Here is a 57,671-nt window from a genome sequence, read left to right as displayed (position 1 = left end):
CTGGAGATCGTGGAGGCCGACGGTCTGGCCAACCGACGCTATGTCTGGGTGCCTGCGCTGAAGGCGATCTTCGGTGGCGTGCTGGTGTTCTCCGGCACGCATGTGTGGACCGCCGATACGCGCGGCGCCGAAGGCCGTGCCGCCTGGCGCAAGACGCTGGAGCGCATGGCGGCGCGTTCGCCATCGGTGGTCGTGGCCGGCCATCTGCTGCCGGGCGCGCCCACCGATGCCTCGGCCATCGCCTACACGCGCGATTATCTGCTGGCCTTCGAGCAAGAGCTGGCCAGGCACAGCAACAGTGCCGACCTGATCAAGGCCATGACCACGCGCTACCCCGATGCCGGCATGACGGTGGCATTGCAGATCGGCGCCAAGGTCGCCACCGGCGAGATGCAGTGGGGTTGATGCGATAACGACGCAGCCGGACATCATCCGCGCAGGCGCCGTGCATGCAGCGGACGCGTAACACCCAGGCGCGGCAGATCCCTGCACGCCGCTGCGCTTCTGGAATAATGCAGGCTTGGCGGCGACGCCGGTCTGCATCCCGGTCTGTTGCGGGATGCGGCGCAGCCACGCCTTCCCCGCTGCATTCGCATAGGCCTTCCAATGTCCCAGACGCTCCGCATCGCCATGGCGCAGTTCGACTTCCCGGTCGGCGCCGTGGCGCGCAATACCGATCGCATCATCGACTTCATCGCGGCAGCGCGCGACGAGTTCGATGCGGACATCGTGCTGTTTCCCGAGCTGGCGATCAGCGGCTACCCGCCGGAAGATCTGCTGCTGCGGCCCGGTTTTCTCGCCCATTGCCAGGAAGCGCTGGCCCGCATCGCCGCCAGTACGCGCGGCATCGTGGCGGTGGTGGGCTGGCCGCAGAGTGCCGGCAGTGTGGTCTACAACGCCGCCAGCGTGTTGCGCGAGGGGCGTATCGAGGCGACGTATCGCAAGCGCGAACTGCCCAATTACGCAGTATTCGACGAGCGCCGCTACTTCGACGTGGACCCGGATGGCGACAACTGCGTGGTCACGGTCAAGGGCGTGCAGGTGGGCGTGGTGATCTGCGAGGACCTGTGGTTTGCCGAGCCGCTGGCCAGGACCGTGCAGGCCGGCGCCGAGCTGGTGCTGGTGCCCAATGCCTCGCCCTACGAGCGCGGCAAGCATGCGCAGCGCGATGCCCTGCTGGCCGAGCGCACCCGTGAGAGCGGGGCGGCGATTGCCTACCTCAACGTGGTCGGCGGCCAGGACGCGCTGGTGTTCGACGGCGCATCGGTGGTGGCCGATGGCGACGGTACCGTGCATCCGGCCGCTGCCGCCTTCGTCGATCAGTGGCTGGTGGTGGACTACGCCGCCGGCGAGCGCAGTTTCACCCCGGTAGTGTGGGTGGACGATGGCGACGAGAGCATGGATGCGCTGGCTTGGCGCGCCGTGGTGCGCGGCCTGCAGGACTATTGCCGCAAGAACGGCTTCAGCAAGGTCTGGCTGGGCCTGTCCGGCGGCATCGATTCGGCGCTGGTGCTGGCGATGGCGGTCGATGCGCTGGGCGGCGACAACGTCACCGCGGTGCGGCTGCCCTCGCGCTACACCGCCAACCTGTCCAACGATCTGGCCGACGAGCAATGCAGCGCGCTGGGCGTCAAGCTGGAAACCATCGCGATCGAGCCGGCGTTCGAAGGCCTGCTCGCCGCGCTGGGGCCGATGTTCGAAGGCACCCAGCCGGACATCACCGAAGAGAACCTGCAGTCGCGCAGCCGCGGGGTGATCCTGATGGCGCTGTCCAACAAGTTTGGCGGGCTGCTGCTGACCACCGGCAACAAGAGCGAATACGCGGTGGGGTACGCCACCATCTACGGCGACATGTGCGGCGGCTACGCCCCGCTCAAGGACCTGTACAAGACCGAAGTGTTTGGCCTGGCCAAATGGCGCAATACCGTAGGCGGGGCGCCGGTGATTCCGCCGGCCGTGATTTCGCGCCCGCCCTCGGCCGAGTTGCGCGACAACCAGACCGACCAGGATTCGCTGCCGCCGTACGATGTGCTGGACGGCATCCTGTACCGCTACGTTGACCAGGAACAGTCGCGCGACGACATCGTTGCGGCCGGCTATGCCGCCGACACGGTCGAGCACGTGCTGCGGCTGGTGCGGCTCAACGAATGGAAGCGCCACCAAGCCGCGCCCGGGCCCAAGGTGTCGCGGCGCGCGTTCGGCCGCGAGCGGCGTTACCCGATCACCAATGGCTATTCCGGCCAGTAGCCCGAACGGCTATTGCGGTCGGTCGCCCGGCGCATCGGCTGCCGCTGCGGTGGCCGGTGCTTGGGCGAAGCGGGTGAGCAGGTCCAGGGTCGGCTTGGGCCGGGTCAGGTCGTACATCAGGCCGAAATGGCCTTCGGCGCCCTGGATGGTGGTCTGGTCCAGCAATTCGTAGACGTTCACCTCGGACACCACGTCGGCATAGTTGTCGCGCACGTTGCGCAGCAACTGCGCCAGGCTGTCGTAGCAGCCGCGGTCGCCTTCCGCACCGCCGGTGGTGTTGCCGGTGTAGATCTCCGCACAGTTGAGTTCGTTGAAAAATACCGGGGTCTTGTAGGTCTGCGCCGCCGTGCGTAGCTGGGCCAGGTACAACGCGCTCCAGTAGCCGGCATCCTGGTGGAAGGCGTAGTAGTGGAAGCTGATGTGGTCGAAATTGAAGCCGGCCGCCTTGGCCTTGGCCAGGAACCACAGCGAGCCATTGCGATCACCGGGGCAGCGTGCGTTGGCGCTGCGGTCGTCGCTGTTGCAGGCGGTGATGTTGATAGTGAAGCGCAGGCCGGCGCCCAGTTCGTTGGAGGCCTGGCGCATGCCCAGGTACATCGTGGTCATTGCCGCGATGCGGGCATCGGCCTCGGCGCGCACCAGATCCTGTTCGTTGCCGATCTCCCACACCTTGATGTCGGCCGCATAGCGGCGTGCCAGCTGGTAGCCGATCTCGCGCGACATCGGGTAGACCATCGGGCGCAGCGTGATGCCGTATTTGCGCGCCAGCGGGACCAGCGCATCCAGCGTTGCGTAATCGCGCGGGTCCACATCGAAGCGGTAGCTGCGCAGATTGCGTGCGGCCAGCAGCTGGAAGCGGGCCTCGGCCTGGGCCATGGAATAGCCGGGGCGATTGTCGTGGGCGTTGACGCCGTAGACGATCGGCGCCGCAGTGGCGGTGGTGGTCATCGCCGCCAGCAACAGGGCGAGCAGGAACGGGACGATGCAGCGGGACATGCGGCCTCCTGGGCGGGCGCCAGCGGGGAGTCGGGTCTTCTTCAGGGCCGAGTATAGGCAGCGCACAGGCGCGGTTCGGTGACCTGGTGCCGGGTCTGGCGAGGTGCCTGCAGCTGTCGCAGGCAGGCGCGCCCCGCGTTGCGGGAGAGGGTGGGACGCTGGCGCGGAGTGCGGGACGGCCGATCTCCCGGTCGATCAGGCGTCATTGTCGCCAGGCATCGCGAGTGCCTGCGGCAGCCGGCGCGCCGTCACCGCCGCAGGCGCGTTGCCGCAATAAAAAAGGGGCCTTGCGGCCCCTTTCTCATCACACCGGCGACTGATGTCTCAGTCGCGGCTCATCTGTGCGTTGCGCTGACCGGTGGCGGCGGACTTCTCGCCGGCGAACGGGTTGAGCTTGCGGAGGGCCCAGGGATACTTCGGCCAGTCGCCGGTCAGCCACGGATGCTGCGGGCTGTTGAGCTCCAGCACGCGGCGTGCGTCGGCGGCCAGGGTCTTGTTTCCCAGGTGGGTGTAGGCCTCGGCCAGCACCGCGACCGCGTCGTATTGGTAGGCACTCTGCGGATAGGTTTCCAGCAGGTAATTGGCACGACCGGCCGCCGAGACCCAGGCATTGCGCCGCAGGTAGTACAGCGCATTGTCCAGTTCATGCTGGGCGAACACGTCGCGCAGCTCGATCATGCGCTTGCGCGCATCCGGCGCGTAGCGGCTGTTCGGGTAGCGGTCGGTGACGGTGTTGAAGTCGTTGTAGGCCTGCTGCGGCGAGGACAGATCGCGGCGGCTCGGATCCAGCGACCACACGCGGCGCAGGAACACCGTGTCGCGGTTGCTGTTGGCCAGCCCGCGCAGGTAGTACAGATACGAGATGTTGCGATGGGTGGGATAGGTCCGGATGAAGCGGTCGACGCTGGAGACGGTGTCGTCGTGCTTGCCGGCCTTGTACTGGGCATAGGCGGTTTCGATCATCGCCTGCTCGGTGTACGGGCCGTACGGGTACTGGGCGATCAGGCGCTTGTAGCTGGCTTCGGCGCCGGCCCAGTTGCCTTTCTCCATCAGGCCGTGGCCCTTGCCGTAGAGCTGCTCGACCGGCATGCCCTCATCGGGATTCTTGTCTTTGGCGCCGCGGTGGCAGCCGGTGACGACGAACGCCATGACCAGCATGAGGGCAATCAGGCGCGCAGGCGCGGAAAACGTGGACCGTCGGATCATGGGTCTGGGCAGGACGCATCAGGAAAACGAGAGCGCGATGATAGCCTAGTGGCCTGTCCGGCGACTGACTCCCGCCGCCCGGACCGCCAAATTCCCGCTTTTGCCTGAGTGCCCGTGTCCATGTCCGACCCATCTGCCGACCCCCTCGACCCGTCCATCCGCCAGGCCATCGTGCCCGACAACGCCGCTGGACGCCGTTTCGACGCGGTGCTGGCCGAGCTGTTCCCCGAATTCTCGCGCTCGCGCTTGTCGGAATGGATCAAGTCCGGCGATGCGCTGCTGAACGGGGAAATGGCGCGCCCGCGCGACACCTTGCGCGGCGGCGAGAGCGTGCAGGTGCAGGTGGTGCTGGAAACCCAGACCCACGCCGCGCCGCAGGACATCCCGCTGAGCGTGCTGTACGAAGACGACCAGGTACTGGTGATCGACAAGCCGGCCGGGCTGGTGGTGCACCCGGGCGCGGGCAATCCGGACGGCACCCTGGTCAACGCCTTGCTGTTCCGCGACCCGGCGCTGGCGGCGGTGCCGCGCGCCGGCGTGGTGCACCGGCTGGACAAGGACACCAGCGGTGTGATGGTGGTGGCGCGTACCGTGCAGGCGCAGACCGCGCTGGTGGAACAGCTGTCCGCACGCGATGTGCATCGCCAGTACCTGGCGGTGGTGGTGGGCGCGCTGGTCTCCGGCGGCACCGCCAACGCGCCGATCGACCGCCATCCGCGCGATCGGCTGAAGATGGCGGTGCGTGACGACGGCCGCGATGCGGTCACCCATTACCGCCTGCGCGAGCGCTTCCGCGCACACACCGCGCTGGAATGCCGGCTGGAAACCGGGCGCACCCACCAGATCCGCGTGCACATGGCGCATCTGAAGTCGCCGATCGTCGGCGACCCGCTATACGGCGGCGCGCTCAAGCTGCCCAAGGGCGCCACCGACGACCTGGTGCACGAGCTGCGTACCTTCAAGCGCCAGGCGCTGCATGCCGAAACCCTGGAATTCCTGCACCCGGTCAGCGGCGAGTCGGTGCGCGCCAGCGCGCCGGTGCCGGCCGACCTGCAGCGGCTGATGACGGCCCTGCGCGAAGACAGCGCACGCGCCGCCGAGCTGGCACGCCGCTGACGTGGCCGCTGCCGCGCCCTTCGTGCTGCCGGCCGACTGGCCGGCGCCACCACGCATCCATGCGCTGACCACGCTGCGCTACGGCTTGGGCGGCTCGCTGGCGCCGTTCGACACGCTCAACCTCGGCAACCGCCACAGTGCCGATGGCGACACGCCGGCGCAGGTGGAACGCAACCGGGCGCTGCTGGTCGAGGCGCTGGCACTGCCCGGCACTCCGCAGTGGCTGCGTCAGGTGCACGGGGTGGAGGTGTTGCGTGTCGACGCGCCCGTGCTCGCGCCCGGCGAACAGCCGCCTGCAGCGGGCATTGTCGCGCCAGGCGCGCAGGAACCGGTCGCCGATGCAGCGGTATCCGCCGTGCCCGGCGTGGTGCTGGCGATCCTCACCGCCGATTGTCTGCCGGTCGTGCTCGCCGCTGCCGATGGCAGCGAAGTGGCCGCCGCGCATGCAGGCTGGCGCGGCCTGGCCGACGGTATGCTGGAGCGCAGCGTGGCGGCGATGCGCACGCCGCCACAGCAGGTGATGGCATGGTTGGGGCCGGCCGCAGGGCCGCAGGCCTATGAAATCGGTGAAGACGTGTTCAACGCCTTCGTCGCGCACGATGCGCAGGCGCAACGCGCGTTTGTTGCGACCCGTCCGGGGCATTGGCGGGTGGACCTGTATGCGTTGGCGCGTCAACGCCTGCGGCATGCCGGTGTGCCGGCCAGCGCCATCCATGGCGGCGGGCTGTGCACCATCTCCGAGCCGCAACGTTTCTTCTCGCATCGTCGCGACCGCCGCAGCGGACGCATGGCCACGCTGGCCTGGATCGCGCCCTGAGCGTGCCGTTGTTTGCGCAGGTGTTGGGGCAGGACGCGTTCGCGCAGCTGCCTGCGCCGGTGCGCGCGCTGCATTCGGTGCAGCAGCGGCAGACCTTCGTCGGCCGGGCAAGGATTCAACGCGGCACGCATGCGCTGGTCCCGTTACTGGCGCTGTTGAGCCGCTTGCCGCGCAGTGGCGAGGTGGAGGTCGAAGTGGAGTTTCTCACCGACGCGACGGGCGAGCGCTGGCATCGGCGGTTTGCTGGTCTGCCGATGCATTCGCGCCTGTGGCGCGAGGGCACGCGCCTGCGCGAACATCTGGGCGCAGTGCGGTTTGAATTCGCGCTGCGCGCCGACGCGCAATCGCTGTACTGGCAGGCCACGCGGGTGTGGGCATTGGGCTGGATCCGGTTGCCTGCGCGCTGGTTCGAGCAGGTGCGTTGCTGCGAGCATGCCGACGCCGGGCGTTACGGATTTCTGGTCGACGTGCACTTGCCGCTGGTCGGCCCGTTCATTCGCTACGAGGGCTGGCTTGAATCGCGTTGATCCACCGCTTGTTGACGTGTCTCAGCTGGAGTCGTCTCGGTTGGAGCCTGCTCACTCGAAGCCGTCGCGCGTGGAGCCGCCCGGCCGTCAGCCAGCTGCTGTGCCCGCGACCATCGTGTTCGATGGCGTGTGCCTGCTGTGCAATGGCTGGGTCAGGTTCCTGCTGCGTCACGATCGACGCGGGCGTTATCGCTTTGCCGCAATGCAGGGCCAGGCCGGACGTGCGCTGTTGCAGCGGCATGGCCTGGATCCGGACGACCCGTTGTCGTTTCTGCTGGTGGATGACTGCGGTGCATGGACCGACAGCGACGCAATCATGCGGGTGCTGGCCGGGTTGGTCGGATTCTGGCGGCTGTCCACGGTGTTGCGCGTGGTACCGCGTCGCATGCGCGACATCGGCTATCGCCTGATCGCACGCCATCGCTACCGCTGGTTCGGTCGCACCGAGCATTGCATGCTGCCGAGCCCAGAGCAGCACGAGCGGTTTCTCGACTAGCGCCCACCGCCCACGTAGGAGCGCACCTGGGCGCGATGCGGCGTTATCGATAAAGCTCCGTCGCGCCCGGGTGCGCTCCTACGACTGCGCGCTGATTTCTATGATGGCTTGTTGATACGGGGTGTTGGTCGGCCGCGTGCGTTGGATCTGTGGTGGCGGACAGGCATGCCTGCTCGGTGTAGGAGCGCACCTGGGCGCGATGGGGGCATTACCGGGAAAGCTTCATCGCGCACAAGTGCGCTCCTACGGTGATTCTGCGCTTCAGTGACGGCGGCTTACGCGGCTGCGTTTTTGAAGCTTGCGGGCGCTGCTTTCGGGTTGCCGCCGTGCGCGGGCTGCAGGCGGAAGATCGACACCGCATCGGCCAGTTCCACGGCCTGTTCTTCCAGGCTGCGTGCGGCGGCGGTGGCTTCTTCCACCAGCGCGGCGTTGCGTTGGGTGACTTCGTCCAGTTGCGCGACGGTGCGGTTGACCTGTTCGATGCCGCTGGATTGCTCGGCGCTGGCGGCGGTGATCTCGCTCATGATGTCGGTGACGTGTTTGACCGAGCCGACGATCTCGCGCATGGTCGCGCCGGCGCGGTGCACCAGGCCCGAGCCCAGTTCGACCTTGTCGGTGGAATCGGCGATCAGCGTCTTGATCTCCTTGGCCGCATCGGCCGAGCGCCGCGCCAGCGCGCGCACTTCCGAGGCGACCACCGCAAAGCCGCGGCCCTGTTCGCCGGCGCGTGCGGCTTCCACCGCGGCGTTGAGCGCCAGGATATTGGTCTGGAAGGCGATGCCGTCGATGACGCCGATGATCTCGCCGATCTTGCGCGAGGCAGTGCTGATCTGGCCCATGGTGGACACCACATCGTCCATCACCTGGCCGCCGTTCTGCGCGACTTCGCCGGTGCCCACCACCAGCCGATTGGCCTGCAGCGCGCTGTCGGCGTTCTGCTTCACGGTGGAGGTGAGCTCTTCCATGGAGCTGGCGGTTTCTTCCAGATTGGCGGCCTGTTGCTCGGTGCGCTCGGACAGGTCGGTGTTGCCGGCGGCGATTTCCACCGCCGCGCGGCGGATCGTGTCCGATGCGATCTGGATGCCGCCGATGATCTCGGTCAGCCGGGTCACGGTCTGGTTGGTGTCGTCGCGCAGGCGCGCAAAGATGCCATGCGCATCGCCATCCACGCGCTGGGTGAGGTCGCCTTCGGCCAATGCGCCGATCACGCGCGCCAACGCGGCCAGGTGGGTTTCCACCGAGTCGTAGATGCGGTTGATGCCCTGCGCCAGCGACAGCAGCACGCCGTCCATGCCATCGATCTGCATGCGGCGGCTGAAATCGCCGGCCGCGGCGGCATCGATGATCTGGATCAGCGCCTGCTCGGCGTTGACCTGCGCGGTGACGTCCATCCACTGCGCGATGGTGCCCAGCTTGGTGCCGTCGGCGGCGATGATCGGGCTGTAGACGAAGTCGATCTGGCGGCCGAAGAACGGCGCGCGCACCGCCTTGGAGGCGGTCAGCGCACGCATGCGGTCGATCGCGGCCTGGCTGTCGGGATAGATGTCGCCGATGCTGCCGCCGACGAAGCCTTCGGCATGGAAGCTGGGACGGAAGCTCTGCACATCCGGCTCGATCAGCTTGAGCATCGCCAGCAGTTTGCGGTTGGCGAACAGTACCTGGCCGTCGTCGTCGGCGATGCGGATCATGGTGTCCAGATCGTCCAGCGCCTTGATCACGAACTGGCCGTGGCGCAGGCCCTGTTCCATCACATCGATGCGGATGGCCAGCTTGTCCTGGGTCGCCTGCAGGGCGTGCAGCAACGGCGCGAGTTCGCCGGAGGCGTTGCGCAGATCCAGACGCTGGAAGCGCCCGTCACCGATGGCCGTCACCGTGCCGATCGCCTGTTGCAGTTGCGCCAGACCGCGACGGCGCGCCCACCACCACAGCCCGGCACTTGCCGCGCCCAGCACCAGCAGCGCCGGTAGCAAGCGGCCCAGCCCAGCCCAGATGCTGCCGGGCAGCAGCGTGGCGGCGTAGAGCGTCAGCGAGGCCAGCAGACCGATCTGTGCAGCGGCAGGCAGCCATGCGGCCGTGCTGGCACGCGCAAGGTTCCGGCCGGAAGGCGGGCGGGAGACGGCGGTGGCATCGGATGAGGGCGACATAGGCTGAGTCCAACTGAGTGATTCGGAGTGGGGAGCGGCGTCCTGCGCTGCATGGGCTGCTATGGGGTATCGGCGGCCGAGCCCGAATCATGACGGCGTGAAATCACCGTTCGTCGGAATCTGCCGACCAGACCCCCGAAAACACCGATGTAGTTGATTTGGAAGCGGTTTCAGTGCGGCCCGATGCACTATGGAACCGCGATTTGCAGCCGAACACCGGCCTTGCAATTGTAAATTCCGCGTGAAATATCAGCGGGTGCCGTAAACACTCCGTAGGCCTCGACGCCACCCAATCCGATCGCATGCACGCAATCAAGACTGACCAGTGGCGTCATCAGTGCGACGCCACGAACACGCATCGAAGAGCCGGGAATCGGGAATCGAGCGAGGCATCAACCCAGCCGAGCCCTGAAAGACGACAGAAAAGCGCCTTTCCCATTCCCGAATCCCGATTCCCGATTCACCAAAAAAAAACCGGCCATCTCACGATGACCGGTCTATCGATGCTAACTAGCTGACGCTACACCGGCTTACTTCGCCGGCTTGGCGCCCGCGTCGTCGGGCAGCGCCCAGGCGATCACGCTGTCGCCCGACTTGGTTTCCATGCGGTCGTGTCCACCCACGGCGGCCACGATGTACTGCTTGCCGTCGATGGTGTAGCTCAGCGGAGCGGCCTGCGGGCCGGCCGGCACGCGGGTCTCCCAGACCTGCTTGCCGGTGCGGGTGTCGAAGCCGCGCATGAAGTCGTCCAGGGTCGCGCCGATGAAGGTCACGCCGCCGGCGGTGGCCAGCGAGCCGCTGTTGTTGGGCGTGCCGATCTCGAACTTGGTCTTGGACGGGATGCCCATCGGGCCCTGGTCGTAACCGGTGCCCAGCGGACGCCGCCAGATCACCTGCTGGGTGCGCAGGTCCACGCCGGAGATGTAGCCCCACGGCGGTGCCACGCACGGCGTGTTGAGCGGCGACATCCACGGCTCCTTGCGGGCGCCGTAGGCCAGGCCCTTCTGCGCCATGTAGCCCGGCGTCTTGCTCTTGCCGTCGAACACCGAGACCACGCCCAGTTCATTCATCTTTTCGCGGGTGTAGACCTGCAGGGTGTAGGGCAGGCGATTGCTGTTCATCACCATGATGCCGCGCTGCAGATCGACCGAGACGCCGCCCCAGTTGATGCCGCCGTGATTGCCGGTAAAGGCCAGCGAGCCCTGCAGGGTCGGCGGGGTGAACATGCCTTCGTAGCGCAGCTGCTTGAACTGGATGCGGCAGGCCAGCTGGTCGAACGGGGTCATGCCCCAGGCGTCGGATTCGACGATGGTTTCGTACTCGCGGCTCGGTGCGCCCACGGTATTGGGCATGCCCGGCGAGATCGGCTGCGTGGCCGCGGTCCAGTCGCCGTGATCGGTGCCCTGCGGCACGGCGATCTGCTTGACCGGCATGAGCGGGGCACCGGTGGCGCGGTCCAGCACGAACACCTGGCCGGACTTGGTGGCCTGGATCACCGCAGGACGGGTAGCGCCGCCGGCGACCGGCCAGTCGACCAGATTCGGCTGCGGGCCGATGTCGTAATCCCACAAGTCGTGGTTGACGGTGCGGAAGTGCCAACGCTCCTTGCCGGTGGCCGCATCCACGGCAACCAGCGAGGCGGTGTATTCCTCATCCTGCGGGGTACGGCCCTTGCCGAAGAAATCGCCCGAGGCATTACCGGTCGGCAGATAGACCAGGCCCAGCTCGTCATCGGCGGCCATCAGCGACCACACGTTCGGGGTGGAACGGGTATAGGTCTGCCCGGCCGGCGGCTCGGCGGTGATCGCCGGGTTGCCCAGGTCCCAGGCCCAACGCAGCTGGCCGGTGAGCGCATCGAAGCCGCGCACCACGCCCGACGGCGCATCGCCTTCCTGGCCGTCACGCACCTGGCCGGTGGGCTGGATCACCACGCCGCGCATCACCACCGGCGGCGAGGTCGGGCCGACGAAGCCCGGCTTGGTGTTGCCGGTGCCGGCGTTGAGATCGACAAAGCCGTTGTTGCCGAAGCTGGTGCACAGCTTGCCGGTCTGCGCGTCCAGCGCGCCGAGGCGGCCATCGACCATCGGCCAGAAGATCCGCGTCGGGCACTCGGCGGTGCCTTGCGGGGCCTGATAGTACGACACGCCGCGGCAGGTGGTGGCGGCAACGCCGGCCATCGCCTTGGGGTTGGTCTGCGGGTCGAAGCGCCAGCGCTCCTTGCCGTTGGCCGCTTCCACCGCGATCACCTTCTGGGTCGGGGTGCAGATGTAGAGCAGGTCACCGACCTTGAGCGGGGTGTTCTGGAAGGCGTAGCCCAGCTTGGAGCCGGCCGGCTTCAGATCGCCGGTATGGAACTCCCAGGCCACCTTCAGGTTCTTGGCGTTCTCCGGGGTGATCTGCGCACCGGGGGTGTAGTGGTTGGACAGGTTGGAGCCGGCGTACGAGGTCCAGTTGCTGGCATCGTGATTGGCCGCGACGTTACTGTCCGGGCTGGGCACGTTGGCGCGGCTGAACGGCGTCGCGTTCTCGGCCGGCAGCTTGGAGGCATCGGCCAGTTCGACATTGCGCGGCACCAGCAGCGGCCACAGGATCAGCGTCGCGCCCAGGATCGGCAGCACGCCGGTCACCAGCACATAGCCCAGTCCCGACAGCGGCTGCATGCGGCGACGGGCCACGCCCCAGAACGGCAGCAGCACCAGACCCAGCACCGACATCCAGGCCAGACGCGGGACCAGGCCCCAGCCATCCAGGCCCACTTCCCACAGCGCCCAGGCGATGGTGGCCGCCAGCGTGGCGCCGAGCAGCCACAGGCCGGCACGCTTGCCCAGCGCCAGCAACACGCCGGCCAGGAACAGGCCGATGCCCGCCAGCAGGTAATACCAGGAACCACCGACGGCGACCAGGCGGCCGCCCTCGTAGGCAAGCACCGCACCGAGCACGGCGATCACCACGGCATAGATCACCAGCAACCAGGTGCCTAGTCCACGTTTTGAGGATTGATCAGTCATTTTGAGATGTCAGGAAGGACCCAGGCACCGGCAGGCGGTGGCGAGTCGTGGAGGGAGCAAGATCACAGGCTGGCAAAGGGCGGCCTTGGATCTAACAAAAACGTCCTAAACCAGAACGCCGGGATATGAACGCGCAGCCCCTCCCAGGGTCCTCAGCGCTACTCATATGAATATTTTAGACCGCAATGACGGTTGTGTCCGTGACGGAATAAGAACCAGCGTTCCAGGCTGTGCATCCGGGGCGCTGGAATTGCTTAAATCCGATGCGGCTGGAGATTGCGGTGGGTGTCAGGCGGTGTTGGGTGCATTCGCGCGGTGGCAAATGCAGGATCCTGCAGTAGTTCTATTGAGTTATTGACTCAAGCGGTGAGGCGGGGATTTGGCATTCGGGAGTGGAGATTTGTAGAAGCTGGAGTTTGCGCTTCGGACATTTCCACTTGTACGTGCACGTCCACTTGTACGTGCACGCGTACCCTCATCCGCCCTTCGGGCACCTTCTTCCGAGGGGAGAAGGGGCGTGCTGCAGATGCGCAGCGCTTCTGTTTGCCAACAGCATGGTGCTGACAGCTTGCGGAAACCTGATTCAGATATCTGCAAGTGCCTGCAGGTAGCGCTGGCGCCAGTGGTTAATGTTGTTCTTGCGCAGGTGATCCATCATCGCGCTCCAGCGTTCGATGCGTGTTGCCAGTGGCATGCTTGCTGCCGTTGCGATCGCGTCGGCCACGCCGTCCAGATCATGCGGATTGACCAGCAGTGCCTCCTTCATTTCATCGGCTGCACCGGCCAGCAGCGACAGCACCAGGACGCCTGGATTCTGCGGATCCTGCGCCGCCACGAATTCCTTGGCGACCAGGTTCATGCCATCGCGCAATGGCGTGACCAGGCCAACCGAGGCCGCGCGATAGAAACCGGTCAACGTCGCATGGCTGAAGTTCTGATTGACGTAACGCAGCGGCGTCCAATCCGGCTCGGCATGTCCGCCGTTGATATGGCCGGCGATCTGTTCCAGTTGCCCGCGCAACTGGCGATACTCGTTGACGTCGCCGCGCGATACCGGCGCGATCTGCAGATAGGTCAGGCTGCCGGATTGGTCCGGATAACGCTCCAGGTAGCGCTCGAAGCCCTGGAAGCGTTCCGGCAGGCCCTTGGAATAATCCAGCCGGTCCACGCCGATCGCCAGTTGCCGGCCGCGCAGGCTTTCGCGCAGGTCGCGCACCGCCTGCTTGCCGACCGAGGCCTTGGCCTGGTTGGCGATCAGGTCGGTATCGATCCCGATCGGGAACGCCGCGGCACTGAAGCGACGCCCGCCGGGGCCTTCGACGATGTCGCCTTCGAGAATGCGGCCACCGCCGAACAGGCGCACATAGGCCTTGAAGCGTTCTGCATCGCGCTGGGTCTGGAAGCCGACCAGGTCGTACGCGTAGAACGTACTGAACAAGCGCGCGTGATCCGGCATCGCCTGCATCAGGTCGGCCGAGGGCATCGGCACGTGTAGGAAGAAGCCCATCTTGCAGCCCACACCCAGCTCGCGCAGCATCGCGCCCAGCGGAATCATGTGGTAATCGTGGATCCACAGCGTGTCGCTGTCCTTCAACAACGGCGCCAGCTTTTCTGCGAACAGCCGGTTGACGCGCATATAGCCTTCGCGGGTGGCGCGGTCGTAATCGACCAGGTCCAGGCGGAAGTGCAGCAGCGGCCACAGCGTGCGATTGGCGAACCCGTTGTAGTACGAATCGATGTCGCGCTTGTTGAGGTCCATGGTGACGAACTTGATGTCGCCCTCGGTCTGCTCGTGCATGCCGCCGCTGTCGCCGCGCACGGTCTTGCCGCTCCAGCCGAACCACACACCGCCGCGCTCCTTGAGCGCAGCCAACAGACCAACCGCCAGCCCGCCGGCGCGGTTTTCGCCGGGCACTGCAACGCGATTGGATACCACCACCAAACGACTCATGACGCCTCCTGCCAGCTCCGCGACAAGCGCATCGCTGCGATGATCAAGCCCACATGCGAATAGGTCTGGGGGAAATTCCCCCAGGCTTCGCCGTCTTCAAACGATAAATCCTCCGACAGCAAGCCGAGGTGATTGCGGCGCGAGAGGATGCGTTCGAACAATTCACGCGCCTCCTCCTTGCGACCGATCGCGGCCAGCGCGTCGATGTACCAGAACGTGCAGATGGTGAAGCTGGTTTCCGGCTCACCGAAGTCATCCGGTGCGATGTAGCGATACAGCGCATCGCCATGCTTGAGCACGCGGCCAACCGCTTCGACCGTGCGCACGAAGCGGCTGTCGTCGTTGGCGACGATGCCGATATCGGCCAGCAGCAACAGCGATGCGTCCAGGCGATGACCGCCCAGCGTATCGGTGAAATGCCCGTGTTCTTCGCTCCAGGCCTCGCCCAGCACGCGTTCGCGAATCGTGTCGGCGCGCTCGCGCCAGTACACGCTGCGCTCGGGCAGCACCAGCCGGTCGGCGATCTTGGACAGCCGGTCGCAGGCAGCCCAGCACATCGCGGCGGTGTAGGTATGCACTTCGGCGCGGCCGCGGAATTCCCACAGGCCGGCATCGGGCACGTTGTGCAGCGCGAAGGCGCGCTCGCCCAGCGGCTCCAGGCGGCGGAAGGTGTCCGCATCGCCCTGATCCTTCAGGCGCAGATCGAAGAACAGCTGGGTGGAGGCCAGCACCACGCTGCCGTAGACATCGTGCTGCTGCTGGATCCAGGCCAGGTTGCCGCGGCGTACCGGGCCCATGCCGCGGTAGCCGTCCATCGTTTCGACTTCGTGCTCTTCCAGCTGCGATTCGAACCCGATGCCGTACAGTGGCTGCATGGTGCCGTCTGCGGTGGCGATGTTGAAGATGTAGCCGATGAACTGCTCCATCGTGCGGGTGGCGCCCAGGCGATTCAGCGCACGCACCACGAATGCGGCGTCGCGCAGCCAGCAATAGCGGTAGTCCCAGTTGCGCGGGGTGTTGGGCGCTTCCGGGATCGAGGTGGTCATCGCCGCGATGATGGCGCCGCTGTCTTCGTATTGGCACAACTTGAGCGTGATCGCGCTGCGGATCACCGCTTCCTGCCAGTCGAGCGGAATCGACAGGTAGCGCACCCATTCGCGCCAGTATTCTTCAGTGCGTTCCTGCGCTTCCTGCACGTAGCCGGTGAGCGAGCGGGTCAGCGATTCGTCCACGCCCAGCACCAGGTTGACCGGGTGGCTGAGGACGAACGGCAGGCCGTCGCGCACGAAGCGTACCGGCACGTCGGTGGTCAGGCGCAGGGTGAATTCGGGCAGCACCCAGCGGATGTGATTGCTGCCCCAGGTGGTTTCCGGGCTGCGCCCGCCCCAGTCGGCCAGCGGGCGGGCGCGCACGATGATGCGCGGGTTGCCTGCGAGCGGGCGGATCTGCCGGATGATGCTGACGGGCCGATAGAAACGCCCGTTGTTGCGCCAGCGCGGTGCGAAGTCGATGACTTCCACTTCGCCGCCGTGGTGGTCGCGCAACACGGTGCGCAGCACTGCGGTGTTGGGCAGGTAGTGTTGCTCGCTGCTGGCGAAGTCCTCCAGCTCCACCGCAAAGTCGCCGCCTTCGCGCTTGGGCGAGAGCAGTGAACAGAACGCCGGGTCGCCGTCGAATGCCGGCAGGCAACTCCACACCACGCGTGCCTGCCGATCGACCAATGCCCCAAAGCTGCAGTTGCCGATGACGCCCAGATCCAGGTTTGGCTCGGTCATGGAGTGCGAACGATCCTTTTGAAGAAAAGAGGGGAAGGCGCGCCGCGCTCAGGCCTGGCGCGCGTTGCGTTGCAGCCACGCATGCACGTCGGCGGTACCGTCGACGCGGAAGCGCGCGCTGGTTTCGGCGCGATCGCCGACCAGCACGCTCCAGCCGCCGAGGCGATTGGCTGCTTCGAAACCGAATTCGTCGGTGAGGTCGTCGCCGACAAACACCGGCGTGCGGCCAGCGAATGCGCCCTGCTGCATCAGCTGTTCGACCGCCAGGCCCTTGTTGCTGCCTTCGGGGACGAATTCGACCACGTGATCGCCCGGTTGCAGGCGGTACCCGGAAAGCTGGGCGATTTCCTGCTGCGCAAAGGCGAGCACGTCGGGGCCGGCCAGCGGCTGTGCGCGCCAATGCAGCGCGACGCTGACGCCTTTGTCTTCGACCAGCACGCCGGGGTGCCGGTGCGTGAGTGCGGCGGCACGCTGATGCAGGCCATGCAGCCACTCGGAGGTGTCCTGCGGCATCGCCGCACGTGCGGCGGTGTCGCTACGCAGTTCGTGTCCGTGCAGGCCGGCGGCCGGAAGCAACAATGGCGCGAACAAGGCGTCCAGTTGCGACAGCGGTCGGCCGCTGACCAGTGCCACGGCGCCATGCAGGCGGTCACTTAGCTGGCCGATGGCCGCGCGGACCTCGGGCAGGAGCCGCACAGCCTCGGGGCTGTCGGCGAAGTCGATGAGGGTACCGTCCACGTCCAGAAACAATGCGCAGGCATCGTCCAGCAATGGCGGCGACGGAAGGGGGGAGTGCACGTCTGCCATCGCGCTAGTGTGCGCAAGGCGATGTGATATTCAGGTTATGCAACGGCGGGGAGTGGGGATTCGGGAGTGGGGATTGGCGATGCGCCGCCCTTGCCAATCCCGAATCCCCGATCCACCCATCCCGGCGTCAGAACGAGTAGCGCACCCGCCCATACCAATACGCGCCGTTGCTGCCGATCGGCGAGAGCACGTCGTACGGCAGGTTGCCGAAGTAGGCGATGTCGTCGATGGAGCGGTCCGAGTAGTTGTCGAGAATGTTCTGGCCGCCGACCGCCAGCGTCCACTGCGTGCCCAGGTGGTACTCGGCTTCCAGATCCAGCTGCCATTCCGCGCCGTAGGTCTGGCGTGGCACAAAACCGCCGCCGAAGTCGAACACGCGCGTGGCGCTGCCGTAGCGATTGACGCGGGTCTGCAGGTTCCAGTGTTCGTTGTTCCAGTTGGCGGCCAGCGCGGCGCGCGTGCGTGGTGCGGCATCGGTGAGCGTGTTGCTCTCCTCGACACCGAACAGCACGTAGTCCGGGTCCAGCGCGAGCAGCTGCGCGGGGGTGCCGATGACGTTCTTCAACTCGGTCTTGGCGTAGCTGTAGGTGCCGGTCAGCAGCAGGTCGCCGCCGAAGGCGTACTGGCGCCAGTTGCCGACCAGCTCGGCGCCGCGGGTGCGGGTGTCGGCGGCGTTGAGGAAATAGCTGGCGCTCTGCACGCCGGCAACGGCGAAGTTCTGCTGCACGAAGTCGGTCAGCGTGGTGCCGGTGATGTCTTCGGACAGCGCGATGCGGTCGTCGATATCGATCTGGAACAAGTCCAGCGACAGGTCGAAGTGATCGCCCAGCTGGCTGGTGAAGCCCAGGCTGTAATTGAGCGATTTTTCCGGCTTCAGGTCGGTGGCACCGAGCGCGCGTGCGATCGGGTTGTTGACCGACAGCAGGCGGCCCTGGGTCAGGCGGCCGGCGGCGTCATAGCCGGTGGAGGTGGCTTCGTAGCCGATCTGGCTGAGCGAGGGCGCACGCACGTTGTTGGAGACCGCACCGCGCAGCGCGAACGCCGGGGCGAAGGCATAGCGCGCCGCCAGCTTGCCGGTCCACTGGCTGCCGAAATCCTGGTAATGCTCGTAACGGCCGGCCAGGTCGGTGGAGAACTTGTCGCCGAACTGGCTGGACACGTTGGCATAGGCGCTGGCCACGTTGCGCGACAGGTCGGCCTCGTCCTGCGGGGTCAGGCCGCCGCCGGCCTGCGAGCCGGTGGGGCGATCGGTGAACGGGCCGGCCGCATAGCTGGCAGGGTCGCCGGCATGGGTGCGGTATTGCTCGCGGCGGAATTCGGCACCGGTGCCGAAGGTGTGGGTGGCGCCGGCCGCATCGAACACGCGGGTCAGATCCAGGTTGCCCACGGTCTGCGCAAAGGCGAAATCGCCGGTTTTGAAGCGGGTGGTGCTGCCCGGGCCGAGCGAGGCGTTGAGCGAGTTGCGCAGCCGGTAGGTGAAGTCGTTGCGGCCGTAGTTGACGCTGGCGTCGTAGTCCCAGCTGCCGAGCTGCCCACGCGCGCCGGCGACGATCTGCAGATCGCGGTTCTCGCCATCGGAAATCGGGCGGTAGCCGTTGGGATAGATCTCACGCCAGTTGGCGCTGCCGTCCGGGTAACGGAAGTAATTGGCGCCTTCGGTGTCGCGCTGGTTGTAGGTACCGAAGGCGTAAAACTCGCCGGTGGCGCTGAAGGGCACCTTGGTGTTGAGCCAGGCGTTCAGGCCCTTGGTGGCGCCATCGCCGAGCACGTAATTGCGCTTGCCGGCCAGCGCCAGGTTGGCCGGGGTCTGCTCCTCGAACGACGGAATCTGGTCGAAGCCGGCGCGGTTGGTCGCCTCGCGATTCTTCAGCTCCAGGCCGACCTTGAAGAAGCCGCCGTCATCGCCGAGCAGGCTGCCGACCTTGGCGCTGGCGTAGCTGGTCTGGCCATCGGTGACGCGGCGATTGATCGGCTCCACGTCGGTGTTGTAGGCGCCGAAGCTGGCTTCCAGCTCGCCACGCTCGGGGTTGTCGTCCAGGATCACGTTGATGACGCCGGCGATCGCGTCCGAGCCGTACTGCGCGCCGGCACCGTCGCGCAGCACTTCGATGCGCTTGATCGCATTGATTGGGATGGAATTGAAATCCACCGGCGTGGTGCCCTTGCCGATCTTGCTGTCGGTATTGACCAGCGCCGAGGTGTGGCGGCGCTTGCCGTTGACCAGCACCAGCACCTGGTCGGGCGAGAGCCCACGCAGCTGCGCGGCACGGATATGGTCTGCACCACCGGAGTTGGACTGGCGCGGGAAATTGAACGAGGGCAGCAGCGCCTGCAGCGCGCTGCCCAGCTCGCCGTTGACCACGCCAGCCTTGCGGATGTCCTCGGCGGTGAGCACGTCCACCGGCACGGTCGATTCCAGCACGGTGCGGTCGCTGGCGCGGGTGCCGGTGACGATCACGGTGTCCAGCGTGGTGGCGCCGGGGGCGGCCTGCTGGGCCTGGGCGTTGGCGCTCAACACGGCGGCCACGGCCAGGCCGATAGCCGAAAGGGTGGGGCGGGTCATCTTTCTCTCCTGCGACAGCAACTGCGAACGCGCCGCGCGGACGGCATCCGGCCGGGCAGGGGCGCAAAGGGGTTCGGATCGTCCACATTCATCCGGATGGAGAGATATTATCGCGTTGTTCAGGCGCGTGCGAGATGGCACAGTGCGCGCACGCCGGCATCAGCTGATGCCGGCCCTGCATGAGCCCGCCCCCCCCGATCCGTCGTAAACGTACCCGTTGTGGAGAAGTCGATGAAGTTGCTGCCGTCCTGCCTGCTTGCCGCCATGCTGGCGCTGTCCGCCTGCGCCACCACCCCCGGCGGCGCGCCGGGTTCGACCACTGCCAGCCTGCAGGGCGATGCGGCGCGGCCGGCGGCGGCGCGCGGCTGGGTGCGCAGCGAGCTGTACTTCGGGGTGGGCGAGGAGACCGGCCCGGCCGATCGCCCGCAGACCCGTACCATCGACGAAACCCAATGGCGCGCGTTTCTGGACAAGGAGGTGACCCCGCGCTTTCCCGACGGCCTGACCGTGTTCGACGCCTATGGCCAGTGGCTGTTCCGCGTCGCCAAGGAGCCGAACCGGCTGGGCACCAAGGTGCTGGTGATCCTGCATGAAGACACCCCGCAGCGGCGCAACGACATCGAGGCGATCCGCCTGGCCTGGAAGCAGGCCACCGGCCACCAGTCGGTGCTGTGGTCGCGGCAGGCGGTGGAGGTGTCGTTCTGAGTCTGGCGACCATGCGGCTTGAACATCTGCACCGACTGCGCGTGAGCGCTGCACGCAAGCTGCTGTTCGCCGCACTGGGCGGGCTGTCGTTTGCGTGCTTTGCGCGCGACATCAGCGTGCAGGTGTCGCTGGACACAAATACGCAGGCGACCGCCACACTGGTCGGCGCACGCCTGCATGTGGTGTTGGGCCCGGGCGGCAAGGAGCAATGGTTCGACGCGAACCTGGACGAGGGCGAAGGCGGCGCCGGTGTGGACAGCGACGACTACAACTTCGACGGACATCCGGATCTTGCGGTGTCGGCGATGCTCGGCCAGGTCAACGAAGCGGTGCTGGTCTTTGTGTTCGATCCGGCGCAACGGCGCTTTCGTGCGCTGACCGCGCCCACGCGCCCGGCAGTGCAGTGCGAAGGCTTCTTCAATCTGACGCCCGACAGGCAGCAGCGCAGCTTGACCAGCTCCTGCCGCAGCGGGCCGATGTGGTACGCCGATGTGTATCGCTACGCGGCCGATGGGCGGTTGTATGTGGCCAGGACGCAGCAGCCGATTGCCTCGCCCGACATCCAGACCTTGCTGGATCCAGGCACCGGCGATGGCATGCCGCTCTCGGTGTGGCCCAGTTACGACGCGCGCGGGGCGAAGGTTTCAAGCGAGATCGGCACCACCCTGGACGCGCCGATGCCGGTGCAACTGCGCGTGCAGGTGGCGCGTCTGCCGCTCTACGCCACCCCTACCGCGACCGGCACCAAGCGCTATCTGGTGCAAGGCGATCGGGCCGACGCGCTGGATGTCAGCGCCGATGCCACGCGCGTGCAGGTACGCTATCGCAGTGCCGGCCGTGGCGACATCGTCGGCTGGATCGAGGTTGCTGCGGCGATGAAGTAGGGCCGTTGCTGCCACGCAGCCGCCTGGCATGGAACAGACCTGCGCAATCGCGGCGACACGCTCTGATCCACCGCGCCGCTGTCGCACGTGCGGAGCAGCGGCTACCATCGGGCGATCCCCACGCTTCCTGGCTCCCATGTCGGCCCCTTCCTCGCGTACTGCGGCATCGCCGCGCTGGTTCGTCGCCGGCGACCTCAATGGCTTCTTCGGCCTGGTCGTCGACAATCTCTCCATCCTCGGCTTCATCGCGATGGCATTGGTCGGAATGTTCCAGTTCCCGGCCGAAGTGGTGTTCGGGCGCATGTTTCCCGGCACCGCGTTCGGCGTGCTGGTGGGCAACCTGCTCTACACCTTGATGGCGCGGCGGCTGGCTGCACGCACCGGGCGCGACGACGTCACCGCGATGCCGCTGGGCCTGGATGCGCCGACCAGCATCGGCATGGCGTTGTTGGTGCTGGGCCCGGCATTCGTCGGCTTCAAGGCACAGGGACTGGAGCCGCAGGCAGCTGCCATCGCCACCTGGAAACTCGGCATGGCCGCGCTGGTGGTGATGGGCCTGCTCAAGCTGGTGCTGTCGTTCGTCGGCGAGGCGGTCACGCGCGCGCTGCCGCGCGCGGCCTTGCTGGGTTCGATCGCCGGCATCGCGCTGGTGTTGATGGGCCTGCTGCCGCTGCTGGAAACCCTGCGTTCGCCAGTGGCCGGCTTCGTCACCCTGGGCCTGCTGCTGTACGTGCTGCTGGCCAAGGGCCGGTTGCCGACCAAGTTGCCCGGCGTGCTGGTGGCTTTCGTGATCGGCACTGCGTTGTATTACGGCCTGGGACTGGCTGGCCTGGGCGCACCGGGCTTCGCGGTGCCGGAATGGACGCCGCCGCAGATCGTGTTGCCGCTGCCGAACCTGGGCTTCATCGACGGCCTGCCCGCCACGCTGGCGTACCTGCCGCTGCTGCTGCCGTTCGGCCTGTTGATGGTGGTGGGCGGCATCAACGTCAGCGAGAGCGCACGCGCCGCGGGCGATGACTACCGCACCCGCGACATCCTGCTGGTGGAAGCCCTGGCGACGCTGGTCGCAGGCGTCTGCGGCGGGGTGGCGCAGACCACGCCCTACATCGGCCAGCCGGCCTACAAGCACATGGGCGCGCGCTCCGGTTACACGCTGCTGACCGGACTGTTCGTCGGCATCGGCGGCATGCTGGGTGTGATCTCCGGGTTGGTGCAATGGCTGCCGCTGGCGGTGCTGGCGCCGATCATCGTGTACGTGTCGATCGACATCACCACGCAGGCGTTCCAGGCCACGCCCAGGCAGCACGCCGGTGCGATGGTGCTGGGCTTTCTGCCATCGGTGGCCTACCTGCTGACCATCAAGGCACCGGGCTGGATTCCGCCGGATCAACTGGTCGCACTCACCACCAAACTCGATGGACACGGCCTGCCGGAGCTGGCGGTGATCTTCGCGTTGGGCAACGGTTTCATCATCACCGCGATGCTGTGGATCGCCGCCGTGGCGGCGATGATCGATGGCCGGCTGCGCCGTGGCGCGGTGTTCCTGCTTGTGGCCGCGGGGCTGACGCTGTTCGGCCTGATCCATTCGGTGGACCCGCGCGGCGGCATCTATCTGCCATGGTCGCTGCACGGCCTGGCGCGCGTGATCAGCTGGCAGTTCGTGGGTGCCTATGTCGCGCTGGCGGTGACCCTGCTGCTGCTCTCGCTGCTGCCCGCACGCAAGGAGGCAGTGCAATGACATCCTGCTCCAGCATGTTGCGGGTAGTCATCGGTGGCGCATTGTTGCTTGGCGCCGGCGGTGCCTGGGCGGCGTCGTTCGATTGCAAGCAGGCCGGCACGGCGGTCGAAAAACGGCTGTGCGCGGTGCCGGCGCTGGGCAATCTGGACGATCAGCTGGACGAGTCCTATCGGGCGCGGCTGGAAAGCACGCCGCGTACCGCGGTCGCAGGCGTGCGTGATCAGCAACGCGCCTGGCTGCGGCAGCGCAATGCCTGCGCGCAGGACGCCAAACTGGACGACTGCCTGCAACGCACATTGAAGGCCAGGGCCGATGTGCTGGCCAAGGCGCTCGTTGCGCAGCAACAGGCGCTGGATCGCATCATCGCCTTGATTCCCACTGCGCCTGCCGACGCCGCGCGCCAGTTGCAGGGCTACGACACGCCGCTGGCTTCGGCGTGGCTGGCGTATCTGCATCAGTTTGTCCCCGCCGCGGGCGTGGATGCGAAGCTGGCGAGTGCGCGGTTTGAAAGTGCGCGCAAGGCGCTGCGCAAGGTCGACGACTTCGCCGCATCCTTGCTCGACGATGTAGATGGCATGCCCGCCATGCAGGCGCAGGAACGCGTGCTGACATTGCTGCGGATGTGGATCGAACGCGACAACAGCGATCATCGTCCTTACGTGCATTGCTTCATCTTTGCTGCAGTGGGCGAGCCGGCGTATGAGGCGTTCGGGTCGCTGTATGGCTCGACACGCGACGGGTTCGCGCCGATCTGCGAGCCGCCGGGCGGTCTGTTTGCATTGGCCAGCTGGAAGCAGCTGGATGCCGGCTTCGACGGGTTGATCGAGGCCCTGAGCAAGGACGCCGGCACCATTCGCTACGCCAGTTACGCCGAGTGGAAAATCATCGCGTTACGCGCGTCGGTATCGCCATTGCTGTACCTGACCCCGGCATTGCGCAAGCGCTACGGCGAGGATCCGGACAAGGCGATTGCCGCCTGGACCGGGGAAGACAGCGACTGGCCGGCGGCACAGCGCAAGGCCGTGCGCGCGTTGCTGCCGAAGGTGCGCGCCGACACGGCCGCATGGCTGGTGCGCGAGAAGCGCCTGCCTGCGAAGCAGGCCGAGCAGGCGGCCGCCGCCATCGTGGCGGCCTGGGTGAACGCGCGGCTGGATTTCGCAAGCTGAGAGCGGCGGACATTGCCACTCGCGGCCATCGGGCGGGCGGCGTTGTTGCGTGATGCGGCGATGCTGGTCGTTCTGGTTCGAGCGTTGGCGATGTGGGTGAGCGAGAGCCAAAGCCAAGCCAGAGCTGGAGCTTGCGATCTGCGGCCTGGCTGCAGGGCCCTTGCCCGCCCACCATCGCAGGACACGCCGCAAGTACGTCCGTGTACGCTCTTACGCGGCATCCATGCCGCGTAAGGTCCCGCGACGGTGGGCGGGCAAGGACCAGTGGAGATGGTCTGTGTGCACGGTAAGAGCAGTGCGTAATGCGCGTTGTTCGATACTCGACGTCCGACACACGCGCGACAAGCAGCTTTTCACGAGATTGCTTTTGGTGTTGTGCTCCAAAGGACTGGACGACGCCGATGTATCAGCTGCAGAGCGGTTGATCTGCCGCTTGGCTGCGGGGCCCTTGCCCGCCCACCATCGCAGGACACGCCGCAAGTACGTCCTTGTAGGCTCTTACGCGGCATCCATGCCGCGTAAGGTCCCGCGACGGTGAGCGGGCAAGGACCCGTCGAGATGGTCGGTGTGTATGGTTGCAAGCAGTGCATGACGTGCGCTGGTCGGATCACCGTGTGTTCGATCAACCTTTCAGCATTTTTCCATCGCAACCCGAGCAGCAGACGGGCTTTCAACACGCAACCTACAAACGTCTCATCTGCTGCCGCAAGCCAAGCGACAAGCTTTCAAGCGGCCGACTAACTCTCTGGCGCGGTGTCCTTGCCGGTTGCGGGACCCTTGGCGGCATGGATGCCGCCAAGGAGCCTCCACGGACGGATTCACGGCGTGTCCCGCAAGCGGTGAGGGCACCGCGCACCCGACCAACTCGGCTTTGGAACGTCCAGGTGCTGCTGAAGCTAAAGCGCTCGGTCGCCTTGGAAGGTATTGAGCGGTGCGAATGTGTCGACTGTAGAGCAGACGATGTGCGGCTTGGCTGCAGGACCCTTGCCCGCCAACCATCGCAGGACACGCCGCAAGTACGTCCATGTAGGCTCTTACGCGGCATCCATGCCGCGTAAGGTCCCGCGACGGTGGGCGGGCAACGGCCAGTCGAGAGGGTCGGTGTGCATGGTTGCAAGCAGAGCATGAGGTGCGCTGGACCAACTCGGCTGTCAGTTCTAGCGCTGCAGCCAGCGTTTCCTGCCAGAGGCAGGCATCCTGGCGGCCAATCGCTCTTGTGCGACGCACATGGTCTGCTTGATCGCGTCATCGCCGCACATTGATGGAACCACCGCGATATCTCGTGGTCACACCCTGGATGTTGTCGATGTAAGGAGTTCCACGATGCAATCCAAGTCTTCGCGTTGGCCCTGGCTGCTGGCGGTGCCGGTGGTGGCTGGCGCCGCCTGGTGGCTATTCAGCGGGTCACCCACGGCGCCGGGCGCATTGCCTGCGCCGATCAGCCAGACCGCCAGCGCCGTGGCAGCGGCGGTGACCCCCGCGCCGCCGGCACCGGCAGGGCCACGCCATCCGGTGCAGCAGCCCTCGGCCGATGCCGCTGACGCCGCGATTCCTGCGCTGGCACAGAGCGATGCCGCTGCGTGGCAGGCCTTGCTGGAACTGGTGCAGGACGATGGCGCCTTGTCGATCGTGCTGCGCAAGCACCTGATCGAACGCGTGGTGGTGATGATCGACAATCTCACCCAGCCCAGCATCAGCCGTCGCGCCTCGGTGCTGCAGCCGGTGGCGGGCGAATTCGCAGTGTCCGATGCCAGCGGGAGTGTGGTGATCGATCAGGCCAATGCGGCGCGGTATGCGCCTTACGTGGCGGCATTCACCCAGGTGGATGCGCAGGCGCTGGTGCGCAGTTATGTGCGTTTCTATCCGCTGTTCCAGCAGGCCTATGCCGATCTTGGTGCGCCGGACCGCTACTTCAACGACCGCGTGATCGACGTGGTCGATCATCTACTGCGCACGCCTGACCCGGTACAGCCGATCAAGGTGCAGCGCGACGAGCGTGGCCGTTATCGTTTTGTCGATCCCGCGTTGGAGTCGCTGTCGGTCGGTCAAAAGGCACTGCTGCGGCTGGGGCCTGCGCAAGCGACTGCGGTGAAGGTGCAGTTGCAGCGGATCCGGACGGCATTGCTGCAGGGACGTTGACGCGGCGTGGGATGATGTGAGGAGAAGGCCGCCCGAATGCGGCCTTGTATGCATGGATGCAGCGTCGTGCGTCAGCCCAGCATGGAAACAACGCAACTTCGGCGGCACGCGGTGCATCACGCGCCGCCTTCGCTTACGCCGCATCCAGCTCCGGATAGTGGCGGAAGATGCCATTGGTATTGAACGCCACGCGTCGTTCGGAGGCCAGATAGGCCGCGATGCGTGGGCGGGCGGCCACGCGCTCCTGCAAGGCCTTCAGGCCGGGAAGATCGGCTGACAGTGTCTTCATGCGCTTGGGGAACATGTATTCCAGCCCGCTGATCAGCTGGAACAACGACAGATCCACATAGGAATGCGTGCCAAGCACATGCGTGCCGCCGGCCTGTTGCAGCACCTGCTCGAAGTGGCCCAGGAACTTGGGCAGGCGGTTGTCGCGCAGATCCTTGGCGCGCTTGGCTGCCTCGGCTTTCTGGTCTTCGTAATACAGGCCGGTGGCGATCGGATGATGGCTGTCGTGCACCTCGGCCACCAGATCGGCGATGGTCAGCTGCAACTGCAATGCCTGGATGCGCTGTGCGTCAGACTCCGGCACCAGCTGCAGTTGCGGTCCGATGACATGCAGGATCGCCGCCACCTGCGCAACCACCATGTCGCCGGCCTTGAGGAAGGGCGGCGCGAACGGCTGCGCGCCGGCCTGGTGGCCTTCCAGAAAGGCATTCATCACTTCATCGCCTTCGACACGCGCCACGTCGGTGTAGTCGGCGCCGGCGTCTTCCAGTGCGAGTCGGACGAAGTCGCCACGACCCTGCAGGCCGGTCCAGTAATAGAGCTGATAGTGCATGCGCTGCTCCGCGATCGATGGCGCTACAGCGTAGAAACCGCGCGGCTAGGTGGGCGTGAGCGAAGCGTCAGCGGGCTGTGACCCGGCGTCGTCGTGCGGCTGCGCCAGCAGCCAGGCCAGCTTGCGCGCGCGCGGTTGCTGCTTTAGCTGCCACTCTGCGCGCGAGGCGGCGGCGCGGTCCGCATACGGATGGCTGGCAAGCAGCTCCAGCGGCGGGTTTGCACGGGTATAGCGCGCGCCGGTGCCGCGCTGATGCGCCTGGAAGCGCCGTTCCAGATCGTTGGTGATGCCGGCGTAATAGCTGCCGTTGCGACACAGCAGCAGATAGAGGTGCCAGGGCTTGGGTGCATCCATGGGGCCATTATCGCCATTGGCCTGGTGTCGTGCAGCGAGGATCTTGGCGAGCGCTGGGCAGGGACGGTCGCACGCGGCGGCGCGTGAGTGAATAACCACCTAAACATTGGTTATTTGACGCTCGCGGCCGCTGCAAACAGCATGCGCTACTGCATTGCAGCGCCGTGTCGGCCTGCGCTGCGGACGGGTCGCCGTGCATGCATGGCGCTCGCCAATTCGCAAGAAATCTCCCCACGCTGCTGCACGACAGCCGACGCCACGAAAGGACGTACATGCCTGCGCGACACCGGACCTCTGCAAGGATCCTCGCTGCTTCGAGATGGTTGGCCAGGCCGCAGGTGCTGGCGTGGAGTCTGGTGTGGGCATGTGCGCCGGTGCTGGCCGATGAAGTGGGCGAGGCTGCTGCGACGCCGGAGCACGCTGCGCAGACCCTGGGCGCGGTCACGGTGACCGCCACGCGTCGCGAAACCACCTTGCAGCAGGTGCCGGTGGCGGTATCGGTGGTGCAGGGCGAGACGCTGGAGCGCGAAAACCGCAACAGCGTGGCCGACCTGCCGGCGCTGGTGCCCAGCCTGAGCTTTCGCAACGGTGCCTCCAACAAGGACACCTCGTTGTTCCTGCGTGGCGTGGGCACCATCTCCACCTCGCCAGGTGTCGAGCCCAGCGTGGCGACGGTGATCGACGGCGTGGTGCTGGGGCGTCCGGGCCAGGCCACGCTGGACCTGCTCGATGTCGAACGCATCGAAGTCCTGCGCGGGCCGCAGGGCACCTTGTTCGGCAAGAATGCCTCCGCCGGCGTGCTCAATATCGTCAGCAAGCCGGCGCCGGAGCTGTTCGGCGGCTATGTGGATTACTCGCACTTCGGTGGCGGCGACGAAGATCGTGTGCGTGCCAGTGTCGGCGGCACGCTGGTGCCGGAGCTGCTCAAGGCCAGCGTGTCGGCGTTGTGGGCCGAGTACGGCGGCAACGTGCGCAATGTGGCTGACGGCCAGACCGTCAACGGCTACCGGCGCGCCGGCGCAAGATTGCGGCTGGACCTGAGCCCGAACCCTGGCTTGAACGCGACGCTGCTCGCCGACTACCTGCAATCGCACAGCGACGCGCCCAGCGGTGTGGTGGTGGACAGCACGCGTGCCGACTTCGCCGCGGCGCTGGCACCGGTCGTCGCCAGGGACGACAACCGCCAGATCAACAGCGATTACCGCACGTACCTGGACGACATCAACAAGGGCGCCTCGCTGCAGCTGGACCAGCAACTCGGCGATGCGCTGCTGACCTCGATCAGCGCGTGGCGGCAATGGGACAACACCCAGTTCCAGGATGGCGATCGCACCGCGCAACGCAGCGCGGCGTTTCCGTCTTCGCACGACCGTGGTGACCTGGGCTACACGCAGTATTCGCAGGAAGTGCGCATCCAGACCCCGCGCGATCGTGCGGTGGAGGCGGTCGCCGGGCTGTATTACCTGCATGCGCGCAACGACGAAACCTACCGCCGCACGGTGACGACGCCGACCGCCAGCAGCGTGGGCGTGGCCGATTACGCCACCCGCGCGGAAACCTATGCCGCCTTCGGCGAGGCCACCTGGCATTGGCGCCCGGATCTGCGTGCGCTGCTGGGCGCGCGCTTCACCCGCGACACGCTCGATTACCGGCATCAGCGCCTGTCCAGCTCGGCAACCGCAGTCACCGGCATCCAGCCGTCCACCGCAAGCAGCGGCAGCACCGCAGAAAACGGCGTGTCCGGCCGCACCGGCCTGCAATACGACTTTGATGCGCGGACCACCGGTTACATCACCTATTCGCGCGGCTACAAGGGCCCGGCCTACAACGTGTTCTTCAACATGCAGCCGCGCGATACGCCGGCGCTGAAACCGGAGACCTCCAATGCCTGGGAGCTGGGCCTGAAGGCGCGCGCCCTGGACGATCGCCTCAGTGCGAACGTGGCGCTGTTCCATACCGAATACGCCAACTACCAGGCCAACTTCTTCGACACCGTGGCCGGGCAGGTGGTGACGCGCCTGATCAATGCCGGGCAGGTGCGCACGCAGGGCCTGGAACTGGATCTGGACTACCGGCCCACCGAGCGGCTCAGCCTGGCCGCCTCGCTGGCCTACACGCAGGCGCGCATCCAGCGGTTTGCCTGCCCCACCGCAGCGGCGGCCAACTGCAATGTCGATGGCCGGCCGTTGCCGTTTTCGCCGGACTGGAAGGGCAATCTGCGCGCCGGCTACCGGGTGCCGTTGCGCGGCAGTCTGGCGCTGGAATTCAACGGCGACGTGAGCTGGCAGGACAGCGTGCAGTACGACCTCAGCCAGACCCCGCAGACCATCCAGGGCCCGTATGCGATCTGGAACGCCAGCATCGCGCTTGCCGACGATGTGCATGGCTGGCGGCTGGCGGTGCTCGGCCGCAATCTCGGCGACCGCTCATACGCCCCGTTGCTGGCCAATGCCACCGGCAACGTGTTCCGGCTGGTGCCGCGCGACGACCAGCGCTATGTCGGGCTGCAACTGCACAAGGATTTTTGACGATGTCCGTGATGTTCGTTGATGCTGATTCGAGCAATGCAGGCGCACCGCACGGTGGGCTACGATGAGCGCTGCACGTCAGCTCTCGCTCGGTGCGTTCCTGATGGCCACCGGCCACCACGTGGCCGCGTGGCGGCACCCGCAGGCCAGTGCCGACCCGCTGGTGTTCGACCATTATCGCGAGATGGTGCGCATCGCCGAAGCCGCCAAGTTCGATGCGGTGTTCGTCGCCGACAGCCTGGCTGCGGCCGGTGGGCCGGTGGCGTCGCGGATGGCACGCTCCAGCCTGTTCGAGCCGCTCACGCTGCTGAGTGCGTTGGCAGTGGTGAGCGAGCGCATCGGCCTGATCGCCACCATGACCACCAGCTACAACGAGCCGTATCACGTGGCGCGCAAGTTCGCCTCGCTGGATCATCTGTCCGGTGGGCGTGCCGGCTGGAATCTGGTCACATCCGATGCCGCCGACGAAGCATTGAACTTCAACCGCGACGCGCATTACGTGCATGCCGAGCGCTATGCGCGGGCGCGCGAATTCCAGCAGGTGGTCGCGGGGCTGTGGGACAGCTGGGACGACGATGCCTTCATCGCCGACACCGCGGCGGGCGTGCACTACGATCCGGCGCGGCTGCATGTGCTGGATCATCGCGGCGCGCACTTCCAGGTCCGCGGCCCGCTCAACATTGCGCGTGCGCCGCAGGGGCATCCGGTGCTGGTGCAGGCCGGCTCGTCCGAGCCCGGGCGCGCGCTGGCTGCGGAAACCGCCGAGGTGGTGTTCACCGCGCAGTCGTCGCTGGCCAAGGCGCAGGCGTTCTATGCCGACATCAAGGGGCGGCTGGAGCAGTTCGGGCGCGCGCGCGATGCATTGAAGGTGATGCCGGGTGTGTTCATCGTGGTCGGGCAGAGCCAGGCCGAGGCGCGGGAGAAGTTCGCGCAGTTCCAGGAGCTGGTGGAGCCGGAGGTCGGCATTGCGCTGCTGTCGCGCATGCTGGGCAACTTCGATCTGTCCGGCTATCCGCCCGATGGCCCGTTGCCGGAGCTGCCACTCACCGAAACCGGCCAGCGCAGCCGCCAGCAGTTGTTCACCGAGCTGGCTGGACAGGAGCAACTGAGCATTGCCCAGCTCGGTCGGCGCATCGCAGGCGGACGCGGGCATTACAGCCTGATCGGCACGCCGGCACAGATTGCCGACGAGCTGCAGGCCTGGTTCGAAGGCGAGGCCGCGGACGGTTTCAACGTGCTGGTGCCGCATCTGCCCGGCGGCCTGGCCGATGTGGCCACGCACGTGGTGCCCGAGCTGCAGCGGCGTGGACTGTTCCGGCGTGAATATGCAGGGCGCACCCTGCGCGATCATCTGGGGCTGGCACGCCCCGTCAATCGCTTCAGCGCACGCTGACTCACCGGATACCCTGATGACCTATCTCGCACATCCCGATCGTTACGACCGCATCGCCTACCGCCGTGTCGGCCGCAGCGGCCTTGTCCTGCCTGCGCTGTCGCTGGGCCTGTGGCACAACTTCGGCGACAGCACGCCGATCGACACGCAGCGCGCATTGCTGCGGACCGCCTTCGACCTGGGCATCACCCATTTCGATCTGGCCAACAATTACGGCCCGCCGTATGGCAGCGCGGAAATCAACTTTGGCCGCCTGCTGCGTGAAGACTTCAAGCCGTATCGCGATGAATTGATCCTCTCTACCAAGGCCGGCTGGGACATGTGGCCGGGTCCGTACGGGCAGGGCGGCAGTTCGCGCAAATACCTGCTGTCCAGCCTGGATCAGAGCCTGCAGCGGCTGGGCGTGGACTATGTGGACATCTTCTACTCGCACCGCTTCGATGCGGACACGCCGCTGGAAGAGACCGCCGGCGCATTGGCCAGTGCGGTGCAGCAGGGCAAGGCGCTGTACGTGGGCGTGTCGTCGTATTCGGCAGCGCGCACGCGCGAGATCGCCGCGTTGCTGCGCGAGTGGAAGGTGCCGCTGCTGATCCACCAGCCGGCCTACAACCTGTTCAATCGCTGGGCCGAGCATGAGCTGTTCGATGCGACCGACGAGGTCGGCGCCGGGGTGATCGCATTTACGCCGCTGGCGCAGGGCCTGTTGACCGGCAAGTACCTCAATGGCGTACCCGGCGATGCGCGCGTGAATCGTCCCGGTGGCGACTCGCTGCGGCCGGAACATCTGTCCGAGGCCAACCTGCAGCGCGCACGCGGGCTGGATGCGATCGCGCAGCGGCGTGGGCAGAGTTTGGCGCAGTTGGCATTGGCCTGGGTGCTGCGCGACCCGCGGGTGAGCTCGGCATTGCTGGGCGCCAGCCGCCCGGAGCAGTTGATCGAAAACGTCGCGGCCTTGCAGACGCCCGAGTTCAGTGCGGACGAGTTGGCCGAGATCGACCGCTTTGCGGTCGAGGGTGGCGTCAACCTCTGGGAAAAACCGTCCACCGATTGGCAATGAGGAACGCTCCGATGCGCTACCGCTTTTTGATTGCTGCATTGCTGTTGTCCGGCATCGCGTGGCTGCAACCCGCAGCGGCGGCCGAGCCGGCGCAGTTGCGTATCGGCTATCAGAAAGCGGTGTCCAGCCTGGTGTTGGCCAAGCAGCATCGGTTGCTGGAGCAGCGCTTCCCGCGCACCAGAATCAGCTGGGTCGAGTTTCCGGCCGGCCCGCAGCTGCTGGAAGCCCTGAACGTGGGCAGCATCGACCTGGGCGGTGCGGGCGATATTCCGCCATTGTTCGCGCAGGCCGCCGGAGCCGATCTGCTGTACGTGGGCTGGGTGCCGCCCACGCCCAAGGCCGAGACCATCCTGGTGCCGGCCAGCAGCACGTTGCGGCGCGTGGCCGACCTCAAGGGCAATCGGGTGGCATTTCAAAAGGGCTCCAGCGCGCACAACCTGCTGCTGCGCTTGTTGGCCAGGTCCGGCCTGAGCATGCGCGACATCACGCCGCTGTATCTGTCGCCGGCCAACGCACGTGCGGCGTTCGCGGCCGGGCAGGTGGATGCCTGGGCGATCTGGGACCCGTGGTATTCGGCATTGACGCTGGATGGCAGCGCACGCCTGCTCGCCAACGGCGAAGGGCTGGGATTGACCGGCGGGTTCTTTCTGTCCTCGCGGCGTTACGCCACCGCGTGGGGGCCGTTCGTGCAGCAGGTGATGCTGCAGCTCAACCAGGCCGATGGCTTGCTGGAGCGCGACCGCGCCGGCAGCATCAAGGTGCTGGCGCAGGTCAGCGGGCTGTCGCCTGCGGTGGTCGAGCGCACGCTGGCGCATCGCCCGCCGGCCAGCGTGCAACCGCTCAGCGCCGAGGTCATCAAGGCGCAGCAGGCCACCGCCGATCTGTTCTACGCGCAACGTCTGTTGCCCAAACGCGTGCTGGTGGCCCCGGCGGTATGGCGTGCGCCCGCGGTTGCCGCGGTGCCAGCGGCAGGCAAGCAGGCGGCGGGCAAGTGATGCGTGGAAGCAGGGATACAGTCGCAAGCAGGAGCGCATGCGCAGGCCAGAACGCGTGCTCAGCATCCGTGAGCGGGCAGGCGCATACCGCTGTCTCGCTGCATCGCCCCAACAGCAAGGCCGCGCGATGAGTCGCCGCTCGCAGCGATTAGGCAACGTGCTGGTGCCCTGGCTAGTGCCGCTGGCCTTGCTGGTGGCCTGGCAGGTCGCGGCCTCCGGCGGCTGGTTGCCGCAGCGCATCCTGCCCGCACCGGATGCGGTGTTGCGTGCCGCAGTGACGTTGGTGCAAACCGGCGAGTTGTGGCAACACCTGGCGATCAGCAGCTGGCGCGCGGCCGTGGGCCTGGCCATCGGCGGCAGCATCGGGTTTGCGCTGGGCCTGCTCACCGGCGTGTCGCGTGTGGCCGAACGCCTGCTCGACAGCACCTTGCAGATGCTGCGCAACGTGCCGCATCTGGCGCTGATCCCGCTGGTGATCCTGTGGTTCGGGATCGACGAGGGCGCCAAGCTGTTTCTGGTGGCGCTGGGCACGTTCTTCCCGATCTATCTCAATACCTATCACGGCATCCGCAGCGTGGACCCGGCCCTGATCGAGATGGCGCGCAATTACGGCCTACGCGGCCCGCAGCTGTTTGTGGATGTGTTGTTGCCCGGTGCGTTGCCGTCGATTCTGGTCGGCTTGCGCTTTGCGTTGGGCCTGATGTGGCTGACCCTGATCGTGGCCGAAACCATTTCCGCCAGTTCCGGCATCGGCTATCTGGCCACCAACGCGCGCGAGTTTCTGCAGACCGATATCGTGGTGGTGGCCATCGTGCTGTACGCGCTGCTCGGCAAGCTGGCCGATCTGGCCGCACGCGGGCTGGAAGCCTGGTGGCTGGGCTGGCATCCGGCGCAGCAACAGCGTGCGGAGCTGCGCCGGTGAGCGCGGCCGACACCGGCCTGCCGCTGAGCCTGCGCGGCATCGGCAAGCGTTATGGCGACAGCGAGGTCTTGCGTGGCGTCGACCTTGAGGTCGCGCCTGGCGCCTGCGTGGCGGTGGTCGGGCGCAGCGGCTGCGGCAAGAGCACCTTGCTGCGCGTGATCGCCGGGCTGGAAGCAGCCGATACCGGTACCGTCGACAGCGGTCATGCAGCGCTGGCAGCGCAGCGCGATGCGGTGCGGCTGATGTTCCAGGACGCGCGGCTGCTGCCGTGGAAGCGCGTGATCGACAACGTGGCGCTGGGCCTGGGGCGTACCGGGCGGGTGCAGGCACAGGCGGCGCTGGACGCGGTGGGGCTGGGTGCACGCGGTGGCGACTGGCCGGCGGCGCTGTCCGGCGGTCAGCGCCAGCGCGTGGCCCTGGCGCGCGCACTGGTACACCGGCCGCGGCTGCTGTTGCTGGACGAACCGCTGGGCGCACTGGATGCGTTGACGCGCATCGAGATGCAGCAGCTGATCGTGCAGTTGTGGCGGCAGTACGGCTTCACCCTGGTGCTGGTGACCCACGATGTGGCCGAGGCGAGCGCGCTGGCCGATCGCATCGTGCTGATCGAACACGGCCAGGTCGGCCTGGACCTGCCGGTGCCGGTGCCGCATCCGCGTGCCCCCGGCGCGCCGGCCCTGGCGGCAATCCAGGCGCAGGTGCTGTCGCGTCTGCTGGGGGCGTCGCACGTGCCGGCGCCAGCGGCTGCGGAGAGTCCTGCTGCGGCGCCTGCGTCGCTGCCGCTGCGGCGGATCGTGTAACGACGTGTCCGTCGGCCTGGGGTGGTCCAGGCCAGTGGGCGAACCCACACCGCCCAGCCCAGGCGCCAACGCGTGTGAGCCGGTCCGGCTGTCCCGCATCGGCACCTGCGCAGCCGCCAAACCTTGAAACCCCGCACGGCAGCCGCATCTGCACGGTATCGTCGGCGTCGCCGGCCACCAGTTCAGAGGATTATCCCCATGCGGATGGACAAGCTCACCTCGCGGTTCCAGCAGGCGCTGGCCGACGCGCAGTCGCTGGCCGTGGGCCGCGACCACAACATCATCGAGCCGGTGCACGTGCTCGCCGCATTGCTCGACCAGAGTGGCGGCAGCACGCGCCCGCTGCTGTCACAGGCCGGCGTCAACGTGCCGCTGCTGCGCGAGCGGCTGGGCGAGGCGCTGGACACGCTGCCCAAGGTCTCCGGGCAGGAGGGCAACCTGTCGATCGGCAACGATCTCAACCGCCTGCTCAACCAGACCGACAAGCTGGCCCAGCAACATGGCGACGCCTTCATCGCCAGCGAGTGGTTCGTGCTGGCCGCCGCTGACGATGCCAGCCCGCTGGGCGTGGCCCTGCGCGCGGCCGGCGGCGACAAGAAGAAGATCGAAGCCGCCATCGACAAGTTGCGCGGCGGCGAGACCGTGCAATCGGAAAACGCCGAGGAACAACGCCAGGCGCTGGAAAAATACACCATCGACCTGACCGCACGTGCGGAGAGCGGCAAACTCGATCCGGTGATCGGCCGCGACGAAGAAATCCGCCGCACCATCCAGGTGTTGCAGCGGCGCACCAAGAACAACCCGGTGCTGATCGGCGAACCCGGCGTGGGCAAGACCGCCATTGTCGAGGGCCTGGCGCAACGCATCATCAATGGCGAAGTGCCCGAAGGCCTGCGCGGCAAGCGCGTGCTGTCGCTGGACATGGGCGCGCTGATCGCCGGCGCCAAATTCCGCGGCGAGTTCGAAGAACGGCTGAAGGCGGTGCTCAGCGACCTGTCCAAGAACGAAGGCCAGATCATCCTGTTCATCGACGAGCTGCACACCATGGTCGGCGCCGGCAAGGCCGATGGCGCGATGGACGCCGGCAACATGCTCAAGCCGGCGCTGGCGCGCGGCGAGCTGCATTGCATCGGCGCCACCACGCTGGACGAATACCGCAAGTACATCGAAAAGGACGCGGCGCTGGAGCGGCGCTTCCAGAAGGTGTTCGTGGGCGAACCGACGGTGGAAGACACCATCGCGATCCTGCGTGGGCTGAAGGAACGCTACGCGGTGCATCACGGCGTGGAGATCACCGACCCGGCGATCGTTGCCGCCGCCACCTTGTCCAACCGCTACATCACCGACCGCCAGCTGCCGGACAAGGCGATCGACCTGATGGACGAGGCGGCATCGCGCATCCGCATGGAGATCGACTCCAAGCCGGAAGAACTCGATCGCCTGGAGCGCCGCCTGATCCAGCTCAAGATCCAGCGCGAGATGCTGAAGAAGGAAAAGGACGACGCCTCGCGTCAGCGCCTGGCCGATCTGGAAACCGACATCGACAAGCTCGAGCGCGAGTTCTACGACCTCAACGAGTTGTGGAAGTCGGAAAAGGCCGCGCTGCAGGGCACCACCAAGGTCAAGGAGCAGATCGAGCACGCCAAGCTGGAACTGGAGGCGGCGCAACGGCGCCAGGACTACGCCAAGATGAGCGAGATCCAGTACGGCGTGCTGCCGCAGCTGGAAAAGCAGATGGCGCTGGCCAACGAGGTCGAACATCACGACTTCAAGCTGGTGCAGGACCGCGTGACCGCCGAGGAAATTGCCGAGGTGGTGTCGCGCTGGACCGGTATCCCGGTCAACAAGATGCTCGAGGGCGAACGCGACAAGCTGCTGCGCATGGAAGACGAGCTGCACCAGCGCGTGGTCGGCCAGAACGAGGCGATCAAGGTCGTCTCCGACGCGGTGCGGCGTTCGCGCGCCGGCCTGTCCGATCCCAATCGTCCGAGCGGCTCGTTCCTGTTCCTGGGCCCGACCGGCGTGGGCAAGACCGAGTTGTGCAAGGCGCTGGCGGACTTCCTGTTCGACAGCACCGAGGCGATGATCCGCATCGACATGAGCGAGTTCATGGAGAAGCACTCGGTCTCGCGGTTGATCGGTGCGCCTCCGGGCTATGTGGGCTATGAGGAGGGCGGCTATCTGACCGAGGCGGTGCGGCGGCGTCCGTATTCGCTGATCCTGCTGGACGAGGTGGAAAAGGCGCATGCCGATGTCTTCAACATCCTGCTGCAGGTGCTCGACGACGGCCGCCTGACCGATGGCCAGGGCCGCACGGTGGACTTCCGCAACACCGTCATCGTGATGACGTCCAACCTGGGCTCGCACCAGATCCAGGAGCTGTCCGGCGACGGCAGTGCCGAGGCCTATACGCAGATGAAGGCAGCGGTGATGGGCGTGGTGCAAGCGCATTTCCGCCCGGAGTTCATCAACCGGCTCGACGACATCGTGGTGTTCCATCCGCTGGACAAGGCGCAGATCAAGTCGATCGCGCGCATCCAGTTGCATGGGCTGGAAAAACGCCTGTCCGAGCGCGGCCTCAAGCTGGACCTGGACGATGCCGCGCTGGAACTGCTCGGCAATGTCGGTTTCGATCCGGTGTATGGCGCGCGCCCGCTCAAGCGTGCGATCCAGTCGCAGGTGGAAAACCCGCTGGCCCAGCAGATCCTGTCCGGCCAGTACCTCGGCGGCGACACCGTGCGCGTGCGTGCCGAGGGTGGGCGGCTGGTGTTTGGCAAGGGCTGAGTGAGTAAGGATCGTCCCGCAGAATGCGGGACGATCCGCTGACGTCGGGCAACGTGTTCGGATGGTGTTCCGGGGCAAGCAGTATCCGGGTACTATCGGGCCAGAGACCGACGGAAGAAACACAGATGCGCATGGCTGATCTGATCATCGGTATCGTCATGTGGACAGGCTCGGCAGTTGCAGGCCACGCCGCCCAACCACCGGATTTCGTGGCTGCCGTCGATGCCTATGAAGCAAAGGACTATTCGCGCTGCGCGGAAATTTTAGGCTCGCTGCAACGCGCTTCCATCCCGTTTCCACAAAATGCGCAGCTGCTGCAGGTGGAATGTCTTGCGGCAGCTGGCCGCACCGATGAAGCGTTGCGTTATCTCGATTCGGAGATTCCGCACGGTCGTATCGCTGCCGAAGACCTGCGTGGTAAAGATCGTCCCGGACTCAATCGACTACGCAAGACCAAAGCGTGGCCGGCGTTGTTGGCGAAGGCAGAGCATCTTGGTGCGCAGCAAAATGCTTTTTTGGATCAAGCGCTGCGACAGGAACTGCTGGCGCGTGTTGAAAAGGACCAGCAGGTCCGTCGCGCCGCGATTGCTGCCGGCGGAAAGCCGGAAGATTGGGCACGCATCGCACCGGTCGATCGCGATAACACCGCATGGTTGAAGCAAGTCGTCGCACGCCAAGGCTGGCCAGGCAATGCACTGGTTGGAGAGGACGGCGCAGAGGCCGCGTGGATACTGGTACAGCATGCCGATGCAGATCCGACGTTTCAGGCGCAGATGTTGCCGTTGCTGGAAGCGGCGCTTTCCCGCAGAGATGTAGCGGCAGACCATGTTGCGTTGCTGACTGATCGCGTGTTGCGTGCACAAGGCAAACCGCAGCGTTACGGAACGCAGTTTGAGACCGAGGCAGACGGGCACATGTCGCTGCAACCTACCGAGGACGAAGCGGGACTCGATGCGCGGCGGCGCGCAGTGGGGTTGCCGTCCATTGCCGATTACAAGCGGATGCTGCAAGAGACGTATCACACGCCAGTGCGTTGATCGTCGCGCAGTGGGTACGCAATCGCGTAGTCAAACCGGGCGTCAACGGAACTAACCGCTGGCGATGTCGTCATGGCGTGCTGGCATGAGGTGCGGGCCGGTAGCCGGGTATTGTCGAATGTCCTGTCCGAGCGAGCCGCGCCATGACCGATCCGCAGTGGAAGCCCGAAACCATCGCCGTGCACGGCGGTTATCAGCCAGATCCGACCACGCGTGCGGTGGCGGTGCCGATCTACCAGACCGTCGCCTACGCCTTCGACGATACCCAGCATGGCGCGGACCTGTTCGACCTCAAGGTGCAGGGCAATATCTACAGCCGCATCATGAACCCGACCAATGCCGTGCTGGAGCAGCGCGTGGCTGCGCTGGAAGGCGGCATCGGTGCATTGGCGCTGGCCTCCGGGCAGGCCGCGGTGACCTATGCGATCCAGACCATTGCCGAGGCCGGCGACAACATCGTCTCCTCCAGTGCGTTATATGGCGGCACCTACAACCTGTTCGCGCATACCTTGCCGCAGTTCGGCATCGGCACGCGCTTTGCCGATTATCGCGATCCGCAGGCGTTTGCCGGCTTGATCGATGAACGTACCAAGGCGGTATTCGTCGAGTCGATCGGCAATCCGCGCGGCAACATCACTGATATCGAGGCCGTGGCCGCGGTGGCGCATGCGCATGGCGTGCCGCTGATCGTGGACAACACCGTGGCCACGCCGTCGCTGCTGCGGCCGATCGACTTCGGCGCCGACATCGTGGTGCACTCGCTGACCAAGTATCTGGGCGGCCATGGCAACAGCATCGGCGGGGCGATCGTGGACAGCGGGCGCTTTCCGTGGGCGGCGCACAAACAGCGGTTTCCACGCCTTAACGAGCCGGACGTGAGCTATCACGGCGTGGTCTACACCGAAGCGCTGGGCGAGGCGGCATACATCGGCCGTGCGCGCGTGGTACCGCTGCGCAATACCGGCGCGGCGCTGTCGCCGTTCAACGCGTTCCTGATCCTGCAGGGCATCGAAACACTGCCGTTGCGGATGGAGCGCATCAATGCCAACACGCTGGCGATTGCGACGTATCTGCAGCAGCACCCGCGGGTTGCCTGGGTCAATTACGCCGCGCTGCCGGATCATCCGGAGCATGCGTTGGCGCAGAAGTACCTGGGCGGGCATGGTTCGGGCGTGCTGACCTTCGGCCTGCCCGGCGGGCGCGCGGCCGGCGCGCGTTTTCTGGATGCGCTGCAGTTGTTCACGCGGCTGGTGAACATCGGCGATGCGAAGTCGCTGGCAACGCACCCGGCATCGACCACGCACCGTCAGCTGGGCCCGGCCGAACTGGAACATGCCGGGGTCAGCGAAGACACGGTGCGGCTGTCGATCGGCATCGAGCACATCGACGACCTGCTGGCGGATCTGGAGCAGGCGCTGCAGGGGGCGTGAGGTTTGATAGCCGTGAACTGAGCAGGAGTGCGGGAAGGGACGAGCTAGCCCCTCTCCTGCGGAGGACGGGTAGCCCCTCTCCCGTCGGGGCGAGGAGGCACAGCTGGCGCGCCATGGGCGCGCGTGCCTTGGAGCGCCCGCGCCGCAAGCGCGGGCCGGGGCGCGGGAGTTGGGGTGAGGGTACGGGTTCTCCAGGCACCGCCAAGTACGCCGTCTGTCTCTGGCTTCGGTCAGGGCGTCAGCGCGGCCGGGGATTGGCTCTTCGGCTCGGTCAGACATCCTGTCTGACTCGCCGTCGCGGCACATCCCTGTGCCGCTCTCCGCCAATCCCCGGCCACGCTGCCGCCTCGGCACGTCGCTTCCATGACCCGGAAATCTTGAACACGCCAATGAAGTTCGGCTCGAAGTCCTCTCCCTTCGGGGCGAGGAGGCACAGCTTGCGCGCCATGGCGCGCGTGCCTTGGAGCGCCCGCGCCGCAGGCGCGGGCTGGCGCGTGGAGCGGGGGTTGGGGTGAGGGTACGGGGGCGAAGCCCACTCGCATGTGCGAGATGACGCTCGGTGGCAGGCATGCGGACATGCCGGCAGCCCCGGCATGCTGCTTCCATCCATGGCATGAGGCCTCGCTCCGTATCCTCATCCGCCCCTTCGGGGCACCTTCTCCCGGTGGGAGAAGGAATCGGCCATTCGCCATCCAGACGCGTGGCGACGCGTTGCGCCTGGCCGCCTGTCGCAGACCTCGGAGGCGCCCTGGGCCAATCCTGCTACCATGCGCGCCCCTGAGGTGACTGCCGGAGTTGCGGTGGTTTAAACGGGAATCCGGTGCGCGGATCGCCTTGGCGAACTGCAATGCCGGAGCTGCCCCCGCAACGGTGGGCGAGGTCAGATGCCGCAACACGCCACTGTGCAGTCGCATGGGAAGGCGCGGCATCGGAGGCGCAGGCTTCCACTCGCGAGCCCGGAGACCGGCCTGAGGGATTGAACCGGCACGCGGTGGGCGTGGCCTTGATCGTCTGGCGCTGCCGCGTTGGACGCCTGGCCCGTTGCTGTCTGCCGCCCCATTGCCCCCGCGCGGGTAGGCGCGGTTCCAGGAGCAGCAGTCGATGTCCGTTTCTTCCGTTTTGCCGCGTCGTGCGGTGCTGGCCGTGGGGCTGTCGCTGTGCGTGGCCACCCTGGCCCATGCCGAGGCCGCCATCGATCTCGACCAGGTCGTGGTCACCGCCTCGCGTACTGCGCAGACCCAGGACCAGACGCTGGCGCCGGTCACCGTGATCGACCGCGCGCAGATCGAGCGTCGCCAGGTGAATTCGCTGCAGGACTTGCTGCGTGGCGAAGCCGGGGTGGCGCTGGCTAACAATGGCGGCCCGGGCAAGCCGACCTCGCTGTTCCTGCGCGGCACCGAGTCCGACCAGGTGGTGGTGCTGATCGATGGCGTGCGCATCGGCTCGGCCACCTCGGGCGGAGCGGCGTTGCAGGATCTGCCGATCGAGCAGATCGAGCGCATCGAAATCGTGCGTGGTCCGTTCTCCAGCCTGTACGGTTCCGAGGCGCTGGGCGGGGTGATCCAGATCTTTACCCGGCGCCCGCAAGGCCGCTTCGTGCCCACCTTCAGCGCGGCGGCCGGCAGCGACAATGCGCGCCGCTATAGCGCGGGCCTGGCCGGGCGCAGCGAAGGCGATCTGAGCGAAAGCGGTGGCTGGTATTCGGCCAACGCGGTGCATGACGAAACCGATGGCATCAACGCGTATCTGGACACCAGCTCCAGCGACTACGACCCGGATCGCGATGGCTACCGCAACGATTCGCTGAGCGTGCAGGGCGGCTGGCGCTTTAATCGCCAGTGGGACGCCGACGTGCATGCCTTGCGCGCGCAAAGCCGCAACGAATACGACGGCTCGGCCTTCGGCGGCAACCTGTCCAAGGGCGTGCAGCAGGCGGTCGGTGGCCGTGTGCGTTACGCGCCTACCGATGCGGTCAAGCTCACTGCCAGCGTCGGCAGCAGTTCCGACTTCAGCGATGCGTATTACGACGGTGCGTATCTGTCCACCTATGACACCCGCCGCAAGCAGGGCACGTTGCAGGCCGATATCGCTGCCGGCGCGGGCCTGTTCACGGTCGGCTTCGACTGGCAGCGTGACGCCATCGCCAGCAGCGACAATTACGATGCCGACAGCCGCATCGACCGAGCCGCATTCGCGCAGTGGCAACAGAGCTTCGGTGCGCAGTCCTTGCAGGCCAGCCTGCGTCGCAACGACAACAGCCAGTTCGGCGGCAAGACCACCGGCAGCCTGCTGTGGGGCTGGGATGTTGCCGAGCATCTGCGCCTGACCGCCAGCTACGGCACCGCGTTCAAGGCACCGACCTTCAACGAGTTGTATTACCCCGATTTCGGCAATCCGTTGCTGGGGCCGGAAACCTCCAAGAGCGCCGAGCTCGGCCTGCGCGGTAGCTACGGCTGGGGCACCTGGACGCTGAGCGCGTTCCAGACCCGCATCGACGATCTGATCGCCTACGACGCGTCGTTGGTGGATGCGGCGCATCCGTTCGGGCAGCCGAACAATATCGATCAGGCGCGCATCCGCGGCGTGGAAGCCGGCTATGACACCGAGCTGGCCGGCTGGACCGTACGCAGCGCCTTGACCTGGCTGCAGCCGCAGGCCGATGGCGAGGTCAACAACGGTAACTGGTTGCCGCGGCGTGCGCGGCAGAGCGGGCGCATCGATGCGGACCGCAGCTTCGGTGCATTCGGCGTCGGCGCGAGCCTGTTCGGGTCCGGCAAGCGCTTCGACGATCTGGCCAACACCGAGCGCCTGGCCGGGTACGGGTTGCTGGATCTGCGCGTGAGCTATGCCGTGACCGTGGACTGGAAGGTATCGCTCACCGCCAACAACGTGTTCGATCGCCAGTACGAAACCGCACGCTGGTATGCGCAGCCGGGGCGCAATTATCTGCTGACGTTGCGTTATCAGGCCGCGCAGTAAGCGCGGCTGTTGCGCCGTGCATGCGCACTGTGAGGTGAGCGCGCAACGAGGTGGGGCAGGGCGTCGTGCCGCTGGGCGAACTCACGCGTCGATTTGTCGACAGGCCGGCCGGCTGCACCAGGCATTGGCGCTACAGTGCGAGCGTGTGGTGCTGGTGGTGGCAGGTTTGCCGATGGTTCTGACGGGAGAGGCGGTGTGACAAGCGATTGGATCCATGGTGCCTGTGCGGTGCCGGACGCGCGCGTGCGCGCGGCTGCGCTGGCGCGGCAGGAGCAACTGACCAAGCCGCACGGCGCGCTGGGCCGGCTGGAACAGCTGGCAGTGCAGCTGGCGGCCTGGCAGCGCAATGAGCACCCCACCGTGCAGCGGGTCTGGATCGCGGTGTATGCCGCCGACCACGGCGTCGCCGCCGAGGGCGTGTCTGCGTTTCCGCAGGCGGTCACCGGCGAGATGGTGCGCAATTTCGCCCGCGGTGGCGCCGCCATTGCGGTGCTGGCGCGCGAGCTCGGTGCGCGCCTGGAAGTGGTAAATCTGGGCGTGGTCAACGACCCGGGCGAGTTGCCGCGGGTGCGGCGTGCCTGGATCGCGCCGGCCAGTGCCAACATCTGCGAGCAGCCGGCGATGAGTTCCACCCAGTTGCGCGACGCGCTTGCCGCGGGCGCCGAAAGCGTCGCCCAGGCAAAGAGTTGCGACACGCAGCTGTTTGTCGGCGGCGAAATGGGCATCGGCAACACCACCTCGGCCGCGGCGTTGGGCTGCGCGCTGCTGTCGCAATTTCCGCAGGCGATGGCCGGCGCCGGCACCGGGCTGGATGCCGAGGGCATCGCCCACAAGGCCACCGTAATCACCCGTGCGCTGGCCCTGCATGCCGATGCTGCGACGCCGTTGGAGCGGTTGCGCCGGCTGGGCGGTTTCGAGATCGCCGCCCTGGTCGGTGCCTACATCGCCGCTGCGCAGGCCGGGATTCCGGTGCTGGTGGATGGCTTCATCAGCACCGCCGCGGCGCTGGTCGCCACCCATCTCAATGGCGGCGTGCGCGAATGGCTGTTGTTCGGGCATCGCTCGCAGGAGCGCGGCCACGCCGCCTTGCTGCGCGCACTGGATGCCGAACCCTTGCTGCAACTGGACCTGCGCCTGGGCGAGGCCAGCGGCGCAGCGGTGGCGATTCCGCTGCTGCGTCACGCCTGCGCCTTGCACAACGGCATGGCCACGTTTGCCGAAGCCGGCGTGTCCGACGCATGAGTGTGCAGATCAGCTTGCTGCGGTACGGCGACACTGGCTAGCACAGCGACCGCGGTCAGCTCGACGACCCGCTCGCTTAACTGGCAGGCAGCAACTGCGCGCGGCCACCGCCGATGGCGCATGGGATGCGGTGGTGGCCTCGACGCTGTAACACCTGCGCCTGGTTCGCCACCGGGTTGTATGCAGCCGAACGCGCCAGCGACGTTGCGCAAGATCGGGACCGCGCGCCGTGCCGATCTGCGCGATGCTGGGGCTGTCCAACAGGAAACGCCCATGCCAGCAGCTGCTTCGGTCGTCTTCAATCGCCAGCGCAGCGTCGAGCGCGTCGTCGCCCATCTGCAGGCCAGCATTCGCGCCGGCGAACCGCTGCCGGACCTGGCCGCATTGGCGGCAGTCGCGCAGCAGTCGCCGCATCATTTCCATCGGGTCTATCGCGCGTTGGCCGGCGAAACCCTGGGGCAGACCATTGCGCGGCTGCGGCTGAGTTATGCGCTGCATCTGCTGGGCGAGCCGGCCAGCACGGTGACCGAGGTGGCGCTGGCGGTGGGTTATCAGACCCCGCAGGCGCTGGCACGCGCGTTCCGCAGCCTGTTGCAGGCCAGCCCGAGCAGCTTGCGCAACGCGCCCGCGGTGCGCGCACAGAAACTGCAGCAGCTGGCCATGCCCTCGCTGCCGCCGCAGATGTCCGGCGCACCCTTGCAGGTGCTGGTGCAAATGCTCGATCCGCTGGAAGTGGTGGTGCTGCGCCAGCGCGGCGCCTTCGACGATCTGGACCGTGGCTTCGGCCGCATCGCGGCCTGGGCCGAGCGCGCCGGTGCAATCGAACAACTGCAGGCCTTGATCGGCCTGCCGCTTAGCGACCACCGCGATGTGCCGGCACATCGGCATCTGTTCGAATGCGGCATGGTCTTCGACGCCGCACTGTCGCCGCCGGCGCCGCTGCAACTGCGCCAGCTCGACGGCGGCGCGCATGCAGTGCTGCGTCATGTGGGCTCTTATGCAGGTATCGAAGACGCGCTCGACCGCGTGCTCGCGCAATGGCTGCCCGACAGCGGCTACGTCCTGCGCGATGCGCCGCTGCACTATCTCTACCTGGACGACCCCGAAGCGGTGGCAGAGGCAGAGCTGCGTGCCGACATCCGTGTGCCGGTCCGGCCCGCGACGGACGCCGATGCCGCCTGAGCTACCACCGGCAGGAACACCATCTGCGGCGGCGGATGCATCAGGAACTGCTGGTGCGAGATATTCCACGCATACGCGCCGGCCAGCGGGAAGGCCAGGCAGTCGCCAGGCGCCAGCGCTGCGATAGGTTGGTTGCGCGCCAGCACGTCCTTGGGCGTGCACAGCTGCCCGACCAGGGTGACCGGGGTGTCGCGCAGCACCGGCGCGTGCCTGCCACGCAATACGCGGAACGGGTGATCGTGGCCTTGCGCGGCCGGGGTGCGGAAGTGATGGGTGCCGCCGCGGGCGATCGCAAACCACGCGCCGTGGCTGCGCTTGAGGTCCAGCACGTCCATCAGATACCAGCCGCAGCTGGCGCTGACATAGCGCCCGGGTTCCAGCCGCAGGCGCAGTGCCTGGCCGTGTTCGCGTAGCAAGGCAGGCAAGCCGGCGCAGAAGCCGGCCCAGTCGAACGATGATTCCGGTGCCAGATAATCTACACCGAAGCCGCCGCCTGCATTCACCCGCAACGGGCCAAGCGCGTAGGCCTGCCGCCACTGCTGCACGGTGCGCAGGTAGGCGGCGATCAGATGCAGCTGCGCGCCGGCATCGCGCTGATGCGACATCAGATGGAAATGGAAGCCCTCCAGCCGCAGCGAGGGGCTGGCCCGCAGCCGCTGGATCGCCGCGTCCAGATCGTCCGGGTCCAGGCCGAACGGCGAGGGCTGCCCGCCCATCATCAGGCGCGTGCTCTGCGCACCGGGCACGGCGATGTTCATGCGTAGGAATACCGGCACGCAGCGGCCGGCCTGCGCCGCGATCGTGGCCAGGCGTTCCAGTTCGCCCAGGCTTTCCACATGCACGGTGCAGTCGGGCAGTGCGACGGCCTGGGCCAGTTCGCCATCGAGCTTGCCAGGGCCGCCGAACAACAACGCGGCCTGGGGTTGTTGCCGATGCAGCCAGGCCAGTTCGCCGCCGGAGGCTGCCTCGAAGCCATCCACGTGCGGGGCGAGCGTGTGCAGGATCGGCGGCTCCGCATTGGCTTTTGCCGCGTAGAACAGCTCGCAGTCGGCCGGCAGTTGCGCGCGCATCCAGGCCGCATGCGCATCCAGTGCGGCCAGGTCGTAGACGTAGGCGCACAGCGGGCCATCGCTTTTGTCGCGGATGCCCGGCAATGCCTGCATCACTGCGTCCATATCGATGCGCAGGCTCATGCCGCCACCTGCCGTGCCGCAGCGATGCGTGGCATCGGATTGGGCAGCGCGGTGTAATCGGATTGGCGATCGGCGCGTTGCCACAGCCGCGTGCCCAGATTGTTCTTGCCGGGCAGCGGCGCGCCGTCGATCAGGCCCTGCAGCGCGGTTTGCGCGCCATGACGTTGCTGCCAGCGTGCGGCGATCTCGCCAACGCAGTGCCACAGGCGCGCTTCGAGCACGTCATCGCCTTCGGTGAGGTGGAAGATCGCCTCGGCCAGATTGTTGACCAGCGCGCAATACGCCACGCGATTCCAGCCCTGTTCTGGCGTGTAGTACAGCGATTGCCGGGCGCGTTCGCCCACGCCCTGCAAGCGCGTGGCGGGCCAGTGATGTGCGAGCAGCTTGGTGCCTTCCAGGTCGCGGATCCATACCCGGGTCGGCCAGCCATCGGCAAACCCGATCACGGTGTTCTGCAGGTGCGGTTCCAGCGCAATGCCGTGCTGGAACAGGGCACTCCACACCCCGTCCAGCAGCAAGCCGGCATAGGCACGGAACCACAGCAGCGTGGCGGTGTGGCGATCCATCTGCGCGCCGCCCTGTGCCTGCAGCCTGGACGCACACACGCTGTTGCCCTGCGCATCGCAGGTGAACAACGCGGCGGCCACCTGCGGCTGCCAACGCGCGCGTTGCGCGGCGGGCAGGGTCTGCCGGTACAGGATGCCGAAGCTCTCCGACAGGCCACGCGCCGCCAGCGGGTCGGCATCGTGCAAGGCGGGATCGACCTGGGCGACCTCCAGCGAGGTGGCCGCCGGCTCCAGCATCACATCGAAGCCCGGCACCTGCACGGCCAGCGCACGCCAGCTCGGTGCCAGCAGCTCGGTGAGTGCGACCGCACTTTCCAGCTCGTACCAGGCGTTCTTGCGCACGCAGTTGGTCAACCGCACATGCACCGAGCACTTGAGGAAATAATCCAGTTCCGGGTGATACAGCGTGCGCACCGACGAGGTGGGCCGCAGTGCCTCGCCCAGCATGCCGACAGGCTCGATCAGCCCGCGTGCCTGCAGGGTGCGCAGCAGCGGGTCGTCGAGCAGGCGCTGCGCTTCCCACGGATGACAGGGATACAGCGCGTCGCTGCCGGAGAGCTGCCGCAGGCTGGCACGCACATCGCGGCCCTGCATGCGCAGCAGCCGTGGGTCGATGCGGAACCAGAACAGCTGGAACGCGGCGCGCGCTTCCGGCGCGCAGGCCAGTACCTGCGCCAGATCGACGCCTTCGCGGCTCTTGGGCGTGGGATGCAAGGCATGCCCCCACAGCATCGATTGTTCGGCGTCGATCATCGACTCGCCGGTCGCGGCGCTGCCCTGTGCCTGGCGCAGCAGTGCGGCAGTGATCGCCACGCTGTTGGCGCTTTGCGCGAGCAGTTCCGGGTTGACCGTCTGCGTGCTGCCCAGCGTCTGCAGCAGGCAACGCGCCAAGGCATGCGCGTCCAGGCTCTGCCACGGTTGGCCGGCGCTCTTGAGAAACGGCGTGGAGGCAAAGCGGCAGCGGCCCAGGCGATCGGCATAGGCGATCCGCACACACAGCGCGCCGGTGTCGCCTAGATCGATCCGCAGCCAGCGCTGCTCGGCCACGCGCGGGCCGGGGCGATCCAGCCCGCGGTAATCGAAGTCCACTGTGCGCTGCGGAATTGCGAACTCGCGCAGGTAGCAGTTCAACCAGCAACTGCAGGCCTGCGCGTCGGCCATGCTGTCGTACCAGGGGTCATGCATCGTGTGCGGCGACATCGGCGGATCTCCTCGAAGGGAAGCGCACCAGAACGGTGAGCGCAGCGGCGGCCGCAGCCAGCGCGGCAGCCAGGAAAGGGGTGGCAGGGCCGGCCGCCTGGGCCAGCGCGCCGGCAGCGGCACCGGCGAACACGCCGGCCCATTTGCCGCAGGCATCGAAGCGGCCGAACAAACGCCCGGCGCCATGCCCGCTGGCGACCAGCGCCAGGCTGCGGTTGAGCCCACGCAGGCCGAACAACATGCCGAACCCGAACAGTAGGCGTGCCGCTGCCAATGCGGCGGCGTCGTGCAGCAGCGCCTGCCACAGGCAGGCCAGCGCGAATAGCGCCAGGCCGGGCACCAGCCAGGCCTCGCCATCGCCGCGCCGCCACCACGGCAGCACCACCAGATAGACCAGGTGCGGCAGGCTGTAGAGCAGGCCGGCCAGCGCGTCGTGGCCGGCGCCGCGCGCCAGCGCATACGGGATGAAGTAGGGGAAGGTCACCACCATCGCGAAGCAGAACAGGAACTGCGCGATCAGCAACGCAGGCCATAGTGCGCTGGCCGGTGTGGTGGTCGGTGCTGACGCCGATGGCGCCGACGTAACCGCATGCCCGGAGGGTGTGGACTGCGCAGTGGGCGCGGTCGGCCGTGGCGCAGGCCGGTCGGCGGGCAGACGCCAGGTCAGCGCGAACGCCAGCAGCGGCAGCAGCGCAAGCGCGCGATACAGCGACTGCGCCGGGCCAAGCGCCACGGCCAGGCCCAGCAACGCAGGCGCGCTGACCATCGCCAGGCGCGCCGAGTACTGCGTCCAGTCGAGCGCGCGCGCCAGCGGGCCGGCCTGCGGCTGGCTGGCCAGGTACGCATTGGCCGCCGCCAGCGAGCCGCCGCAGGTGCCTTGCACGATCAGGCCGATCACCAGCCAGCTCAGCGACGGCGCGAAGCCGGCGATCGCAAAGCCCAGCGCCAGCCCCAGTTGCGCACGCAGCAACGAGCGCTTGCGTCCATAGCGGTCGGCCAGGCGCCCCCAGGTGCCGGCCGTCAACGCGGTGCACAGCGTCGGCAACACGTACAGCACGCCGCTCCAGCCAACCGCCGCCGAGGGCGCCAGTTCGGCCAGCACCTGCGGCAGAAACAACGGCATGCCCAGTGCGGTGAAGGCGGCCAGGTAATGCGCGGCCAGCACCGGGCCCAGGATGCGCTTCATCGCTGGGCACCCGCCTGCCGACGCGGGCTCTGCTGCGCGCCAGCGAAGGCGTCGCCGAAGGGATTGGGCGCGCTATCGCCGTAGAACTTGTTGATGTCGCTCGCACCAGTGAGTTGCTTGCTGAGCAGGCTGCCGGCGCTGAGCAGGTACTTCACCGGCAGCCGCGGTGCGGCCAGCAGGCGACGTGCGGGAGCAGTATCGATGCCATCGACATCCAGCTGCGCCAGCGTCAAGGCGAACTGCGTCTGCAACTGCGTGTACAGCGGCGTGCGCAGCGCCGGCTGCCATTCGGCCAGGCCTTCCAGCACTGCCTGCAGATCCAGTTGCAGCACGATGGTGCAGAACATCTGTGCCAGGGCCTGCGGCTGGTCCACCGCGATGCGCGCGTCGTGCAGCGGGCCCAACGCGTCCAGATCCGGCAGCTGCGCGCGCAACTGCGGCATCGCGATGCGCGCGGCGTCGTTGTCCTTCATCAGCAGCCGCGTCGCCTGGCCATCGGCGTAGACCAGCACGCTGTTCTGCTGATTGGCTTCCAGCGCAATGCCGTAGCGCAGCCACAGGCGCAAATGCACCGCCAGCATCAGCTCGGTGTACTCGCGCCACCAGCCGAGCAGATCGCCCTGTGCAAAGCGCTCGGCCAGATGGATCGCCATCGGCCGGCCATCGGGCAACCGCGCGCACAGCGCGGCCACCGGCACCAGCGTGGTGGCGTCCAGCGGTGGGTAACGCCGCAGCAGATAGGCCAGATGACGGGTCTGTCCCACATGCCCGCCATGCGATTCGTCCACGAACATGCAGCGGCCGCGCAGGGCCGGATCCAGCGCATCGATGCGCCGCAGTGCGCGCTCCAGCCAGTGGCCGTCGTACAGCGTGGAGGGCTTGATCAGGCGCAGATTGAGCGCGCCCAGCGTGCGCATCGGAATCGGCAGCTTGAGATGCAGCTGCGGATGCTGCAGCGGCACCAGCGTGCGGACCGACAGGGTGGGGCGCACCTCCAGCCAGGCCTGCGGCGCCCGCAGTGTGCCTGGCGGCAGTGCAAAGCCGTCCTGCTCCAGCCGCGCCCACACCAGCGGATGCACCGGCCAGGCGACATGCGTGTCGGCCAGCGCAGGCGGCAGGCCCAGCGTGGCGAAGTCCGGCCACAACTCGGTTGGCGGCGCGCTGGTGCAGCTGACCTGCGCACGCGGAACCGCCAGCCAGCGCAGCGTAAAGGTGGGCGCGAATTCGGGCGCATAATCGCGCAGTTCCGAGGCATCCAGCCCGGCCTTGGCGCGTGCGGTGGGATAGAACGGATGATCGCGATAGCTGGCCAGTTGATCGCAGCGATACGCGCGCTCGGACGCGTCTGCATGCTGCAGCGCGTTGAGTAGCGCAGGTGCCTGTGCATCGTAGGCCTGGCGCGCCAGGCCCAGGTGGGCGGCAGCGCACTCGGCTTCTTCAGCGTAGGCGCGATGCAGCTGCTGGGTGTCCATGTCGAGCTGGGCGCTCATGCGCTGCAGCCAGGCCTGCGCACCGCGTTCGACCTGCGCGCCATCGGCGCCCTGCACGATCCAGCTGTCGCCGCAGGCGCTGATGTCCTGCAGATAGCCCTGCCGATGGATCGGCAACCACAGCGTGCCGTCTGGCAGATGCGCGATGCGCCACCAGCCCTCCACCGGGCTGGGGTCGGTCCATGCCGCCAGCACGCCTGCCTCGGGTATTGCGGCGCTGCCGCGGCTGGCAATACCGCGCAGATCCTCGCGCAGGCAGGCATCGATGATGCGGGTGGCGATATAGCGTTGGTCGGCGGCACTGCTCATGCGCGCAGCTCCGCGCCATCGATGCGCCACTGCAGCCCCGCTTCGGCATGCACCACCGCCTGTTGCAGCGCCTGTGCATCGCTGGCCACCGCGCTCAGCACACCCAGATAATCCTTGTTGGAATGGCTCAGGCGGATGCGCTCGCCGGGCGCGCGCATCCGCCGGTACTGCACATCGCTATGCGCATCGTGGTGGCGGCGATCTTCGCTGGCGGTCACCAGCTCGCCGTCTCGCTCGGCGACGTAGTAACGCAACAAGGCATGGGCACGATCGCAGCGCAGCTGCGGCAGCGGCAGGCCCAGATGCGGCGCCAGCGCGGCGGTGAACCATTGCCTGCCGAACATCTCGTCGAGCAGGAACTCGCGGCGGTCGCCGATGCTGCGGTAGTTGATCTCCACCAGCACCGGGCCGTCGCTGGTGAGGATGAATTCGCTATGGCACAGCCCGAAGCCGACCCCGAAGCTGCGCAACTGTTGCAGCGCCTGCGCAATCACCGGCGTGTCCACGCGGGCATCCCATTGCGCCTCGCATTCCACGAAGTGCGGCGGCGGCGACAAACGCACCTTGAAGCCGCCCAGCGCCTGCAGCGTGTGGCCGTCGCCCAGCGTTTCCAGCGTAAACAGCGCCCCTTCCAGCATGCCTTCCAGCAGCACGGTGCGCTGCGGATGGCGCTGCCACACATCGTCCAGATAGGCCTGCAACTGCTCGGCATCTGCACAGTGGCGCACGTCCAGGCTGGCCACGCCCTCGCGCGGTTTGGCCACCACCGGCCACGGAATATCGCCCGGCAATGCAGCACCCGGCGCCAGCGTGCAGAACCACGGCGATGGCAGTCCACGCGCACGCAGGCGCTGACGCATCGCCGCCTTGTTCTTGGCCGCGTAGCAGACCTGCCAGTCCTTGCCGGGCAGGCCGAGACCCGCTGCGACCAGCGCGGTGCTGGTCTGCAGATGATCGCTGTTGCTGAACACCGCGCGCGGCGATACATCGGCGTCGTGCAGCACATCCAGCACGCCGAGCGGATTGAACACATCGCATTCGATCACCCGTTGCGGCGCATGCGCCGGATGCTCGCGGAAATGGCTGAGGTGATCGAGTCGGTGGTCGGTCAGCAGCCACACCGGCAGGCCGAGCGCATGCGCGGCCGGAAGAAACCCTTCGGTGATGGCCGGATGGCAGACATGGGTGAGGATCACCAACGGTGCAGTGGATGTGGCAGTCATGGCAGCTCTCGTTCAACAGGACGGTGGAAAAAACCGGTACTGAAACGGGCTGCCTGGCGCCGCAGGGGCGTTGGGTGGCCTGCGATACGGTGATCGCATGCCGCATGCTGCGGCAGGGAGACGTGCGTCATGCACGCCGTGTTGTCTGTGGCGCCCGCCAGCGCGAGCGCCGTTGCCGTCAGCCGACCGACGCCCCTGTACGTCGGTCGCTACGGCATGTGCCGGGTGGGAGGCCTAAAACGTGTACTCCAGCCCGGCGGTGACGGTGCGCGACGGTGCGGCCTGGCGGCCCCACGGGCTGGTATCCACGCCGCGGAACCAGTACTGCCGATCGAACAGGTTGTTGATCGCCAGCGACGCGCTGAATTTTTGTCCATCGCGTTCAAACAGCGTATGGCTCACCTGCGTGTTCCACACCCAGTACGACGGCAACTCGCCGACCGAGGCGATCGCGTTCTCCTGCACGGTGTTTGCCGCATCGCTGTAGGCCTTGCTGAAGTAGTAGCTCGACAGTGCGACAGTGGTGTGACCGAGCGTGTAGTTGCCGCCCAGGGTGATCTGGTTGCGCGAGGTGTAGGGCACGCGCAGCCCGCGGAATGCGCCCGATTCCTGGCTGGCATCCAGATACGCATAACCGGCGTTGAGGGTGAGCGCGCGCAGGTTTTCCGGGCTCCATTGCAGTTCCAGCTCGCCGCCTTGATGGCGGGTCTTGCCGAGGTTGCGGAACACGCGCGTGGTGTTGTCCAGCTGGATCTGCTGATCGAAATCGATCAGATAGGCACCGAGCTGGATGCGGGTGCGGTCGTTGGGCTGGTAGCGCGTGCCGGCTTCGTAATTCCACGCCAGTTCGGCATCCAGGTTGTTGCCGAAGATGATCTGGGTGACCTGCGGCGCACGCAGCGAGCGCTGCCCGTCCGCATAGAAGAACCATTGTGCGTTGGCCTGGAAACCCACCGTCAACCCCGGCAATACATCGCGGGTCTGGTTGCGCGTACGCAGGCCGGTGGCGCGATTGAAATAGCGCGAATCCAGCCGCTCGTAGCGCAGGCCCGGGGTGATGGTCAGGCGTTCGTCGGGCAGGGTGATGGCATTGCTGACGTAGGCGGCCAGGGCGCGGTCTTCAAATTGCCAGTCACGCACGCTGGTGAACAGGCCATCGCGCAGACGCAGATTGCCGACCAAAAAGTCGATGTCCTCGTGCACCGCACGCACGCCGGCGGTCCACTGCTGACGCACGCCACCGGCATCGCCCATGCTCCAGCTCAGCCGCGGCTCGCTGCCGACCACGCGGAAGTCGCGCGGTGCGGTCTGGCGCAGTTGCGGCGGCAGGTCCGAACGCCAGGTTTCGGTGGCGGCCTGACGCATGCCGACGATGAAATTGCGGCTGCTGCGCGCGCTGAAGTTGGTCCAGGACAACCGAACATCTTTCAGCGGCCCCCAGTCTCCGAACAACTGCTCGTAGCTCAACGACGCACGCGTGGTACGCCCATTGAAGCTGTCCAGCGGGCGGGTGGACTGGCGCGGGTCGCGCCGGTAATCGTCCGGGCTGAGCGCGCCGGCCAGATCCATGTCGACCAGATAGCGTTGCACGCTGGCCTTGAGCAACTTGGTGTCATCCAGCCACCACTCCGCACGCACGCGCAGATTGCTGATGTCGGTATCGCTGTGTGCGCGCCAGTACTCGCCGTAAGTGCGATTGGCATCGACCTGCAGGCCGAGGTTGTCGGTGAGGTAGCCGCCGCTGCTGAGCGCGCTGTCCTGCAGGAACTGGCCCTGGCCGCCGGCGGTGACCTTGTGGGCCAGCGTGGTACTCCACTCGCTGGGGATCTCCTTGCTGACCAGATTGATCACCCCGCCGACGTTGTTCGGCCCGTACTGCACGGCCGCGCCACCGCGCACGATATCGATGCGGTCGATCTGGTTCAGCCCCACCGGAAACAACGACAGGCTGGTCTGCCCGTACGGCGCCAGTGCCAGCGGAATGCCGTCTTCCAGCACCTGCACGCGGCCGCTGCGGCTTTCGTACAGGCCGCGCAGCATCAGCTGCGGCAACGCGCCGGTGCCGGTCTCGTCGAAGATCTTGATGCCCGGCACGCGCTGCAAGGCATCGTCCAGCGAGCGGTTGCCGCCATTGCGCAGTTGCTCGCGGTCGATCACCTGGCGGCTGCCGGCATAGCGCTGCACGTCGTCGGGCCTGGAACGCCCGAGCAGGCTGCCTTGCACCTGGATCGTGTCCAGCGCACGGATCGGCGTCTGCGCAGCGGTGGCCGCCGCATCCGGCGACTCGGTGGCGAACGCCAACGGCGGCAGGGCCCAGGTGGCCGCAGCGATGGCGATGGTCAGGGCGTGGAAACGGAACGTCGACATCTACGGCGTGCTCCTGCAGGCGGGTGGTGGAGTGGGTGCGGCGAAGCTGGCCAGGTGGCCGCGCAGTGCGCGTTGAATCAGCGCGCGGTCTTCGCCGGCCAGCAGCCAGCGCAGGTCCGGCTGTTGCAGCCAGTGCGCGCGTTGCGCGTCGGTGCGCGGATTGGGGCAGAACGGCACGTCGGCCGCCACGCAGTGCGCATGCAGTTGCAGCAGCAGCTCCCACACCTGTGGATGGGTCGGTTGCGGGCCCAGGCCCAGATCCAGCGCAAGATCCAGCGCGCCTTCCATCACCAGTGCCACGCCGGGCAGCGCCAGCAGCTCGGGCACTGCCGCAATGCCGGCGGCACTTTCGATCATCGGCACGATGCGGATGTCGCGATTGGCCTGCGCGATATACGTGGGCAGGTCGACATTGCCGAAACCGGTGACGCGCCCGCCGGTGATGCCGCGCCGCCCCAGTGGCGGGAACCGTGCTGCGGCGATGGCATCGGCCAGTTGCGCGGCCGATTCGGCGCGTGGAATGACGATCCCGCGCGCGCCGGCATCCAGCACGCGGCCGATCAGTTTTTCGTCCACCTCCGGCACGCGCACCCAAGCCTCGCAGCCGGACAGCTCGCAGGCGCGGATGGCGTGTTCCAGTTCGTCCGGCGCGCGCAGCACATGTTCCAGATCGAGCACCACAAAGCCGTAGCCGATGCGGCCCAGCAGCTCGCACAACTGCACGCTTGGCACTGCGTTGAGAACGCCAACCGCAAACGTCATGGATGAGGCCGTCAAGGAAACGGGCGCTCATCCTGCTCCGGATGGGAATGATTATCAAGTGGATTTGGTGGGCAGTTTTCGGTGCCCTGGTCGCAATTCGATCAATGCACGGCTGCAAGCCGTTTCGCATTGAACCACCTGCGGGCAACAAAAAACCCGCAGGCGCCGCCGGCGGGTTTTCGATTCGTGCAGCGCTGCGTCGCCCCGCCTTGCGGTTACGACGCCGGTACGCGTAATGCCCGATACGGCGGGGTGGACATCACCATCTCGGCCAGCGAATAGGCCAGCTCGCGTTCGGCCAGCACCGCACCGTCGGCGCCGTGTTCAAGCAGGTGCTTGACCTCGGTGTCGCTGTGTGCGCGCGCCAGCAGCGTCAGCGAGGGGTTGATTGCGCGCAGCTTGGCCAGCGCCTCGCCGGCTTCCAGCGGCTGCGGGATCGCCAGGATCGCGATCTTGGCGTGCTCCGGGCGGGCTTCGGCCAGCACGCGGTCGGCCGCCGCACTGCCGCGGATACCGGGAATGCCGGCCGCATGCGCCTTGGCCACATGATCGCCGTTGTCGTCGATCACCAGCACCGGCACGCCGCGGCTACGCAGCAGCTGCGCCAGCGCGCTGCCGACGCGGCCATAGCCGATCACGATGGCATGGCCGTCCAGCGGCAGCGGCGGGCCGGGCGGCAGTTCCGGCTCCACCGCGGCCGGGGCGTCCTGCGCCTGCTTGGCCTGCCAGCGATCCAGCCACGAGAACAAGAACGGGTTGGCGATGATCGACAGCAGCGCGCCGGCCAGGATCAGGTCGCGCCCGGTTTCCGGCAGGATCGCCAGCTGCACGCCCAGCCCGGCCAGGATGAAGGAGAACTCGCCGATCTGCGCCAGGCTGGTGGAAATGGTCAGCGCGGTGCCGGTGGGGTGGCCGAATGCACGCACGATCACGAATGCGGCCAGCGACTTGCCCAGGGTCACGGTCAGGAACGTGGCCAGCACCTGCCACGGGTGCTCGACCAGGATCATCGGGTCGAACAGCATGCCCACCGAGACGAAGAACAGCACCGCGAACGCATCGCGCAACGGCAGCGAATCGCTGGCGGCCTTGTGGCTGAGCTCGGATTCCTTCAGCAACATGCCGGCGAAGAACGCGCCCAGCGCGAACGACACCCCGAACAGCGTGGCCGACAGGAACGCCACGCCCAGCGCGATGCCGAGCACGGCCAGCGTGAACAGCTCACGCGAGCCGGTGGCGGCGACCTTTTCCAGCGACCACGGAATCACCCGCCGCCCGACCACCAGCATCACCGCCACGAACGCCACCATCTTGAACAGCGTCAGGCCCAGCGCGGCCAGCAGCGAGGTGGACTCGCCGGCATGCGCCGCAGCCGGCGCGGCGGTACCCAGCACCTCGGCCAGGGCCGGCAACATCACCAGCGCGATCACCATCACCAGGTCTTCGACGATCAGCCAGCCCACCGCGATGCGGCCGCGCTGGGTTTCCAGCAGGCGGCGTTCTTCCAGTGCGCGCAGCAGCACCACGGTACTGGCCACCGACAGTG

41 protein-coding genes, 2 pseudogenes and 1 riboswitch (2 of these 44 running past the window's edge) are annotated in these 57,671 nt (G+C 67.0%); of the genes and pseudogenes, 25 read left to right on the top strand and 18 right to left on the bottom strand.

Annotated features, from left to right (window positions below):
* Nucleotides 1-405, top strand: the end of a protein-coding gene (locus AC1PLA_RS15995; protein WP_481104919.1) for an MBL fold metallo-hydrolase. 417 nt of this gene lie to the left of the window's left edge; the window shows 405 of its 822 coding nt (coding positions 418-822); its start codon lies beyond the left edge, outside the window; its stop codon occupies nt 403-405.
* Nucleotides 406-606: 201 nt separating this feature from the next.
* Entirely contained in the window at nt 607-2,247 is a 1,641-nt protein-coding gene (locus tag AC1PLA_RS15990) for an NAD+ synthase (RefSeq protein ID WP_104623781.1), read from the top strand.
* A 9-nt stretch (nt 2,248-2,256) separates the two neighbouring features.
* Here the strand turns inward: AC1PLA_RS15990 and AC1PLA_RS15985 are convergent, their stop codons facing one another.
* Together AC1PLA_RS15985 and AC1PLA_RS15980 are read right to left on the bottom strand one after the other, a co-directional pair.
* Nucleotides 2,257-3,243, bottom strand: a complete 987-nt coding sequence (locus AC1PLA_RS15985) for a hypothetical protein (protein ID WP_481104918.1) — start codon at nt 3,241-3,243, stop codon at nt 2,257-2,259.
* A 324-nt stretch (nt 3,244-3,567) separates the two neighbouring features.
* The gene (locus tag AC1PLA_RS15980) at nt 3,568-4,449 is read right to left on the bottom strand and encodes an outer membrane protein assembly factor BamD (RefSeq protein ID WP_053045668.1); all 882 of its coding nucleotides are present in this window, start codon (nt 4,447-4,449) and stop codon (nt 3,568-3,570) included.
* A 120-nt stretch (nt 4,450-4,569) separates the two neighbouring features.
* Between AC1PLA_RS15980 and rluD the strand changes: the two genes are divergently transcribed.
* The 4 genes from rluD (at nt 4,570) to AC1PLA_RS15960 (ending at nt 7,405) form a co-directional block, all read left to right on the top strand.
* Nucleotides 4,570-5,565, top strand: coding sequence for a 23S rRNA pseudouridine(1911/1915/1917) synthase RluD (gene rluD / locus AC1PLA_RS15975; RefSeq protein ID WP_481104917.1), 996 nt, complete (start codon nt 4,570-4,572; stop codon nt 5,563-5,565).
* Between the two features lies 1 nt (nt 5,566).
* Nucleotides 5,567-6,382 (top strand): peptidoglycan editing factor PgeF, encoded by an 816-nt coding sequence (gene pgeF / locus AC1PLA_RS15970; RefSeq protein WP_481104916.1) that lies wholly within the window; start codon nt 5,567-5,569, stop codon nt 6,380-6,382.
* A 2-nt stretch (nt 6,383-6,384) separates the two neighbouring features.
* On the top strand, nt 6,385-6,909 hold the full coding sequence (locus AC1PLA_RS15965) for a DUF4166 domain-containing protein (protein WP_481104915.1): 525 nt from the start codon (nt 6,385-6,387) through the stop codon (nt 6,907-6,909).
* A gap of 70 nt (nt 6,910-6,979) precedes the next feature.
* Complete coding sequence (locus AC1PLA_RS15960; protein ID WP_481106214.1) at nt 6,980-7,405, top strand: thiol-disulfide oxidoreductase DCC family protein; 426 nt, start codon at nt 6,980-6,982, stop codon at nt 7,403-7,405.
* 275 nt (nt 7,406-7,680) lie between these two features.
* On the opposite strand, the gene AC1PLA_RS15955 is transcribed toward AC1PLA_RS15960, so the two are convergent.
* The 6 genes from AC1PLA_RS15955 to AC1PLA_RS15930 form a co-directional block, all read right to left on the bottom strand.
* On the bottom strand, nt 7,681-9,549 hold the full coding sequence (locus tag AC1PLA_RS15955) for a methyl-accepting chemotaxis protein (protein WP_481104914.1): 1,869 nt from the start codon (nt 9,547-9,549) through the stop codon (nt 7,681-7,683).
* 530 nt (nt 9,550-10,079) lie between these two features.
* The gene (locus AC1PLA_RS15950; RefSeq protein WP_481106213.1) at nt 10,080-12,518 is read right to left on the bottom strand and encodes a glucose/quinate/shikimate family membrane-bound PQQ-dependent dehydrogenase; all 2,439 of its coding nucleotides are present in this window, start codon (nt 12,516-12,518) and stop codon (nt 10,080-10,082) included.
* Nucleotides 12,519-13,140: 622 nt separating this feature from the next.
* Nucleotides 13,141-14,508, bottom strand: coding sequence for an alpha,alpha-trehalose-phosphate synthase (UDP-forming) (otsA, locus tag AC1PLA_RS15945; RefSeq protein ID WP_047127075.1), 1,368 nt, complete (start codon nt 14,506-14,508; stop codon nt 13,141-13,143).
* Nucleotides 14,505-16,283, bottom strand: coding sequence for a glycoside hydrolase family 15 protein (locus AC1PLA_RS15940; protein ID WP_104600112.1), 1,779 nt, complete (start codon nt 16,281-16,283; stop codon nt 14,505-14,507). The genes otsA and AC1PLA_RS15940 overlap by 4 nt, the downstream gene beginning before the upstream one ends.
* Before the next feature lie 48 nt (nt 16,284-16,331).
* Complete coding sequence (gene otsB, locus AC1PLA_RS15935; protein ID WP_226427338.1) at nt 16,332-17,090, bottom strand: trehalose-phosphatase; 759 nt, start codon at nt 17,088-17,090, stop codon at nt 16,332-16,334.
* Nucleotides 17,091-17,217: 127 nt separating this feature from the next.
* The gene (locus AC1PLA_RS15930; protein WP_481104913.1) at nt 17,218-19,653 is read right to left on the bottom strand and encodes a TonB-dependent receptor plug domain-containing protein; all 2,436 of its coding nucleotides are present in this window, start codon (nt 19,651-19,653) and stop codon (nt 17,218-17,220) included.
* A 231-nt stretch (nt 19,654-19,884) separates the two neighbouring features.
* Here AC1PLA_RS15930 and AC1PLA_RS15925 point away from each other — a divergent pair, with 231 nt between their 5' ends.
* The 5 genes from AC1PLA_RS15925 (at nt 19,885) to AC1PLA_RS15905 (ending at nt 26,285) form a co-directional block, all read left to right on the top strand.
* The gene (locus AC1PLA_RS15925) at nt 19,885-20,358 is read left to right on the top strand and encodes a DUF3574 domain-containing protein (protein WP_481104912.1); all 474 of its coding nucleotides are present in this window, start codon (nt 19,885-19,887) and stop codon (nt 20,356-20,358) included.
* Complete coding sequence (locus AC1PLA_RS15920; RefSeq protein WP_481104911.1) at nt 20,325-21,242, top strand: XAC2610-related protein; 918 nt, start codon at nt 20,325-20,327, stop codon at nt 21,240-21,242. The genes AC1PLA_RS15925 and AC1PLA_RS15920 overlap by 34 nt, the downstream gene beginning before the upstream one ends.
* A gap of 136 nt (nt 21,243-21,378) precedes the next feature.
* Nucleotides 21,379-22,980 (top strand): hypothetical protein, encoded by a 1,602-nt coding sequence (locus AC1PLA_RS15915; protein ID WP_481104910.1) that lies wholly within the window; start codon nt 21,379-21,381, stop codon nt 22,978-22,980.
* Nucleotides 22,977-24,146 (top strand): lysozyme inhibitor LprI family protein, encoded by a 1,170-nt coding sequence (locus AC1PLA_RS15910; RefSeq protein WP_481104909.1) that lies wholly within the window; start codon nt 22,977-22,979, stop codon nt 24,144-24,146. The genes AC1PLA_RS15915 and AC1PLA_RS15910 overlap by 4 nt, the downstream gene beginning before the upstream one ends.
* A 1,323-nt stretch (nt 24,147-25,469) precedes the next feature.
* A complete protein-coding gene (locus AC1PLA_RS15905; RefSeq protein ID WP_481104908.1) occupies nt 25,470-26,285 on the top strand; it encodes a DUF3014 domain-containing protein in 816 nt (271 codons plus the stop codon).
* A gap of 133 nt (nt 26,286-26,418) precedes the next feature.
* On the opposite strand, the gene AC1PLA_RS15900 is transcribed toward AC1PLA_RS15905, so the two are convergent.
* Nucleotides 26,419-27,126, bottom strand: a complete 708-nt coding sequence (locus AC1PLA_RS15900; RefSeq protein WP_481104907.1) for a glutathione S-transferase — start codon at nt 27,124-27,126, stop codon at nt 26,419-26,421.
* A 45-nt stretch (nt 27,127-27,171) separates the two neighbouring features.
* Entirely contained in the window at nt 27,172-27,480 is a 309-nt protein-coding gene (locus AC1PLA_RS15895) for a GIY-YIG nuclease family protein (protein WP_411758321.1), read from the bottom strand.
* A 272-nt stretch (nt 27,481-27,752) separates the two neighbouring features.
* Between AC1PLA_RS15895 and AC1PLA_RS15890 the strand changes: the two genes are divergently transcribed.
* The 14 genes and pseudogenes from AC1PLA_RS15890 (at nt 27,753) to AC1PLA_RS15825 (ending at nt 45,829) form a co-directional block, all read left to right on the top strand.
* On the top strand, nt 27,753-30,008 hold the full coding sequence (locus AC1PLA_RS15890) for a TonB-dependent receptor (protein WP_481104906.1): 2,256 nt from the start codon (nt 27,753-27,755) through the stop codon (nt 30,006-30,008).
* A 64-nt stretch (nt 30,009-30,072) separates the two neighbouring features.
* Nucleotides 30,073-31,401 (top strand): LLM class flavin-dependent oxidoreductase, encoded by a 1,329-nt coding sequence (locus AC1PLA_RS15885; protein WP_102253585.1) that lies wholly within the window; start codon nt 30,073-30,075, stop codon nt 31,399-31,401.
* A gap of 16 nt (nt 31,402-31,417) precedes the next feature.
* On the top strand, nt 31,418-32,458 hold the full coding sequence (gene mgrA, locus AC1PLA_RS15880; RefSeq protein ID WP_102253586.1) for an L-glyceraldehyde 3-phosphate reductase: 1,041 nt from the start codon (nt 31,418-31,420) through the stop codon (nt 32,456-32,458).
* A gap of 11 nt (nt 32,459-32,469) precedes the next feature.
* Nucleotides 32,470-33,453, top strand: a complete 984-nt coding sequence (locus AC1PLA_RS15875) for an aliphatic sulfonate ABC transporter substrate-binding protein (protein WP_102253587.1) — start codon at nt 32,470-32,472, stop codon at nt 33,451-33,453.
* A 127-nt stretch (nt 33,454-33,580) separates the two neighbouring features.
* The gene (ssuC, locus tag AC1PLA_RS15870; RefSeq protein WP_102253588.1) at nt 33,581-34,375 is read left to right on the top strand and encodes an aliphatic sulfonate ABC transporter permease SsuC; all 795 of its coding nucleotides are present in this window, start codon (nt 33,581-33,583) and stop codon (nt 34,373-34,375) included.
* The gene (locus AC1PLA_RS15865) at nt 34,372-35,175 is read left to right on the top strand and encodes an ATP-binding cassette domain-containing protein (protein WP_102253589.1); all 804 of its coding nucleotides are present in this window, start codon (nt 34,372-34,374) and stop codon (nt 35,173-35,175) included. Before ssuC ends, AC1PLA_RS15865 begins: the two co-directional genes overlap by 4 nt.
* Nucleotides 35,176-35,373: 198 nt before the next feature.
* Nucleotides 35,374-37,959, top strand: a complete 2,586-nt coding sequence (gene clpB / locus AC1PLA_RS15860; RefSeq protein ID WP_024940653.1) for an ATP-dependent chaperone ClpB — start codon at nt 35,374-35,376, stop codon at nt 37,957-37,959.
* A 125-nt stretch (nt 37,960-38,084) separates the two neighbouring features.
* The gene (locus AC1PLA_RS15855; protein ID WP_024940654.1) at nt 38,085-38,996 is read left to right on the top strand and encodes a DUF6624 domain-containing protein; all 912 of its coding nucleotides are present in this window, start codon (nt 38,085-38,087) and stop codon (nt 38,994-38,996) included.
* A gap of 143 nt (nt 38,997-39,139) precedes the next feature.
* Nucleotides 39,140-40,426, top strand: coding sequence for an O-acetylhomoserine aminocarboxypropyltransferase/cysteine synthase family protein (locus AC1PLA_RS15850; RefSeq protein ID WP_024940655.1), 1,287 nt, complete (start codon nt 39,140-39,142; stop codon nt 40,424-40,426).
* A gap of 763 nt (nt 40,427-41,189) precedes the next feature.
* Nucleotides 41,190-41,412, top strand: a riboswitch (cobalamin riboswitch).
* A 115-nt stretch (nt 41,413-41,527) separates the two neighbouring features.
* Complete coding sequence (gene btuB / locus AC1PLA_RS15845) at nt 41,528-43,405, top strand: TonB-dependent vitamin B12 receptor (protein ID WP_481104905.1); 1,878 nt, start codon at nt 41,528-41,530, stop codon at nt 43,403-43,405.
* A 44-nt stretch (nt 43,406-43,449) separates the two neighbouring features.
* A pseudogene (locus tag AC1PLA_RS15840) lies at nt 43,450-43,604 on the top strand (bifunctional adenosylcobinamide kinase/adenosylcobinamide-phosphate guanylyltransferase); the annotation flags it as partial.
* Nucleotides 43,601-44,647 carry a nicotinate-nucleotide--dimethylbenzimidazole phosphoribosyltransferase gene (cobT, locus tag AC1PLA_RS15835; protein WP_024940845.1) on the top strand — a complete coding sequence of 349 codons (1,047 nt, stop codon included), beginning with the start codon at nt 43,601-43,603 and terminating at the stop codon, nt 44,645-44,647. The pseudogene AC1PLA_RS15840 and the gene cobT, both read left to right, overlap by 4 nt.
* Nucleotides 44,644-44,845, top strand: a pseudogene (locus tag AC1PLA_RS15830) (histidine phosphatase family protein); the annotation flags it as partial. The gene cobT and the pseudogene AC1PLA_RS15830, both read left to right, overlap by 4 nt.
* 75 nt (nt 44,846-44,920) lie before the next feature.
* A complete protein-coding gene (locus tag AC1PLA_RS15825) occupies nt 44,921-45,829 on the top strand; it encodes an AraC family transcriptional regulator (protein ID WP_481104904.1) in 909 nt (302 codons plus the stop codon).
* Here the strand turns inward: AC1PLA_RS15825 and AC1PLA_RS15820 are convergent.
* The 8 genes from AC1PLA_RS15820 to ybaL form a co-directional block, all read right to left on the bottom strand.
* Nucleotides 45,736-47,022, bottom strand: coding sequence for a type III PLP-dependent enzyme (locus AC1PLA_RS15820; RefSeq protein WP_481104903.1), 1,287 nt, complete (start codon nt 47,020-47,022; stop codon nt 45,736-45,738). The two genes, AC1PLA_RS15825 and AC1PLA_RS15820, sit on opposite strands and share 94 nt — an antisense overlap.
* Nucleotides 47,019-48,788: an IucA/IucC family protein gene (locus AC1PLA_RS15815; protein ID WP_481104902.1), complete on the bottom strand. Its 1,770-nt coding sequence runs from the start codon at nt 48,786-48,788 to the stop codon at nt 47,019-47,021. The genes AC1PLA_RS15820 and AC1PLA_RS15815 overlap by 4 nt, the downstream gene beginning before the upstream one ends.
* Complete coding sequence (locus AC1PLA_RS15810) at nt 48,766-49,974, bottom strand: MFS transporter (RefSeq protein WP_104555516.1); 1,209 nt, start codon at nt 49,972-49,974, stop codon at nt 48,766-48,768. The genes AC1PLA_RS15815 and AC1PLA_RS15810 overlap by 23 nt, the downstream gene beginning before the upstream one ends.
* Nucleotides 49,971-51,773 (bottom strand): IucA/IucC family protein, encoded by a 1,803-nt coding sequence (locus AC1PLA_RS15805; RefSeq protein WP_481104901.1) that lies wholly within the window; start codon nt 51,771-51,773, stop codon nt 49,971-49,973. Before AC1PLA_RS15805 ends, AC1PLA_RS15810 begins: the two co-directional genes overlap by 4 nt.
* Nucleotides 51,770-52,996, bottom strand: a complete 1,227-nt coding sequence (locus AC1PLA_RS15800; protein WP_481104900.1) for a siderophore biosynthesis protein PvsA — start codon at nt 52,994-52,996, stop codon at nt 51,770-51,772. The genes AC1PLA_RS15805 and AC1PLA_RS15800 overlap by 4 nt, the downstream gene beginning before the upstream one ends.
* Before the next feature lie 234 nt (nt 52,997-53,230).
* The gene (locus tag AC1PLA_RS15795) at nt 53,231-55,363 is read right to left on the bottom strand and encodes a TonB-dependent receptor family protein (protein WP_481104899.1); all 2,133 of its coding nucleotides are present in this window, start codon (nt 55,361-55,363) and stop codon (nt 53,231-53,233) included.
* On the bottom strand, nt 55,364-56,125 hold the full coding sequence (locus tag AC1PLA_RS15790; RefSeq protein WP_104570890.1) for an HpcH/HpaI aldolase family protein: 762 nt from the start codon (nt 56,123-56,125) through the stop codon (nt 55,364-55,366). It lies immediately after the preceding gene.
* 215 nt (nt 56,126-56,340) lie between these two features.
* Nucleotides 56,341-57,671: the 3' portion of a YbaL family putative K(+) efflux transporter gene (gene ybaL, locus AC1PLA_RS15785; protein WP_435014554.1), read on the bottom strand. It continues 367 nt past the right edge of the window; the window shows 1,331 of its 1,698 coding nt (coding positions 368-1,698); its start codon lies off the right edge, out of view; its stop codon occupies nt 56,341-56,343.

It is taken from the genome of Xanthomonas sp. NCPPB 1826 (genome assembly GCF_056725285.1).
This window is presented reverse-complemented; position numbering and strand designations above follow the sequence as displayed.

Excerpts from the sequence above, each read along its gene's own strand:
- AC1PLA_RS15850 (WP_024940655.1), top strand. The coding sequence starts at position 39,140 with ATGACCGATCCGCAGTGGAAGCCCGAAACCATCGCCGTGCACGGCGGT.
- AC1PLA_RS15990 (WP_104623781.1), top strand. The coding sequence starts at position 607 with ATGTCCCAGACGCTCCGCATCGCCATGGCGCAGTTCGACTTCCCGGTC.
- AC1PLA_RS15915 (WP_481104910.1), top strand. The coding sequence starts at position 21,379 with ATGTCGGCCCCTTCCTCGCGTACTGCGGCATCGCCGCGCTGGTTCGTC.
- AC1PLA_RS15980 (WP_053045668.1), bottom strand. The coding sequence starts at position 4,449 with ATGATCCGACGGTCCACGTTTTCCGCGCCTGCGCGCCTGATTGCCCTC.
- AC1PLA_RS15985 (WP_481104918.1), bottom strand. The coding sequence starts at position 3,243 with ATGTCCCGCTGCATCGTCCCGTTCCTGCTCGCCCTGTTGCTGGCGGCG.
- AC1PLA_RS15890 (WP_481104906.1), top strand. The coding sequence starts at position 27,753 with ATGCCTGCGCGACACCGGACCTCTGCAAGGATCCTCGCTGCTTCGAGA.
- rluD (WP_481104917.1), top strand. The coding sequence starts at position 4,570 with ATGTCCGACCCATCTGCCGACCCCCTCGACCCGTCCATCCGCCAGGCC.
- AC1PLA_RS15810 (WP_104555516.1), bottom strand. The coding sequence starts at position 49,974 with ATGAAGCGCATCCTGGGCCCGGTGCTGGCCGCGCATTACCTGGCCGCC.
- AC1PLA_RS15940 (WP_104600112.1), bottom strand. The coding sequence starts at position 16,283 with ATGACCGAGCCAAACCTGGATCTGGGCGTCATCGGCAACTGCAGCTTT.
- AC1PLA_RS15800 (WP_481104900.1), bottom strand. The coding sequence starts at position 52,996 with ATGACTGCCACATCCACTGCACCGTTGGTGATCCTCACCCATGTCTGC.
- AC1PLA_RS15790 (WP_104570890.1), bottom strand. The coding sequence starts at position 56,125 with ATGACGTTTGCGGTTGGCGTTCTCAACGCAGTGCCAAGCGTGCAGTTG.
- AC1PLA_RS15885 (WP_102253585.1), top strand. The coding sequence starts at position 30,073 with ATGAGCGCTGCACGTCAGCTCTCGCTCGGTGCGTTCCTGATGGCCACC.
- btuB (WP_481104905.1), top strand. The coding sequence starts at position 41,528 with ATGTCCGTTTCTTCCGTTTTGCCGCGTCGTGCGGTGCTGGCCGTGGGG.
- AC1PLA_RS15955 (WP_481104914.1), bottom strand. The coding sequence starts at position 9,549 with ATGTCGCCCTCATCCGATGCCACCGCCGTCTCCCGCCCGCCTTCCGGC.
- AC1PLA_RS15910 (WP_481104909.1), top strand. The coding sequence starts at position 22,977 with ATGACATCCTGCTCCAGCATGTTGCGGGTAGTCATCGGTGGCGCATTG.
- AC1PLA_RS15820 (WP_481104903.1), bottom strand. The coding sequence starts at position 47,022 with ATGAGCCTGCGCATCGATATGGACGCAGTGATGCAGGCATTGCCGGGC.
- AC1PLA_RS15900 (WP_481104907.1), bottom strand. The coding sequence starts at position 27,126 with ATGCACTATCAGCTCTATTACTGGACCGGCCTGCAGGGTCGTGGCGAC.
- AC1PLA_RS15795 (WP_481104899.1), bottom strand. The coding sequence starts at position 55,363 with ATGTCGACGTTCCGTTTCCACGCCCTGACCATCGCCATCGCTGCGGCC.
- AC1PLA_RS15815 (WP_481104902.1), bottom strand. The coding sequence starts at position 48,788 with ATGTCGCCGCACACGATGCATGACCCCTGGTACGACAGCATGGCCGAC.
- AC1PLA_RS15855 (WP_024940654.1), top strand. The coding sequence starts at position 38,085 with ATGCGCATGGCTGATCTGATCATCGGTATCGTCATGTGGACAGGCTCG.
- mgrA (WP_102253586.1), top strand. The coding sequence starts at position 31,418 with ATGACCTATCTCGCACATCCCGATCGTTACGACCGCATCGCCTACCGC.
- clpB (WP_024940653.1), top strand. The coding sequence starts at position 35,374 with ATGCGGATGGACAAGCTCACCTCGCGGTTCCAGCAGGCGCTGGCCGAC.
- AC1PLA_RS15805 (WP_481104901.1), bottom strand. The coding sequence starts at position 51,773 with ATGAGCAGTGCCGCCGACCAACGCTATATCGCCACCCGCATCATCGAT.
- AC1PLA_RS15930 (WP_481104913.1), bottom strand. The coding sequence starts at position 19,653 with ATGACCCGCCCCACCCTTTCGGCTATCGGCCTGGCCGTGGCCGCCGTG.
- AC1PLA_RS15825 (WP_481104904.1), top strand. The coding sequence starts at position 44,921 with ATGCCAGCAGCTGCTTCGGTCGTCTTCAATCGCCAGCGCAGCGTCGAG.
- otsA (WP_047127075.1), bottom strand. The coding sequence starts at position 14,508 with ATGAGTCGTTTGGTGGTGGTATCCAATCGCGTTGCAGTGCCCGGCGAA.
- AC1PLA_RS15895 (WP_411758321.1), bottom strand. The coding sequence starts at position 27,480 with ATGGATGCACCCAAGCCCTGGCACCTCTATCTGCTGCTGTGTCGCAAC.
- AC1PLA_RS15925 (WP_481104912.1), top strand. The coding sequence starts at position 19,885 with ATGAAGTTGCTGCCGTCCTGCCTGCTTGCCGCCATGCTGGCGCTGTCC.
- ssuC (WP_102253588.1), top strand. The coding sequence starts at position 33,581 with ATGAGTCGCCGCTCGCAGCGATTAGGCAACGTGCTGGTGCCCTGGCTA.
- otsB (WP_226427338.1), bottom strand. The coding sequence starts at position 17,090 with ATGGCAGACGTGCACTCCCCCCTTCCGTCGCCGCCATTGCTGGACGAT.
- AC1PLA_RS15875 (WP_102253587.1), top strand. The coding sequence starts at position 32,470 with ATGCGCTACCGCTTTTTGATTGCTGCATTGCTGTTGTCCGGCATCGCG.
- AC1PLA_RS15905 (WP_481104908.1), top strand. The coding sequence starts at position 25,470 with ATGCAATCCAAGTCTTCGCGTTGGCCCTGGCTGCTGGCGGTGCCGGTG.